Source organism: Bartonella sp. AC130YNZD (genome assembly GCF_042196865.1).
Classification (GTDB): Bacteria; Pseudomonadota; Alphaproteobacteria; order Rhizobiales; family Rhizobiaceae; genus Bartonella.
Genome location: NZ_JBHIQZ010000004.1, coordinates 16,982 through 74,652, shown reverse-complemented (window position 1 = coordinate 74,652; position 57,671 = coordinate 16,982). Strand labels below are relative to the sequence as shown.

Annotated in this window: 49 protein-coding genes and 4 pseudogenes; 36 read left to right on the top strand and 17 right to left on the bottom strand. The window is 39.4% G+C overall.

Translation table 11 applies throughout. The features are described from left to right. Positions 1 to 546: 546 nt before the first annotated feature. Positions 547 to 1,341 (top strand): annotated as a pseudogene (locus ACFINU_RS02815) (tyrosine-type recombinase/integrase); the annotation flags it as partial. Positions 1,342 to 2,239: 898 nt separating this feature from the next. Here the strand turns inward: ACFINU_RS02815 and ACFINU_RS02810 are convergent. From ACFINU_RS02810 to ACFINU_RS02800, 3 genes are all read right to left on the bottom strand, one after another. Continuing rightward, positions 2,240 to 2,824, bottom strand: coding sequence for a CarD family transcriptional regulator (locus ACFINU_RS02810; RefSeq protein ID WP_273790499.1), 585 nt, complete (start codon positions 2,822 to 2,824; stop codon positions 2,240 to 2,242). A 303-nt stretch (positions 2,825 to 3,127) separates the two neighbouring features. Continuing rightward, positions 3,128 to 3,469: a ferredoxin FdxA gene (gene fdxA, locus ACFINU_RS02805; RefSeq protein ID WP_375617846.1), complete on the bottom strand. Its 342-nt coding sequence runs from the start codon at positions 3,467 to 3,469 to the stop codon at positions 3,128 to 3,130. Between the two features lie 21 nt (positions 3,470 to 3,490). Continuing rightward, entirely contained in the window at positions 3,491 to 5,071 is a 1,581-nt protein-coding gene (locus tag ACFINU_RS02800) for a hypothetical protein (RefSeq protein ID WP_375617847.1), read from the bottom strand. A gap of 576 nt (positions 5,072 to 5,647) precedes the next feature. Here ACFINU_RS02800 and ACFINU_RS02795 point away from each other — a divergent pair. Next, the gene (locus ACFINU_RS02795; RefSeq protein ID WP_375613183.1) at positions 5,648 to 6,559 is read left to right on the top strand and encodes an RNA polymerase factor sigma-32; all 912 of its coding nucleotides are present in this window, start codon (positions 5,648 to 5,650) and stop codon (positions 6,557 to 6,559) included. A gap of 306 nt (positions 6,560 to 6,865) precedes the next feature. On the opposite strand, the gene ACFINU_RS02790 is transcribed toward ACFINU_RS02795, so the two are convergent. Beyond that, positions 6,866 to 8,443 (bottom strand): M48 family metalloprotease, encoded by a 1,578-nt coding sequence (locus tag ACFINU_RS02790; RefSeq protein WP_375617848.1) that lies wholly within the window; start codon positions 8,441 to 8,443, stop codon positions 6,866 to 6,868. A 147-nt stretch (positions 8,444 to 8,590) separates the two neighbouring features. Here ACFINU_RS02790 and ACFINU_RS02785 point away from each other — a divergent pair, with 147 nt between their 5' ends. The 4 genes from ACFINU_RS02785 to rimJ all read left to right on the top strand — a co-directional run bounded on the left by ACFINU_RS02785 (position 8,591) and on the right by rimJ (position 12,709). After that, positions 8,591 to 9,226, top strand: a complete 636-nt coding sequence (locus tag ACFINU_RS02785) for a thiamine diphosphokinase (RefSeq protein ID WP_375617849.1) — start codon at positions 8,591 to 8,593, stop codon at positions 9,224 to 9,226. Positions 9,227 to 9,324: 98 nt separating this feature from the next. Beyond that, positions 9,325 to 9,711 carry a hypothetical protein gene (locus ACFINU_RS02780; protein ID WP_375613186.1) on the top strand — a complete coding sequence of 129 codons (387 nt, stop codon included), beginning with the start codon at positions 9,325 to 9,327 and terminating at the stop codon, positions 9,709 to 9,711. Next, complete coding sequence (locus ACFINU_RS02775) at positions 9,711 to 11,573, top strand: ABC-F family ATP-binding cassette domain-containing protein (RefSeq protein ID WP_375617896.1); 1,863 nt, start codon at positions 9,711 to 9,713, stop codon at positions 11,571 to 11,573. The genes ACFINU_RS02780 and ACFINU_RS02775 overlap by 1 nt, the downstream gene beginning before the upstream one ends. 572 nt (positions 11,574 to 12,145) lie before the next feature. Further along, complete coding sequence (gene rimJ / locus ACFINU_RS02770) at positions 12,146 to 12,709, top strand: ribosomal protein S5-alanine N-acetyltransferase (RefSeq protein ID WP_375617897.1); 564 nt, start codon at positions 12,146 to 12,148, stop codon at positions 12,707 to 12,709. Between the two features lie 532 nt (positions 12,710 to 13,241). On the opposite strand, the gene ACFINU_RS02765 is transcribed toward rimJ, so the two are convergent. Further along, on the bottom strand, positions 13,242 to 13,502 hold the full coding sequence (locus ACFINU_RS02765) for a DUF2312 domain-containing protein (RefSeq protein WP_005774567.1): 261 nt from the start codon (positions 13,500 to 13,502) through the stop codon (positions 13,242 to 13,244). A 263-nt stretch (positions 13,503 to 13,765) separates the two neighbouring features. Here ACFINU_RS02765 and ACFINU_RS02760 point away from each other — a divergent pair, with 263 nt between their 5' ends. After that, on the top strand, positions 13,766 to 14,254 hold the full coding sequence (locus tag ACFINU_RS02760; protein ID WP_375617850.1) for a DUF1036 domain-containing protein: 489 nt from the start codon (positions 13,766 to 13,768) through the stop codon (positions 14,252 to 14,254). After that, on the top strand, positions 14,251 to 15,687 hold the full coding sequence (gene pyk / locus ACFINU_RS02755; protein ID WP_375617851.1) for a pyruvate kinase: 1,437 nt from the start codon (positions 14,251 to 14,253) through the stop codon (positions 15,685 to 15,687). The genes ACFINU_RS02760 and pyk overlap by 4 nt, the downstream gene beginning before the upstream one ends. Before the next feature lie 1,483 nt (positions 15,688 to 17,170). Here the strand turns inward: pyk and ACFINU_RS02750 are convergent. Continuing rightward, positions 17,171 to 17,554, bottom strand: a complete 384-nt coding sequence (locus ACFINU_RS02750; RefSeq protein ID WP_375606565.1) for a cell division protein ZapA — start codon at positions 17,552 to 17,554, stop codon at positions 17,171 to 17,173. Positions 17,555 to 17,566: 12 nt separating this feature from the next. Beyond that, positions 17,567 to 17,842, bottom strand: coding sequence for a DUF4164 domain-containing protein (locus tag ACFINU_RS02745; protein WP_375617852.1), 276 nt, complete (start codon positions 17,840 to 17,842; stop codon positions 17,567 to 17,569). Between the two features lie 334 nt (positions 17,843 to 18,176). On the opposite strand from ACFINU_RS02745, the gene tkt reads away from it, so the two are divergent. The 5 genes from tkt to ACFINU_RS02720 all read left to right on the top strand — a co-directional run bounded on the left by tkt (position 18,177) and on the right by ACFINU_RS02720 (position 25,286). Then, positions 18,177 to 20,183 (top strand): transketolase, encoded by a 2,007-nt coding sequence (gene tkt, locus ACFINU_RS02740; RefSeq protein ID WP_375617853.1) that lies wholly within the window; start codon positions 18,177 to 18,179, stop codon positions 20,181 to 20,183. A 180-nt stretch (positions 20,184 to 20,363) separates the two neighbouring features. Beyond that, on the top strand, positions 20,364 to 21,371 hold the full coding sequence (gap, locus tag ACFINU_RS02735; protein WP_375617854.1) for a type I glyceraldehyde-3-phosphate dehydrogenase: 1,008 nt from the start codon (positions 20,364 to 20,366) through the stop codon (positions 21,369 to 21,371). A 512-nt stretch (positions 21,372 to 21,883) separates the two neighbouring features. Then, entirely contained in the window at positions 21,884 to 23,077 is a 1,194-nt protein-coding gene (locus ACFINU_RS02730) for a phosphoglycerate kinase (RefSeq protein WP_375617898.1), read from the top strand. 108 nt (positions 23,078 to 23,185) lie between these two features. Then, positions 23,186 to 24,217, top strand: a complete 1,032-nt coding sequence (locus ACFINU_RS02725) for a class I fructose-bisphosphate aldolase (protein ID WP_375617855.1) — start codon at positions 23,186 to 23,188, stop codon at positions 24,215 to 24,217. 733 nt (positions 24,218 to 24,950) lie between these two features. Continuing rightward, positions 24,951 to 25,286: a hypothetical protein gene (locus ACFINU_RS02720; protein WP_375617856.1), complete on the top strand. Its 336-nt coding sequence runs from the start codon at positions 24,951 to 24,953 to the stop codon at positions 25,284 to 25,286. A gap of 1,941 nt (positions 25,287 to 27,227) precedes the next feature. Here the strand turns inward: ACFINU_RS02720 and ACFINU_RS02715 are convergent. Further along, positions 27,228 to 29,018 carry an ABC transporter transmembrane domain-containing protein gene (locus ACFINU_RS02715; RefSeq protein WP_375617857.1) on the bottom strand — a complete coding sequence of 597 codons (1,791 nt, stop codon included), beginning with the start codon at positions 29,016 to 29,018 and terminating at the stop codon, positions 27,228 to 27,230. 186 nt (positions 29,019 to 29,204) lie between these two features. Between ACFINU_RS02715 and rpmE the strand changes: the two genes are divergently transcribed. The 5 genes and pseudogenes from rpmE to ACFINU_RS02690 all read left to right on the top strand — a co-directional run bounded on the left by rpmE (position 29,205) and on the right by ACFINU_RS02690 (position 32,485). Beyond that, complete coding sequence (gene rpmE / locus ACFINU_RS02710) at positions 29,205 to 29,426, top strand: 50S ribosomal protein L31 (RefSeq protein WP_005774581.1); 222 nt, start codon at positions 29,205 to 29,207, stop codon at positions 29,424 to 29,426. Between the two features lie 256 nt (positions 29,427 to 29,682). Further along, positions 29,683 to 29,862, top strand: a pseudogene (locus ACFINU_RS02705) (ABC transporter); the annotation flags it as partial. Between the two features lie 263 nt (positions 29,863 to 30,125). Continuing rightward, positions 30,126 to 30,376: pseudogene (locus tag ACFINU_RS02700) on the top strand (ABC transporter); the annotation flags it as partial. Positions 30,377 to 31,322: 946 nt separating this feature from the next. Further along, positions 31,323 to 31,943: a hypothetical protein gene (locus ACFINU_RS02695; RefSeq protein ID WP_375617858.1), complete on the top strand. Its 621-nt coding sequence runs from the start codon at positions 31,323 to 31,325 to the stop codon at positions 31,941 to 31,943. A gap of 101 nt (positions 31,944 to 32,044) precedes the next feature. Beyond that, entirely contained in the window at positions 32,045 to 32,485 is a 441-nt protein-coding gene (locus tag ACFINU_RS02690; RefSeq protein WP_375617859.1) for a hypothetical protein, read from the top strand. A gap of 715 nt (positions 32,486 to 33,200) precedes the next feature. Here the strand turns inward: ACFINU_RS02690 and ACFINU_RS02685 are convergent. From ACFINU_RS02685 to ACFINU_RS02660, 6 genes are all read right to left on the bottom strand, one after another. Next, positions 33,201 to 33,992 (bottom strand): inositol monophosphatase family protein, encoded by a 792-nt coding sequence (locus tag ACFINU_RS02685; RefSeq protein WP_375617860.1) that lies wholly within the window; start codon positions 33,990 to 33,992, stop codon positions 33,201 to 33,203. Between the two features lie 11 nt (positions 33,993 to 34,003). After that, positions 34,004 to 34,579, bottom strand: a complete 576-nt coding sequence (gene efp / locus ACFINU_RS02680) for an elongation factor P (protein WP_015856958.1) — start codon at positions 34,577 to 34,579, stop codon at positions 34,004 to 34,006. A gap of 439 nt (positions 34,580 to 35,018) precedes the next feature. Continuing rightward, on the bottom strand, positions 35,019 to 35,432 hold the full coding sequence (locus ACFINU_RS02675; protein WP_375617861.1) for a helix-turn-helix domain-containing protein: 414 nt from the start codon (positions 35,430 to 35,432) through the stop codon (positions 35,019 to 35,021). A gap of 161 nt (positions 35,433 to 35,593) precedes the next feature. Beyond that, positions 35,594 to 36,637, bottom strand: a complete 1,044-nt coding sequence (locus ACFINU_RS02670) for a tetratricopeptide repeat protein (RefSeq protein ID WP_375617862.1) — start codon at positions 36,635 to 36,637, stop codon at positions 35,594 to 35,596. Positions 36,638 to 36,979: 342 nt separating this feature from the next. Beyond that, entirely contained in the window at positions 36,980 to 37,345 is a 366-nt protein-coding gene (locus tag ACFINU_RS02665) for a helix-turn-helix domain-containing protein (protein WP_375617863.1), read from the bottom strand. Positions 37,346 to 37,713: 368 nt separating this feature from the next. Then, positions 37,714 to 38,115, bottom strand: a complete 402-nt coding sequence (locus ACFINU_RS02660) for a helix-turn-helix domain-containing protein (protein ID WP_375617864.1) — start codon at positions 38,113 to 38,115, stop codon at positions 37,714 to 37,716. 466 nt (positions 38,116 to 38,581) lie between these two features. Between ACFINU_RS02660 and ACFINU_RS02655 the strand changes: the two genes are divergently transcribed. Both ACFINU_RS02655 and ACFINU_RS02650 read left to right on the top strand, forming a co-directional pair. Continuing rightward, positions 38,582 to 38,770 (top strand): antitoxin, encoded by a 189-nt coding sequence (locus ACFINU_RS02655; RefSeq protein ID WP_375611750.1) that lies wholly within the window; start codon positions 38,582 to 38,584, stop codon positions 38,768 to 38,770. Beyond that, a complete protein-coding gene (locus ACFINU_RS02650) occupies positions 38,770 to 39,057 on the top strand; it encodes a type II toxin-antitoxin system RelE/ParE family toxin (protein ID WP_375617865.1) in 288 nt (95 codons plus the stop codon). Before ACFINU_RS02655 ends, ACFINU_RS02650 begins: the two co-directional genes overlap by 1 nt. 279 nt (positions 39,058 to 39,336) lie before the next feature. On the opposite strand, the gene ACFINU_RS02645 is transcribed toward ACFINU_RS02650, so the two are convergent. Then, positions 39,337 to 40,077, bottom strand: coding sequence for a TIR domain-containing protein (locus tag ACFINU_RS02645; RefSeq protein WP_375667347.1), 741 nt, complete (start codon positions 40,075 to 40,077; stop codon positions 39,337 to 39,339). Positions 40,078 to 40,387: 310 nt separating this feature from the next. Then, a complete protein-coding gene (locus ACFINU_RS02640) occupies positions 40,388 to 41,050 on the bottom strand; it encodes a thiamine phosphate synthase (RefSeq protein ID WP_375667345.1) in 663 nt (220 codons plus the stop codon). Between the two features lie 365 nt (positions 41,051 to 41,415). Here ACFINU_RS02640 and ACFINU_RS02635 point away from each other — a divergent pair, with 365 nt between their 5' ends. The 12 genes from ACFINU_RS02635 (at position 41,416) to tolB (ending at position 53,568) form a co-directional block, all read left to right on the top strand. Beyond that, on the top strand, positions 41,416 to 42,558 hold the full coding sequence (locus ACFINU_RS02635; protein ID WP_375667343.1) for an OpgC family protein: 1,143 nt from the start codon (positions 41,416 to 41,418) through the stop codon (positions 42,556 to 42,558). A 179-nt stretch (positions 42,559 to 42,737) separates the two neighbouring features. Further along, entirely contained in the window at positions 42,738 to 43,256 is a 519-nt protein-coding gene (locus ACFINU_RS02630) for a DUF1465 family protein (protein ID WP_375617868.1), read from the top strand. After that, positions 43,243 to 43,419, top strand: coding sequence for a hypothetical protein (locus ACFINU_RS02625; protein WP_375667341.1), 177 nt, complete (start codon positions 43,243 to 43,245; stop codon positions 43,417 to 43,419). Before ACFINU_RS02630 ends, ACFINU_RS02625 begins: the two co-directional genes overlap by 14 nt. 314 nt (positions 43,420 to 43,733) lie before the next feature. Beyond that, complete coding sequence (locus tag ACFINU_RS02620) at positions 43,734 to 43,856, top strand: hypothetical protein (protein WP_375640356.1); 123 nt, start codon at positions 43,734 to 43,736, stop codon at positions 43,854 to 43,856. Positions 43,857 to 44,837: 981 nt separating this feature from the next. Beyond that, the gene (gene ruvC / locus ACFINU_RS02615) at positions 44,838 to 45,353 is read left to right on the top strand and encodes a crossover junction endodeoxyribonuclease RuvC (RefSeq protein WP_375617870.1); all 516 of its coding nucleotides are present in this window, start codon (positions 44,838 to 44,840) and stop codon (positions 45,351 to 45,353) included. Between the two features lie 13 nt (positions 45,354 to 45,366). Continuing rightward, entirely contained in the window at positions 45,367 to 45,981 is a 615-nt protein-coding gene (gene ruvA, locus ACFINU_RS02610; protein ID WP_375617871.1) for a Holliday junction branch migration protein RuvA, read from the top strand. Between the two features lie 13 nt (positions 45,982 to 45,994). Continuing rightward, positions 45,995 to 47,089, top strand: a complete 1,095-nt coding sequence (gene ruvB / locus ACFINU_RS02605) for a Holliday junction branch migration DNA helicase RuvB (protein WP_375617872.1) — start codon at positions 45,995 to 45,997, stop codon at positions 47,087 to 47,089. Positions 47,090 to 47,300: 211 nt separating this feature from the next. After that, on the top strand, positions 47,301 to 47,741 hold the full coding sequence (ybgC, locus tag ACFINU_RS02600) for a tol-pal system-associated acyl-CoA thioesterase (RefSeq protein WP_375611759.1): 441 nt from the start codon (positions 47,301 to 47,303) through the stop codon (positions 47,739 to 47,741). A 1,751-nt stretch (positions 47,742 to 49,492) separates the two neighbouring features. Then, the gene (tolQ, locus tag ACFINU_RS02595; protein ID WP_375617873.1) at positions 49,493 to 50,206 is read left to right on the top strand and encodes a protein TolQ; all 714 of its coding nucleotides are present in this window, start codon (positions 49,493 to 49,495) and stop codon (positions 50,204 to 50,206) included. Positions 50,207 to 50,221: 15 nt separating this feature from the next. Further along, on the top strand, positions 50,222 to 50,674 hold the full coding sequence (tolR, locus tag ACFINU_RS02590) for a protein TolR (RefSeq protein WP_375617874.1): 453 nt from the start codon (positions 50,222 to 50,224) through the stop codon (positions 50,672 to 50,674). Between the two features lie 108 nt (positions 50,675 to 50,782). Further along, positions 50,783 to 52,204, top strand: coding sequence for a cell envelope biogenesis protein TolA (locus ACFINU_RS02585; protein WP_375617875.1), 1,422 nt, complete (start codon positions 50,783 to 50,785; stop codon positions 52,202 to 52,204). A gap of 38 nt (positions 52,205 to 52,242) precedes the next feature. Beyond that, positions 52,243 to 53,568 carry a Tol-Pal system beta propeller repeat protein TolB gene (gene tolB, locus ACFINU_RS02580; protein WP_375617876.1) on the top strand — a complete coding sequence of 442 codons (1,326 nt, stop codon included), beginning with the start codon at positions 52,243 to 52,245 and terminating at the stop codon, positions 53,566 to 53,568. Positions 53,569 to 54,637: 1,069 nt separating this feature from the next. Here tolB and ACFINU_RS02575 read toward each other — a convergent pair. Then, positions 54,638 to 55,384, bottom strand: a complete 747-nt coding sequence (locus ACFINU_RS02575) for a YebC/PmpR family DNA-binding transcriptional regulator (RefSeq protein WP_254492472.1) — start codon at positions 55,382 to 55,384, stop codon at positions 54,638 to 54,640. 370 nt (positions 55,385 to 55,754) lie between these two features. Between ACFINU_RS02575 and ACFINU_RS02570 the strand changes: the two genes are divergently transcribed. The 4 genes and pseudogenes from ACFINU_RS02570 to ACFINU_RS02555 all read left to right on the top strand — a co-directional run. After that, on the top strand, positions 55,755 to 56,450 hold the full coding sequence (locus ACFINU_RS02570) for a DUF1013 domain-containing protein (protein WP_375617877.1): 696 nt from the start codon (positions 55,755 to 55,757) through the stop codon (positions 56,448 to 56,450). A 6-nt stretch (positions 56,451 to 56,456) separates the two neighbouring features. Continuing rightward, a complete protein-coding gene (locus ACFINU_RS02565; protein ID WP_375613210.1) occupies positions 56,457 to 56,600 on the top strand; it encodes a hypothetical protein in 144 nt (47 codons plus the stop codon). Positions 56,601 to 56,652: 52 nt separating this feature from the next. Continuing rightward, positions 56,653 to 57,174: a peptidoglycan-associated lipoprotein Pal gene (gene pal, locus ACFINU_RS02560; RefSeq protein WP_375617878.1), complete on the top strand. Its 522-nt coding sequence runs from the start codon at positions 56,653 to 56,655 to the stop codon at positions 57,172 to 57,174. Positions 57,175 to 57,224: 50 nt separating this feature from the next. Continuing rightward, positions 57,225 to 57,671, top strand: a pseudogene (locus tag ACFINU_RS02555) (tol-pal system protein); the annotation flags it as partial.

Below are 57,671 nucleotides of genomic sequence, written 5' to 3'. Positions count from 1 at the left end.
CGTGCTTTCTTATGAGCAGAAAAGAGAAAACCGTTACAAGACAGAAGGTGTACACATTCAATAACCTTTAGTGCTTTTTATGATAAAGGTACATGAGACTTTTCTATGAATATCACGCTGTATTTTCATGTTTTTGAACTAAGAATTGTCCATATATTTTTCTTATTTTTGTGAATATAAGTGATTTGTTGCGAACAGCTTGTAAAAATAAGTAAACTTAAAACCAGATATGTTATGTGTGGGGGTGAGCAAAGTATTTTATCAAAGCCGGTACGATTTTCCAGTTCATAGCTGGTTTATGAATGATTTATAGTGTTGCTTACCTAAGTTTATGATTTTTTTTGTTATCTGTTCATCACTAGACAACATATTGATTTATATATATAATTCATTGTTTTTCATATTGAATTAGAACCCCGAATAACGTAAGATTCACTTATTTCAAATCTCTCTATCTAGAATCAACCAAAACCACTCGTTTGCACGTCACAAGTGGGATGAGTGTGTGGATAAAATTTGTATAAGAAAGGACTAGAAATGGTTCTTATGAATCGTCTTAAGAGCCAAGGGCTGTCGTAACACCCACGAGCTGGAAAATATAATGATGGTGCCGGCTTGCTTCTTCACAAACGTAAGAGATGGGGGTGCTTAATGGATTTACCGTTATACCTTTCATAGTCGGCGCCGCGAAATGGGCTTGGGTGCCTTGAGAGATGTTTCTTTAAAACAAGCCCGTGAATTGGCAACTGGGTGGGGTGCTGTTTTACGTGAGGGGCGTGATCCCATTAAAGAACGTGAGAAACAAAAGCGTGAGGCAATGCGCAATCTCCATTATTTAAAAAACATTGCTTTAGATGCATTTGAAAGTCGTAAAGCTGAATTAAAAAGAGATGGTAAAGCTTGTGATTGGTTTTCCACCCTTACGCCTTTATATTCTCCCTAAATTAGGCTGTCTGCCTGTTTCAGAGATTACGCAAATTGAGATACGCAATACCCTTGCCTCTATTTGGCATGCAAAAGCTGCAACAGCAGATAAAGCACTGAAGCGTCTTAATCTTTGTCTCAAACATGCAGCTGCATTAGGGTTAGATGTTGATTTACAAGCAACGGAAAAAGCACGCGCACTCTTAAGGTAAGCAACGTCATAAAACCACTAATAGACCAGCCATGGATTGGAAAGATGTTCCTGCCTTTTATCAGTTACTCTGTAAAACACAAAACATAACACAACTGGCTTTGCGTTTGCTTATCCTGACAGGCGTTCGTAGCAATCCTTTGCGTCATATTCATGAAGATCAAATTGAAGATGCTATATGGACAATTCCTGCTGAGAATATCCAATCTTTAGCAGTCTGTTTGAAACAGAGATTAAGACTTTTAAGAGTTCTATGAATCATTCTAGATTTTTTGTGTTCGATTGGAGTAAGAATATTGTGTATATCTCCTCTGAAATAAGAAACCTCATTTGGGAAAAATATGAAATTGGAAGGGCAATGCCAACGTTCATTTTTATTGTGATTTTTTAAGTTAGTTTTACAGCTTTCAAAAGTATTTGGAATGCCTTTTACAGAATGGAGATGATGGTTTTAGTTCATGCTTTTTTTATCGCGTTCTTTAATGGGGAATGCTTCTCATGCAAAATAGAGCGCCCAAGACAAAATATCTTATGTTGTACCGTCACGCATTTTTTTTAAGCAATATTTTTCAATATTTGTGGCATCCATTTTATGACGGTGTTTTTGAATGTTACAATGGTTTTGTAGAAGGGGATAAATGGTAAAGTTTCGGTGTAGTGTATAAACGGCACTATGATCTTTACGCTTAAATAAAAAAGCAAGCCCCGCCCTTACACATCTTGCCAGATTCCAATGTTGGTATATCCTTTGGTGCTTGAGACAGTGTCTCGCTCTTTTTGTACAGTTTTTACCCACAGATCAGCTCCGCTTGTGATTGACAAGCAAGTGATTTGATTAATTCAACATGAGAGAAATTTGAAATGAGAAATCTTACCATATTCAAGATTCTAATTTAATATGAATAATGCTAGATTATGATGATTAATCGGTTTGTTATCTATGAAGAAAGAAAATAAGGAGGAGGAATTTGTCGAAAAGTTAGATTGTTTATAGATTGGCGCTGGTTAAGAAACTTTGTCCTTAAGGGTAGAGAGGATGTTAAAAAATAAAACCAGCTTTTCGCTGGTTTTATCGAAATATCATCATTATGATGAAAGAGTGTATTATGCAGCGTAGACAGCTTTACTGTTTTCATCTGTTTCTTCTCTCTCAGTTTTAAACTCGCGTTCCGGCTTGTTGGAGAGATGCATCTCTATGAGATTGATAGCTTCTGTTTCAGAAAGACTATTAATAACCGCAATTTCGCGGGCCATTCTTTCAAGAGCAGCTGTATAAAGTTGGCGCTCAGAGTAAGATTGTTCGGGCTGTAGATTAGAGCGGAAAAGATCACGGACCACTTCGGCGATACAAATAAGATCTCCTGAGTTGATTTTAGCATCATATTCTTGTGCACGACGTGACCACATGGTTCGTTTAACGCGTGCTTTTCCGCGTAAAACTTTTAAGGCACGTTCGACAGAATCACTAGCAGATAATTTACGCATTCCAACGGAAAGGGCTTTTGCAATGGGGACTTTGACATCCATCTTATCTTTCGCGAAATGAATGACAAAAAGTTTTAATTTATGTCCTGCAACTTCTTGATCTTCAATCGCTATAATTTGTCCTACTCCATGCGTAGGGTAGACGATATATTCAGAGGTTGCAAATTCTTTGGTCTTGGAAGACGTTCCATGTTGGGATGCCATATTTTAGTTTACTCCCTTATGATCAACAAATGTATCGGAAAACAGGTTATAAACCTGAGGGTTGAGTTTTCTTTAACCAAGTATATTGTACCAATTAAGTGAGCATAAAAGCCAAGTACTTTTAAATCAAAAAAAAATACACCGCTTTACTATAACAAGCAAAGAAAAATACTTAGAAAGATGATCATGTTAAAATAACATTAACATCAAAATTTAAAAGAATCAATCATTTCGCTTAAGGATTTTTTATTTTTACAAGAGAAGTCTTTCAATCATTGAAGGAGGAGAGTGTACACTTTATCATTACTCTTCGCCACTTCCTGGATTTTCTGAAAAATACTTTTCTAATTTATTTGGAACGCCATCCATTTCTTTTGCTTGAGGAAGAGGATCTTTTCGGGTGGTTAGATTAGGCCATTTGTTTGCATAATGAAGATTGAGTTCTAACCACTTTTCTAACCCTGGTTCTGTATCAGGTAAAATCGCTTCTGCTGGGCATTCTGGCACGCAAACACCACAATCGATGCATTCATCGGGGTGAATAACAAGCATATTTTCCCCTTCATAAAAACAATCAACTGGGCAGACTTCAACGCAATCCGTATATTTGCAGTGAATGCAGTTGTCGGTTACTACGTGGGTCAAGATCGAACTCCATTTGTTACTTTAATTCTCTTTAGAGGAAAGTGTGTGCGTGTTTTTATGATTGGTGAGTTGATCGCGTAGTACAGCTAGTTTCGCAAAAGGTGAATCAGGATTAAGGCGCTTTTCTTTTTGAAAGGGCTTATGATTTGCATGTTTTCCTTGGGATTTGTGGAACTTATGAGAGCGTTTTGCTTGTGATGGTGCTTCTTGAGGGGAATTTTCATTTTTGTATTCCGCTTTTTTTACAGCGTTCTTCGATTTATTTTGCCATTTATTTCCTAATTTATCACGTTTTTTTTGTGCATGGTGGGGAAATTGATGCTTATAATGCCATAATAAAATAACTTTATCTTCTTCTGTAGAGCGAGGGGATTTGGCAAAATTCCCAATAGGTTCAGCTTCTGGTAAACGATTGGTTTTATGGAGATGTTTTTCAATACCAGAGGATGAAATGTTTGGGTATGAGATATTTTTTTCCTCTCGTGTTGTTTCTAAATCGCTTATTGTTTTCCATTGACTTCCAACGCATTCTGCTGCGGGAACATCTTGCATTGTCTCATTGACAGGGGAAGAGGCTTGGTGTGCAAGGAGATTTTGTTCAAAAACAGTATTGCTTATGCTGTACGATTGATAACCAAGTCCTTTGAGGATTTCTTCCATATCATTTCCATTGGCCCCAAGAATGGACATCATGGCTGGTGTAACAAAAAAACTTTTTCCATCATAGGCGCCATCTGGTTTGGGATCACTTCCTTGTTTCCAATGAAGTGCGGGACGGATGAGATTGGCAAGACGTTCTAAAATATCAATCCGTACAGCACGTTGTCCTAAGATTCGGTAGCCGGCTAATTGATAAAATTGGCGGTTATAGGTAGAGTCAACCATCAAAGAGGTTCGACCAGCAGATAATGCTGAAAAAATTTCACCCAAACCAGTTTGATCTTGTCCCGCATTTTGAAGATTCCACAGGAGAGTAATGGCTTGAACTGGAGCAGGTTTAAGCATTCCGGCAACATAGATATGAAAAGCGCCAAAACGCACGCCTAGACGCCGAAGAACGGCACGTGATTCTTGCGCAAGGTTTTTGACAATGTCTAAGACTTCGCGGCGTGGTAAAATCCCTAAAGAGTTAAAAAGTTGTAAAACAAGACTGTTTGTTGAATCTGTTAAATTATCAGCATTGCGCAAATCAAACAGGGGTTTTAAAGTCGTTTCAAAATGAAAGGTGACAAAGCGTTCTAATCGTTTCACAACGTTATTGCGGGATTCTCCCGTGAGTTGTTCATCTGCTAAAACAATCAGTTTTGGTTTGAAAAAATCTTCTGTTGCTACAAGTTGTCCTACGGGTTGACCAATCCAGCGCACAATTCCGTCAGAACTGAGGGTAAAATCTCCATTTGCAGAAGCACAAAAACGTGTCGCGCGTTTGGAAAAAGCAAGAAACAAATTCTCATTCTCTGTTGAAATTTGCTTCTCAGCTATTTGATCGGTACTGTTTTTGTTGGCATAAAAACGAAAACCTTCAAATTTACCCCTTCCGTGTTTTTCAATGAGAATATCATCTTGAAGAATCTCATTCTGTTGAACAATCTTGCTATCCATGATCATTTTCTTTCTCAGTGTGACACTGGTCAAAAGCTTTTTGCGACAATTTCATAATGGTGCTCTTTCTTTAACACGTTTGTTGCGTTTGCTTCAATCACTCTTGTCATTTTTTGCTGTTTCTTTGCGCCTTTAAAACTTGAATGATTCTTTTTTCATTCAGTTTTCATTCAGTTTGGATGCTTTATATTTGCAAATTACACTTATTAGTTGTATTGTAAAGCTAAAAGCATAAATAAATTCTTCGATTTAAAAGGAAACGGAACCGGTTATCAAAAAACGGCATTTCTTTTGCATGATCACTTTATTTTTTTGCTGTTTTGTCATGAAAAGTGAAGAGAAAGTTTTTTCAAATATTTCATAGGCTAAAAGGCATATTGTAAAGGCATTTTGCAGGTGAAATTGTGTCTTATGACAAGAAGTTTTACCATGACAGTAAAAAAAACAATTGCGATTATAAAATTACACGTTAAAGTAGTGGTTACAGAAGTTAACAACTTTTGCGTTCTTTTTAAGCGAAGAACAATGATGTCGTTGCCAAATCAATTTTGATAATTTTAATCGCAAGGGGTTATTATGGGTAATCTTTCAAATGCTGTTTATAAAAGCAGCAAAAATTATAGCGATGCAGACAAAAGCTTAGGACGTAATATGATGCGTTCTGCTATGCAAGCACCTTATCTTGAACGACAAAAAGAGCATGATTTGGCTCTGCGGTGGAAAGACAAACGTGATGATGATGCCATGCATCAAATTGCAGCGGCTCATATGCGTTTAGTGATTGCTATTGCTAATCGCTTTAAACGTTTCAAAATGCCATTGGGGGATTTGGTACAAGAAGGGTATGTGGGACTATTGGAAGCAGCTGCACGTTTTGAACCTGATCGAGAAGTGCGTTTTTCAACATATGCAACGTGGTGGATACGCGCTTCTATTCAAGATTATATTTTGCGAAATTGGTCAATCGTTCGAGGGGGAACGAGTTCTTCGCAAAAAGCACTTTTCTTTAATCTCCGGCGTTTGCGTGCAAAACTGATACAAGATGATAGTGCTTTGTCAAAACAGGATATTTTTCGCACAATCGCTGAAAAACTCGGTGTTTCCGTGCGCGATGTTGAAACGATGGATTTTCGTTTTTCCAGTTCTGATAATTCCTTGAGTGTTTCTGTTTCTGAGAACAGTGATAATCCCATTGCTAAGATGGATGTTTTGGTGGATGATAGTCCTCTTCCTGATGCTTTAATTGAGCAAGTCATTGATGGTCAACGGCGTACACAATGGCTTTACGATGCGTTGCAAATTCTCAACGAACGGGAGTTGGAAATTATTCGTTTTCGTCGCTTAAATGAAGAGGGTGCGACTCTCGAAGTTTTGGGTGAAAAGTTAGGAATCTCGAAAGAGCGCGTGCGTCAAATTGAAGCTAGGGCTTTGCAAAAATTGCGTTCTGCTCTCCTTACGATTCATTCAGAAGATGCTTACGATATATAAGCAGTGAAAGGCTTTTGGGGGGGAGGAAAGAGAATATATTAAGTGGGGGCATATGAGAATATGATAAAGTCAGTTTTAGGGGATGGCCGAATTTGTTTAGGAATATGCCTCCTTGGGAAGTGCTACTAATAAACAGAGGAAGATAGGGGGCTGTTAGTTGGAGGAAATATATATCAAACGGAGGACTATAAAGGCATGATGAAGTTGGATTTTAAAGTGTTCCTCTTTATTTTCGAATATGCTTTAAGGGGGAGGGCGTGATACAGACAGAAAAGAATCAAAACTGTAACAGATGAGAAGAAAGGCTTATTCTGTAATAATTTTCACTTTTGTACCTGCGGGTAAAGTTTGCGTTGGTGAGAGGGCGTTGAGGATGCGAAAGAGTTTTTCTTTATATGGTGTGTATTGCATTTTATCTGCAAGATTTGCAACGGTTTCTCCTTGTTTAACACGGACAACACGGATTTTTAAGGGCTGCAATTTTTTTAACTGTGAAGATGAAAGAGAATGAAAGCTTTGTAGCGTTTTTTGGGCAACCTCTGCAAAATTTCGAGCATTATGTGGAGCGGCCGTCAAAAAACGAAAGATGTGGTTGTTGAATGGAATGACAACCACATCAAATTGCCATTGATCATTGGTAGCATGAGCCCTTGCTCCAAGTAAATTTTGGCTTTGGGATTCTTGACGCATAAATTCTTGATTGGGGAGCCCTTGAATTGTGATGGGGCGGATAGATGATTGGTCTAGACCGATAATCCAGCCACTTTTCAAATAATCACTCGCAGATATTTCAGCAGGATGTGGAATAGCGTCAAAACGAATCGCAATTTTATCTGGTCCACTGGCCCAAACAGTATGTGCTGAATGTTCTATTGTAAAATTGTTTGGAACAGAAAAAGCTATGCGCAATTGTGGGTGAATAAATTGGTTGCCTCGTACAAAACCTGTATAAAAGCCTCCTCCAAAAATTATGCCATCAATGCTTTTGAGAAAAGAATCGTGATCAGATATTTTACTATTCCCTTTACTGATTTTACCCGCTTTTTTTATCGCAAGCCGAATGCGTTGAGGGGTAGTTGGGTGAGAGGCTAGAAAATCTAGAGAGGCATTTTGGGAGCCAGAGATATTACGAAAAGCACTATAGGCTTCCATTGTTTGAAGAAAGCGTGGTGAAGCAAAAGGATCATATCCTGATTGTTGGAGCATTTCGAGCGCAATGGAATCAGCTTCCAGCTCTTGATTGCGGGAAAATTGCGCGAGTTGTTGCTTGTTTTGCATAGGGTTATGAAGTTTTTTGCCAATAGAAGAAAGAAGACGTGAAGACATGTGATTTGTCATCTTTAATTGGGCTTCTTTTTGCAGGCGTAAAATGCCATGATTGGCTCTGATATGTGCTATCTCATGGGCTAAAATGGCTGCAACTTCTGAAGAATCATTGGCTAATGCCAGCATACCACGAGTGATGTAGATCGAGCCGTTGGGGAGCGCAAAAGCGTTGATAGTTTCTGAGTTTAAAATTGTTACAGAATAGCTTTGATGAGAACTATGTGATGCAACTGCCAGTTTACGGACAATCTTTGCTAAAAGGTGTTCAAGTTTTGCATCATGATAAGCGCCACCATACATTTGCAAAATACGTGGGTGTTGCAGAGCGCTTAATGTGACATAGATATTGTGGTTGTTGGTACGTTTGATCGTTTTAGAAGAAGTGGAAGAAAACCTATCATTTTGAGAAAAGGGTGTATGGCAAGCTGAAAGGAGAAACGTTAAACTTATGAAAGTTGCTTTATACAGGCAAGAGCGAAAAAGAAAATTGCGGTGAAAAATGGGGTGCGTTGGACCATGGTGCACATTATTTCTGCGGAGTAATTTGGCAAATTGCATTTGTATCTTTGTATCGTATGTTTCTTTAAGAAAGGCATTAGGGATAAGGATTCGTTTGGCTATATCACGCTTTTTGTTTATAAAAAATGACTCTCACTTATAAAAAGATGCACTGTAAAGAAAATTTTGTGAAAGGCAAAGTATGGCATGACAACATTTACGATATTATTAAATGGGGATGTTCATATCACTGATCGTTTGCTTAATCAAATTCAAAACAGTCGGGTAATTGCTGCTGATGGTGGTATGCGTCATGCGGCAGCGCTTAATGTGACGCCTGAGTTGTGGTTAGGGGACTTTGATTCATCAGATGAGAACTTAATACGTCAATATAGTCATGTTCCGCGTGAAGTTTTTCCCTCTGATAAAGATATGACAGATAGTGCTCTGGCATGTGAAAGAGCGTTGCAAAATGGCGCTAAAAAGCTTATTTTGTGCGGTGCTTTAGGAGGGGAGCGAAGTGATCATAGCCTTTCTCATATGACGCAAGCATTGATGATGGCTGAAAGGGGCATTTCAGTGTTGTTGACAAGTGGTTTGGAAGAAGGCTGGCCGGTTTTGTCAAAACCTTGTTCGTATGATTTGCCTAAGGGATGTTTGTTTAGTATTATCGGTTTTTCTGATTTAAAAGGTTTAACTCTTAAAGGGGTAAAATGGCCAGTTTGTGACAAAAATGTGTCATTTGGCTCTTCTTTAACACTTTCTAACCGTATTTGTGGAACCTTTTCTTGCCATTTAGGTTCTGGAAAAGCTATATTGTTAGCGTCTGTACCTATTCCATAAAGCTCTTCCAATATATTTTGAATAAGGCAGGGGGGCCTAGTGATGAAGTGCCGACATAAACGATATATGTATTGATCTTGAGAAGGAAAGGTTTTGATATGTTAAAATCAATTTTTAAAGTGGCAGTTGTTTCAGCCATTGGTTTCAGTTCAGTTGCTTGTACCACAAACGATGAACGCGTTGCACGTTACGGCGTAGGAGGAGCAGCAATCGGTGCTTTGGCTGGAACTGCTATTGCTGGAAGTACGCCTGGAGCAGCACTTACCGGTGCAGCATTTGGTGCTTTGGCTGGAACAGTAACAGGTGCAGCTGCAAATCAAAGAAAACAACAAAGACAGGCATCACAATTGTGCACGTATCGCGGTCGTAGAGGGCATGTTTACCAAGCACCTTGTGGACAGAGAGTTCCTGTACGGCAATTGTGTGCTTACCGTGATGCAAGAGGGGTGATGTATAAAGCACCTTGTCCGCGCCGCGTTCGTTAATGGCGGTGCCGCTTCTGCGGCTTGACCGCATTTTTTTAAATTTTGGAAAAACGCCTTTGCTCAATCAAGCTTCTTTATCGGTTGAGCAGGGGGCGCGTGTTGCTTTGGTTGGCCGTAATGGTTGTGGAAAATCAACTCTGTTAAAAATTGCCGCAGGAATATTAGAGCCTCATGGTGGAGAAATTTTTCGCCACCCGCGAGTGACGCTCCGTTATGTTTCACAAAATCCGGATTGTTCAGGATTTGAAGATATTAACGCTTATATGGAAGCGGGGCTAGACGATATATCTGATGTTCAGTGGATCAATACGCTTCGCACAAATTTAGGGTTTTCGGGGGCGGAAAAATTGGAAACGCTTTCGGGAGGCGAAAAGCGGCGTGTTTCATTGTTACGGGCAATTGCTGCAAAGCCCGATATTTTGTTCTTAGATGAACCAACCAATCATCTTGATTTACCAACCATTGAATGGCTGGAAGCTGTTTTGGCTTCTTTGCGTTCAGCAATTGTGGTGATTTCCCATGATCGGCGATTTTTAGAAAATGTTACGCGGTCAACGGTATGGCTTGATCGTGGCACAACCAAAAGGCTGGAAAAGCGTTTTTCAGAATTTGAAAATTGGCGTGATAAAGCACTGGAAGAAGAAGCCATCGAACAGCATAAATTGGGGCGCCAAATTGCTCGTGAAGAGCAATGGTTGCGTTATGGCGTGAGCGCACGGCGTAAGCGTAATGTACGGCGCTTAGGCGAATTAAAAGACTTAAGACAGCGTCATCAAACCTATAAAGGGCAGTCGGGAAATGCACTTTTGACAGCAACGAAAAGTCATGATTCTGGGCAATTGGTGCTTGAAGCAAAGAAAATTTCAAAATCCTATGGTGATCGCATTATCGTGAAAGATTTCTCTTTGCGCATTCAGCGTGGTGATCGAATCGGGTTGGTGGGACCCAATGGTATCGGAAAGACAACGCTCCTTTCTGCATTAATTGGGCAAGAAGCCGTGGATAGTGGAACGGTGAGGCATGGCTATAACCTCTCCATGGCATTGCTTGATCAGCAACGTATTTTAAATGAAGAAGAAACTTTAGCGCATTATTTAACGGGAGGAAGAGGTGATACTCTTGTGATTAATGGGCTGGAGCGGCATGTAGTTTCTTATATGAAAGACTTTTTATTTTTGCCTGAACAAGCACGCACTCTCCTTAAAGAATTTTCAGGGGGAGAAAGAGCACGCCTCATGCTTGCACGACTTCTTTCTCGTCCTGCAAACTTTTTGATTCTTGATGAACCGACCAATGATTTGGATATGGAAACTTTGGATTTGTTGCAAGAATTTATTGCTGATTTTGCGGGAACAGTATTGTTGGTCAGCCATGACAGAGACTTTTTAGATCGTACTGTAACGCATATGTTGGCACCTCAAGGTGATGGTCATTGGGTTTTGTATGCGGGCGGCTACAGTGATATGATGGCGCAAAACCAGCATGCTCTTCGTTTACAACGCAAAAAAATAGAATTATCGCAGCGTAAACCACCTTCAAAATCTCATGCGGGAGAGCTTTCAAAACAGGACACATCAACAGATGATAGCTTGATAGGGCGGGAGAAAAAAACACGAGGTAAATTGTCTTATAAGCAGGTTTATGCATTGGAAAAATTGCCTGAAGAAATTGCTGTTTTGCAGGACGAAATCAAAAAAATTGAGCAAGAACTCTCTGATCCAGCCCTTTATCGCAGTGATAAAGAGCGTTTTGAGCGTTTATCAACAACGTTGGAAAAAAAGAAAAATACTTGCACACAAAAAGAAGAAGAATGGTTAGAACTTGAAATTTTACGCGAAGAAATGGAAGCGTGTTCACGGTAATGTTTCAGATATTAATATCTAAGCATTTTAATTCGTATTGCATCATCGTTTTTCTTTGATTTGTTACAAGAGTTTGTGGCTGATTTAGCGGGAACAGTGTTGTTGACGAGTTATGGCAGAGACTTTTTAGATTGCACTGTAACATATAGCATCTCAAGGCGATGGTCATTGGGATTTCTATACGGGGGAGCAGTGATATGGTAGCGCAAAACAAGCATGCTCTGAGCTTACAAGGCAAAGAAACAAAACTATCTTTGCCGTAAGTTTTTTCAAAATTTCGTATATGGAAGTACGCCAATTCCATTGCATACACTTGCCAGTCCCCAATGTTGCTACAGCGCCCCTTGGAATTTGAGAGCATTCGTAAGAAACATGCCCCTGTCTTTACCTTATGCTTTAAACATACCACCCCCACTTATGACGGAAAAGCAAATGATTCTCATTGATTCTAACGTAAGAAGTGTTGTGATGAGAAAAGCTTACTGTATTCGATGTTATGATTTGAGTTTAAAAATGATGATTTGCCAGGATAAATCAACGTGTTATTGCAACATTTCTAGGAGGAGAAAATGATGGCAATTAAAACAAAGCGAACAATTTCCACATTGATCAGTTTAGAAGATGCTGCTGAACTGTCTTCTTATTACCTCCGTAATGCGAATCATCTGCGTCCTTTTGAACCTGTTAGATCTGATGGTTACCACAGCCTAACAGCTTGGGAAACACGAGCCAATGCATTTGCTTGTGAAAGTGCAAAGGGACAAGCATACCGATATACTGTACGATTAAAAAATGAAAACACAATTACTGGTGTTGTGAATTTTACAAATGTGGTTCGGGGTGTTTTTCAAGCCTGTCATCTTGGTTTTTCTCTTGATGAAAAACAACAAGGTAAAGGTCTTATGTTTGAGAGTTTATCGGCTCTAATACGCCATATCTTTCATGTTTATCATCTGCATAGAGTGATGGCAAATTATAGACCTGAGAACATAAAAAGCGAACGTTTATTAAAACGCCTTCATTTTGAAAAAGAAGGCTATGCCAAAGACTATTTGATGATTTCTGGAAAATGGAGAGATCACATTCTAACCTCTCGAATCAATGATCTTTATGAGTCCGTTAATAGATTCGAATAAAGTTTTGTTAAGGGTCTTTTTATCAAATGTGTAAATATGTTGCACTTTTCCCTATCCTAAAAGACGAAGATCCTTAACCACCTCTTCTTTTGTAAACGGTTCAGACTCTCGTTTAGCGGATTTCAACTGCTGACCGCTTTCATATGTTTCTTTTCGTAGATAATGAATTGATTTATCATCATAATTGATTTTTTTCAATTTGAAGAGAGTCCTCAATATCGGAAGACTTTCTCATTTCAAATTTATTGATGTTTAATCATAAAAACACCTCTCTTGCACATCACAAACTGGGTTGGCATAGGTTGGCATACAAGTGAGGGTTTATGTGGATAAAAATGATTGAAGAACAAGAATAAAAATTCTCTGTATAAATCCTTTTAAATGTGAGGGCTGTTGCAATATTGTGTATTCTGTGATCGATAGTCTCGTTACAAGTTACACAAACGGCTTATTGTTTGGGTGAAATTTTTATACATTCATTTGTTTTTTGTATTTTCTTTTCTTAAGAAAATTTCCAATGTTATCAATGGTTTTAATTCATACCAAGCGCATTTTTATAAAGTTCAATGATTGCTTCTTCTTCCATTCTTTCATGCTCTTCTTTTTTACGCAGCCGTATAATGCTTCGAACAGCTTTACTATCAAAACCAGAGCCTTTAAGTTCAGTGTAAACGTCTTTAATATCATCAGAAATGGTTTTTTTCTCTTCTTCTAGTCGTTCAATACGTTCGATAAAAGAGCGTAATTGGTTTACGGATATAGCGTGTGTTTGATCGGTTACTGTATCGTTCATTGTATTTTTCTCCAAGTTATATATTTTAAGTTGTTTTTCGACGACGAATTTATGTTAAAAAAGCTTGAAAACAATAAAGTAAATCAAGCTACACAGCTTTTTTACAAATTGACTTTAAATATTTTGTAAAATTTTTAAGATATATGCATTGATAAAAGGGCTATAAAAAGAAAAATATAAAAATATACGTTTTAGATTTGAAAAGCTTTAAAAAAAGAAATGTGTAATTTGTTTTGAGAATTTGGCATTATAGAGGAAGTTTTGTGATTTTAAAAAAGCGATATTGGGTGCTTCAGAAAGGATTAAAAGTTTTTTTCTTGAGCATTTTGCTCTTGTTTCCCCTTGTTGTTTTTGCAAAAGCTGACTTTAGGGTTTGTAATACAACCCAACAGTCTGTAGGGGTTGCTCTTGGATATCGTACATTTTCAGGATGGGTGAGCGAAGGTTGGTGGACGGTACCCGTGACGGAGTGTAAAACCTTAATTGAGGGGCCTCTTGCTTCACGGTTTTATTATTTTTATGCGGAAGGGGCACAAAAAAAGGGGAACTGGGCAGGCTCTGTAACCATGTGTGTGCAAGATAGCCAATTTACCATTCAAGGCGTTCATGATTGTTTCCCTCGAGGATATCAAAAGGCTGAATTTAAAGAAATCGATACCGGAAATCAAACCAGTTGGATGATCCAGTTGACGGATGAGTCTTTGTTAAACAATTCAGTTATACCTTCTCTTTCAGGAAGTTCTCCACCGTGAAACGTGCACGTAAAGTGAAAATTATTGCGACTCTTGGTCCTTCTTCTTTTTCTCGTTTGATGATTGAGAAGCTTTTTAGGGCAGGAGCAGACGTTTTTCGTCTTAATATGAGCCATACTGATCGTGATATGATGGGTGATTTGGTCAAGTCTATACGAGAAGTTGAAAAAACAGTTCGACGCCCCATTGGTATTTTGGTGGATCTTCAGGGGCCAAAACTGCGTGTGGGGTGTTTTGCTAAGGGGCAAGAAGATTTGCGTGTTGGACAAAGCTTTACATTAGATAATCGCGATGTTCTTGGTGATGCACAGCGTGTTTTTTTCCCTCATGAGGATGTATTTTCGGCGATTAAACCAGGGGACCGGTTGTTGATTGATGATGGAAGGGTGGAACTGCGTGCGCAAGTTTGTGATGGTCATTCTGTACAGTGTCGCGTGGTTGCTGGAACCCGTATTTCTGATCGAAAGGGTGTCAGTTTTCCCGATACAATTTTGCCTTTTGATTCAATGACGTCAAAAGATAAGGAGGATCTTCAGGCTCTTTTACAGCAGCCTGTTGATTGGGTTGCTCTTTCTTTTATTCAACGTCCAGAAGATGTTATGGCGGTGCGTCAGTTGACGAAAAGCAAGGTGTCTTTGATGGCTAAAATCGAAAAGCCTCAAGCCTTGGAGCATATAGAGAAAATTATTGAGGTATCCGATGGTATTATGATTGCACGGGGTGATCTTGGAGTGGAAATGCCTTTGGAAAAGGTCCCTGCACTTCAGATGGAGCTCATAAAAGCTTGTCGTTTAGCAGGAAAGCCTGTTGTGGTGGCAACACAGATGCTTGAATCAATGATTACATCTCCTGTTCCGACACGCGCAGAAGTGTCGGATGTTGCTACAGCAGTTTATGCAGGAACAGATGCGGTGATGTTGTCTGCTGAATCTGCTTCTGGTCGCTATCCTGAAGAAGCTGTGCTTATGATGGACCGAATCGCGCGACAAATCGAACAGGATCACACTTATGCCGCTCAGGTTGGAGCACAACATCCAGCACCAGAATCAACAGGAACGGATGCGATTTCTCTTGCTGCACGTCAGATTGCTGAAACACTTGCGCTATCCGCTATTATTGCTTATACGGCTTCAGGAACCACCGGGGTGCGCGCCTCTCGTGAACGCCCTAATAGACCCATTATTGCTTTATCGCCCATTGTGGAAACAGCACGGCGTTTGGCTTTAGTTTGGGGGCTTCATTGTGTGGTCACGCAAGATGCACGGAGTTTAGAGGATATGGTTGATCGTGCAGCAGCCATTGCATTTCAGGAAGGTTTTTGCAAAGGGGGAGATCGCTTCCTTGTGACAGCTGGGGTTCCCCTTGGAACGCCCGGTGCGACAAATCTCTTGCGTATTGCCTCTGTCTCCCAAGATGGAACGAAAGGGATTTGAGCCGTTTACGCATGGTGTTTTTTCATGCGCCTTTGAACAGGCTTTAAAAACAACGGGTGTGCGCCTCTTGTGAATGCCTCCATAGACCCATTATTCTTTTATCTCCTATCGTAAGATAGAAAGGTATTGCGTTAAGTCGTCCAGTTTGGGGATGGGAGCAGATGCGGTGATGTTGTCTGTTGATTTTGTTTTAGTTCTGAGGAAGCTGCTTTTACGGTAGGCATTTAATGGGAGCTCCTCCTTTTATTTCATTGAGGCATATTGGGGATTGCTTTATTGATGTTTATACGAGCGAGATGTTTATTGATAATGAGAATTTATTCTTTTTCTTTTTGGATAAGAGCCTTGAAATTGTTCTCATTTTAAACTTTTGCCAACAGAATTGAATAAAGTTAAAATTATGTGCCTAAAAAATCGTACTGGTATGTTATGAGAAAAAGTGATGGGTGAATGTGTTTTTAAAATATGCTTTGTCGAAGCATTTGCAAAATATTGATTTATAATGATAATTTATCGTTATTAAACTTTAATTAGAACCCCGAATTCCGTAAAATTCTCTTCAATTTATTTATGTTTTGTTAATCATAACTCTTTGTTTGCACGTCACAAGCGGGTGGGGCATGTGGGTAAAAAGTGTACAAAAATGCCTCTTATGAATCGTTTTACGAGCCAAGGGGGCTATCGCAATATTGAGGGCTGACTATAATGATGATGCCGATTTGCTCTTTCTTTTATTAAGCTTGGAGATTTTGAGGGGTGGGGAGAGAGGTATGGATGAATTGTTTGTTTGTTATAAGGATAAAGATGTCGGTAGAGAATGTTTTCAAGAGCTATTATTGTTGTTTATGATGTTTGAGCTTGTATGAGATTAACATACTCTTCGAGTTTGACTTTTTTCCTGCTCTAAAGGATGAAAACACTTAATTCACGCTGGTTTATAAATGATACGGTTCTTTTCGGTGGGTTTCATCGGATGGACATTTCAGGTGCAAAGACTCCATGGTGCTTGTATTATCAAGTGGCGGTGTTTTACGGTATAATAGATAAGGTTATTTTTCAATATATATTGAATATGCTTGATATTATCTAGGGGAAAGAATTTTTTGGCATGCATTCATAGGGAACATGAATATAGCTCTTTTTTTCGAAGGGTGCTTTATTTGTTTGTTGCTGTTGTCATTTATATGATTTTTTTACAAGGATGTTGGTTTTGTTATCTTATTGCGCTGTTAAAAGACATCTCATTTGAAATGTGGTGATATAAGACAGCCTCCTTGATATAGGAAGCGTTTGTGCGGAGGTCAAATATTCAGGGTAGGACTTTCTTGTTGAGGTTTAAGTTAATCTCATAAGTCGTGAGTAGCTGGAATCCTTCCTATAAAAAAACAGACTGTTTACAGACTGGTGTGGGGTTAAGAATTTTTATCCTGTGAGATGTGGCGGACAAGTCAAGTCTCTGGTTTATTACGCGCTGATGTACTTTTTAGAAATCTTCCTGTTCTTGTTCTTGAATGTTTGTGCAGTTTTGATCATCTTTGAGCAATTGGTTGGTGAGATTTTCAATGCGTTGTGTGGTGTCACGCATAATTTTCCCCATGGTGCGGTCTCTTTCGTTGTGGAGTCGTAAAAGAGTATTGTAGTCTTCTTGTAATTTTTTATTTTCTCGTTTTATTTCTTCCATTTCATCAATAATCATTATGCCAGCCATAACCGATAAACGATGGTCGCCAATTTCACCAAAATTGTTCTTTAAATGTGTGATATATTGATCTAATTGAGCAGCAAGCGCAATAAGACGACGTTCTTGTCCTTTGTCACAAGCCATGCGATAAATTTTACCATCAATGGTAACGGAAACAGTTTCCATACATTCAAACCTTTATCTATCAATGACAACACGAATTGTTTCCATTGCTTTAATAAGACGTTTGGAAACTTCTTTGTTTACGGACTCTAAGCGTTCAATTTGGGCTTCAGCTTTGTCAAGCGCTTGGGCAAGATGGCTGCGGTCAGCATTCATTCGTTGGATTTCTTCTTCCCATTCGTTATTTTTATTAATAACGGCATTGCGATTTATTATGGTAATCTCTAAAGTTCTAAGTGCCTTTTCTAGGTGCTCTAAAGCATCTTGTAGAACTGTAGTCTCTTGGTTCATTGCCTTTATCCTTTGGGTAATTGTATCCTTTATCAATGTGTTATGCAAAAACGAATCACTTTCACTCTTGTGTTGTGTGCATTTTATTTTTAAGTATGTAGGATATTTTAGCAAGCAAAGCAGGGGATAGATATAAATTAAAAGCTGGATTTTTTGCGCGTATTGGCATAAATGACATGGATATACAGAACGCGTGAGGGGAATGTTATTAATATTATTGAAGTGGTGGCAAAAAGTCTCACGCTAATGGTTAGAAAATAGTATTTCTTGAGAATTTTAAGAGAATACGGAAAAAGCAACAGAATAACGTATTTAACGAAATGGTCGATTATTCATGACAAACACCCACCAACAGAATCAGATGGCCAATGCTATCCGTTTTCTTGCTATTGATGCGATTGAAAAAGCAAATTCTGGTCATCCGGGCTTGCCAATGGGAGCAGCCGATATTGCTACGGTTCTTTACACAAAATTTCTTGCTCACGACCCCAAAAAACCTCGCTGGCCTAACCGTGATCGTTTTGTGTTATCAGCAGGACATGGGTCTATGTTGCTTTATGCTCTCTTGTATCTTTCTGGTTATGAAGATATTGGCATTGAAGATCTCAAAAATTTTCGCCAATTAGGAGCAAAGCTTGCCGGGCATCCAGAATATGGGCATGTGGCAGGAATCGAAACAACGACTGGTCCTCTTGGACAAGGGTTGGCTAATGCCGTGGGGATGGCTCTTGGAGAGCGTTTGCAAAATGCCCGTTTTGGTGATCTTATCAACCATTACACTTATGCGTTGGTGGGCGATGGATGCCTTATGGAAGGGATATCTCAAGAAGCACTTTCCCTTGCTGGTCATTTGAAACTCAATAAGCTTATTGTATTGTGGGACGATAATAATATTTCTATCGATGGAGAGATTTCCCTTGCTGACAGTACAGATCAGATTGCGCGTTTTAAGGCATCTGGTTGGGAGACACATAAAGTCAATGGGCATGATCAAGCAGCAATTGCGCGGGCTATTGAGGCGGCACAAAACTCCGATAAACCAACTTTGATTGCTTGTAAAACAACAATTGGTTTTGGAGCACCCAATAAAGCGGGTACCAATAAAGTTCATGGAGCTCCTTTGGGCGCACGAGAAATCACTGAAACCCGTATCGCGTTAGGGTGGGATGCTGAGCCTTTCGTTATTCCAGCCGATATTCTTGATAATTGGCGCTTGGCTAGTCTCAATGCTGCTAAAAAACGCCAAAAATGGGAAGAAAAATTTGCTGATCTTCCTGTTTCAGAGCGTGTGGAGTTCGAAAGATTGATGCGGGGCGATCTCGTGGGCGGATTTGATGGTGCTATTGATACTTATAAACAAAAACTCGTTGAAGAGCGCCCTGTTGTTGCTACGCGTAAAGCTTCGGAAATGGCTCTTGAAGTGATTAATGAAGTCGTTACTGAAACTATTGGTGGTTCGGCTGATTTAACCGGATCTAATAATACAAAAAGCAGCCAGATGAAAAGTATCTCTGCTGAAGATTTTTCAGGGCGCTATCTGCATTATGGAATTCGCGAACATGTAATGGGAGCTGTGATGAATGGTCTTGCCCTTTATGGCGGCTTTATTCCTTATGGGGGAACCTTTTTATGCTTTTCTGACTATATGCGTCCTGCTATGCGTTTGTCTTCTCTCATGGGGTTGCGGGTGATTTATGTCATGACTCATGATTCTATTGGTCTTGGTGAGGATGGTCCGACCCATCAACCCGTGGAGCATTTGGCTTGCCTGCGTGCAATGCCTAATCATTTTGTGTTCCGTCCTGCCGATGCTATGGAGACAGTCGAGTGTTGGCAATTGGCTTTGAAAGCACGCGGGACACCTTCTACCTTGGCTTTAAGTAGACAAAATCTACCGCTTTTGCGTCAGGAGTATGAAGAAGAAAATCTCTGTATGCTTGGTGCTTATGAATTCCTAACAGCTAGCGATGATGCACAAGTGACGCTGTTTGCTTCTGGTTCAGAATTGCAAATTGCAGTGGAGGCACATGCGGTGTTAGAAGAAAAAGGCATCCCAACGCGTGTGGTTTCTGTGCCTTGTTTTGAACTTTTTTCTCAACAATCTCTCTCCTATCAGCGTGCTCTCATTGGAGATGCACCGATTAAAGTTGCCATTGAGGCTGCCGTCGCCCAAGGATGGGACCGTTTTATTGGCTGTGATGGTGTGTTTATTGGTATGGAGGGCTTTGGGGCAAGTGGAACAATTGATGCCCTTTATGCGCATTTTGGTATTACTTGGGAAAATGTCGTTGCCACCGTTGAAAAAGAACTGGAAAAGATCAAAGAAGAAAAGACAAAGTGACAGCTTGTGTTGTCATGAATGGGGTGGTTTTAGGGCATCATATTTTGTGCATTATTGTGGATAAGTGAGTGAGTGATCAAGATATTGACAATGTGGGAATTAATGATTTGGGATTGGTGAAATACCCATTTATTGTGTTTTAAATGTTGTGCTTAAAAAATTTATGAGGAAACATGTGAAATGACAGTTCGTGTTGCAATTAATGGGTTTGGTCGTATTGGTCGCAATATTTTACGTGCACTTGTGGAAAGTGGACGACAAGATATTGAAGTGGTTGCAATTAATGATTTGGGATCGGTGGAAACAAATGCCCATTTATTACGCTATGATTCAGTTCATGGGCGTTTTCCTGGTATCGTTAAGGTGATAGGGGATGCTATTGATGTGGGAGGTGGTTTAATAAAGGTATGCGCAGAGCGTGATCCTGCTCAATTGCCTTGGAAAGATTTGGATATCGATATTGCTTTGGAATGTACGGGTATTTTTACTGCGCGTGATAAAGCAAGTGCTCATTTAGATGCGGGGGCAAAGCGTGTTCTTATTTCTGCGCCTTCTGAAGGAGCAGATCTTACGGTCGTCTATGGGGTTAATCATCAATCTTTAAGCAGCGAGCATCGCGTTGTTTCAAATGCTTCTTGTACAACCAATTGTTTGGCGCCTGTTGCACAAGTTTTACACAACACAGTGGGCATTGAAAAGGGCTTTATGACAACAATCCATTCTTATACGGGTGATCAACCTGTGTTGGATACAATGCATCGGGACCTTTATCGTGCACGTGCGGCAGCTCTTTCTATGATTCCTACCTCAACAGGAGCGGCAAAAGCTGTGGGATTGGTCTTGCCAGAATTAAAGGGATTGCTTGATGGTGTATCGATTCGTGTTCCGACCCCTAATGTTTCTGTGGTTGATTTGACATTTATCGCTAAGCGTTCCACAACAATCGAAGAAATTAATACAGCCATTGCTATTGCTGCACAAGGTCCTTTGAAGGGCATTTTGGATTATACAGAAGAGAAACTCGTGAGTTGTGATTTTAATCATAATCCTCATTCAGCTATTTTCCACAATGATCAAACAAAAGTGATTGATGGTAAGCTCTGTCGCGTTTTGGTTTGGTATGATAATGAATGGGGCTTTTCTAACCGTATGAGTGATACGGCAGTGGCTTTTGCTAAGACAATATAAGAGGACCTCAGGGTCCTCCTTTTTATAGGGAAAAGTCTCATTTTTGTGCAATTTTGAGAAAAACAGATAGAGGCTGTTGTTCTCATGCGCTAGAGAGAAGAGGCTATTGAAATATTGATGATGTGTTTTGTTTTAATACTGGGTCAATACGTGCTTTTAAAACCTGCATGAAAGAGTAAACTTTGAAAAAGTAAGATATGAACGAGACACCTTTTGAGAAAACGTTAGGAAACAGGAGATGTAAATTCTTTTGCTTAGAAGTAAAAGGAAGCTTTAATAGAGATCAAGTTGAGCCAATGCATTTGTTTGCCACAATGGGATATGAAGATTAAGAGCAATGAGTGGCTTTTGTACATTTGATGATGAAAGCTTTTGCTTTTCAAACAGAGGGTGAGAGATGGGCTGTCGTGGGTCTCTTGTAAAAGAAAAGAGGGGATAAGTGGAAAGAAAAGTGGGCAGGGTTGTTGGATGCGTTTTTATTTGAAACAATGGAAAGTGAAGAGGAAGCAGTGATGGGGTTTCGTACACTTGATGATGTTGATGTCACTGGAAAACGTGTTCTTGTGCGGGTGGATTTTAATGTGCCAATGGCGCAGGGTAAGGTCTGTGATACGACACGCTTAGAGCGGCATAAAGAGACACTCGTTGAGCTACAAAAGCGGGGTGCTAAACTTATTCTGCTTTCTCATTGTGGTCGCCCCAAAGGAAAGGTAGAGCCAGAGTTTTCACTCCGTCCTGTTGTGCAAGTGCTGGAAAAGATCATTAATAAGCCTGTTTCTTTTGCTCCTGACTGTATCGGTTCGGTGGTGCAGGTTGCGGTTGAGTCATTACAAAATGGTGGTGTTTTACTGCTTGAAAATGTTCGTTTTTATGTTGGTGAGGAAAAGAATGATTGTTCTTTTGCGGAAGCTTTGGCTCATAATGGGGATCTCTATGTCAATGATGCTTTTTCAGTTTCTCATCGTGCCCATGCTTCGGTGGAGGGAATAACGCATTTGTTGCCTTCTTATGCAGGGCGCTCTTTGCAAGGTGAGATGCAGGCGTTAGAAAAAGGACTTGGCAATCCAACACACCCTGTGGTTGCCCTTGTGGGAGGAGCGAAAGTTTCCAGCAAGCTTTTTGTGCTCAATCATTTGGTGGAAAAAGTTGACTCCTTAATTATTGGAGGGGGGATGGCTAACAGTTTTTTAGCAGCGCAAGGTGTGTCTGTTGGTAAGTCACTGTGTGAACATGCGCTGATGGACACGATAAAAAAAATTATTAAAAAAGCGCAAGAGTGTCAATGTACCCTTCTGCTTCCTCAGGATGCTGTCGTTGGATTTCGCTTTGAAAAAGATGCACCGCATCGTCTTTATGACATTGAAGATATTCCACAAGATGGCATGATATTGGATATTGGGACACGCTCTATTGCGCATATCAATGCTGCGATAGATGAAGCTGTTACTCTTGTGTGGAATGGACCCCTTGGTGTTTTTGAAATGTCTCCTTTTGATAAGGGGACCATTGCCGTTGCACGCCATGCAGCAGAACGTAGTTTGATGGGAAAGTTGGTTTCAATTGCGGGAGGGGGCGATACGGTTTTTGCCCTTAATCATGCCGGTGTTGCCAATGATTTTACTTATCTTTCGACTGCTGGAGGGGCTTTTTTGGAATGGATGGAAGGAAAGACCCTTCCTGGTATTCTTGCCCTTATGCAGGCTTAAAGGGCTTCTTTGAAGGGGAAGGTTAAAGAAAAACTATACGGTCGTGTAGAGTGTTTTGATAGTGTTGCGCATTTTTAGAAATTAAGACAAAATAAAGAGGACTTTTTTATGAATGAACGGCTTGAAGATATTGCACTTGCTTTGGTGCATGCGGGTAAAGGTATTTTGGCGGCAGATGAAAGTACGGCGACCATTGGAAAGCGTTTTGAAAGCATTGGTGTTGAATCCAATGAAGATAAGCGCCGTGCTTATCGTGAAATGCTTTTTAGTACAAAAGAAGCGATGGAAAACGCCATCTCTGGGGTTATTTTATTTGATGAAACCATTCGGCAAAAAGCATCAACTGGGAAAATGTTGACGGATCTTATTCGGGATTCAGGCGCTTTGCCAGGGATTAAAGTTGATACCGGTGCAAAACCCTTGGCTGCTTTTCCCCAAGAGACAATTACCGAAGGGTTGGATGGTCTTCGTGAGCGGCTAAAAGACTATTATGCTTTGGGAGCACGTTTTGCTAAATGGCGTGCGGTAATTGCTATTGATGAACACACTTTGCCAACAAGAGGCGTCATAAGACAAAATGCACAAGCTCTTGCGCGCTATGCTGCCTTATGTCAGGAGTTCAATATTGTGCCCATTGTTGAGCCGGAAGTGTTGATGGATGGACCATCGTGTGGGCATTCAATTACACGCTGCTTTGAGGTGACACGCACTGTTTTGCAGGCTGTCTTTAAAGAATTGTTTGAAGCTCGTGTTCTTTTGGAGGGGATGATTTTAAAGCCCAATATGGTGATTGATGGAAAGGATGCTCGCAAGGCTTCTGTTGAAGAAGTTGCTGAAAAGACCGTCCAAGTGCTTAAACAGACTGTTCCTGCCGCTGTTCCCGGAATTGCTTTTCTTTCTGGAGGGCAGTCTGATCAGGAAGCAACGGCGCATTTATCTGCTATGAATTCTTTGGGCGTATTGCCTTGGAAATTGACCTTTTCCTATGGGCGAGCACTGCAAGCAGCTGCCTTAAAAGCATGGGCAGGAAAAGATGAAAATATTGCTGTTGCACAGAAGGCATTTCGTCATCGGGCTCGGATGAACCATCTTGCGGCTTTGGGACAATGGACAAAAGAACAAGAAAAAGCGTGCGCTTGAAGGACAAGCTCTGTTTTTAAATGCGGAGAAATTTTTTATGTTTCTGCGTGATTTTTTGCGCCCTCATCATGATAAGAATGGCCGGGGCATTTTAGGCTTGAAAGCTTTCTCAGAGAGTTTTTTCCTTGGACTTTTAAAAGTCTTTAATGGGTGCTATCGAGAGATAAGATTGCGGGAGAGGTGCAATTTCGAGAAGGGGAGATAATGCTAGGAAATTTGTGAATGCACAGCACTTTAGTATGGTGTCGTTCATGGGTGGGCACTTACTTCTTGAGTGAAAATCATAAAGCTCATACTGTATTGAAGAGTTTGATATTGTGATATTTTCTCTTTTTCATGTTATCATTACTTGTCATCAGCAGAATTTATTTGATTGCAGTTTCAAAGGTGGATTAAGCGGGTAGATTAGAGAGTTGCGATTTCTGAGCGGATTGGAATACAGCTTATGAAGCTTTTCTGCGTCAGGATAGCTTCCTCTTCAATGGGGGTAGTTTTCTATTGGCGAACGAATTGAATAACTCTTGCGAAAGAAAATAGATTTGCACCTCAATAAAACACCTATTTTTTCGTTAAAATGGATAAATTTTTCTTGTATTTTTTGATGATATAATTAAAAGTAACTAATTTTATAGCATCTTGGCTTAAAACGGGGGGAGTTGTGGACAGTATATCTTCTAAGAATACAAGCATCAAAAGAAAAAATTGATACGCAGAACAGAGCTTTTCTGCAATTATGATGCGAAAATTGTGCAATATGGTGCGTGGGGTATTCGAAGGGATCTTTACAGTATTTACTTTCATAATTTTTCTTATCCTGTTCCGAATACGTGGACCGGTTCATGCCATACTAAGCTTCTTTTCGGGTGCGAGTGGATTAGCGTGCTTTTTCTTTTTTGTCGGATACTACTTACAACGCCGCGAAGCAACAGCAGATGAAGCCGGTATATCGCTCACATTAATCTTAGCAATTGGTGAAGGCGTTTTTTCTATTTGCTGCATTATGCTGCGTGGGGTTACGCGCTCTCTTGTTCCGTTTAGCACCTCCAGGGTATGTTCTTATTCTCCCTGAATAAATAGAGTGCAATTCGTTTGCATACAAATCAAAATGAGAGGCTGTCTGCCTCTCAAATTCTTAATAATCGCTCTCCAAAATAATGACATCAGACCCGTGTTTAATGAATGGACTAACAAGCCTTGGGTCCTTAAGCCTCAAGGCAACCCTTTACAAGTTGCGTCTAACGGCATCCTTGACCTTAAGACACCCAAACGGCTTATTTTGTTTTTATCATGTATGATATAAGGGGAAAGCTTCTCATCGTGCCTAAATGGTAACTTATCGTGTGTTAAATGGAAAAATGAGAAAAAGCATCTTTATGCAATATAATCCAATTATAATTTTTTTTTGATTTAAGCATAAAAGACTTAAAGTCTTCTACAAGACTGATACAATAAAGGGGGAGGTTGCCTATATTGAGCAACTAAGTCGTATTTTAGGTGCTCTTGATATAGCTATATCACCAAATGGTTTTGAAGACTTATCCTTTTAGCTCTATTCACTAAAAGGTTATTTTGAGGGGGGTGGCTAATGAATGTAAAGGAAAATTAGCACGTAATATTTGGCTTTGCTGGTATAGATGCTGAATGAGTTAATTATCTAGAGGATCACTGAAGAGGGAGCGCTAAAAAATGATGAAAATCCTCCGTACTTCGGTGAATTCGTGGTTGAAGATATAATCGTAAAACTTGACTTATCTGTTCCTGAAACAGCTGAATGGTTTGAAATGGTTAGGGTGTCCGTTCTGCATACACTTAGCTCACTATACAAAAAATTATGATTTAGTGCAAGCTTTTAAACATAAATACCCTAAAGATATATCTTCTTTGTATATGTTCTTATCATCGTTAATGTGCCTTCTTAAAGCATGACAGGGGGTGCTATAAAATTGAGAGCTGTAAAATATATGGGGCTTGGAGGGGGTGAGAAGATGGTGTTCAATCGAAGTACTCTATCCTTATTTTTATGGGCTATGCCTGAAAGAGAGAGCTGGAGAGACAATTTATGAGCAAAGAGAACGGTGTTTTGAGGTTGCATGTCTGCAAGAGCAGAACAGTGATCGTGGTTATATTTACAAACAATAAATTTGATAAAATTTTACAATTTTGCCAAAAGCCAGTTTATTATAAAAGTTGTTGCTCATGTGCTCTCACACAAAAGTTATAAGAAGCCCAAAAGTGCTAAAAAAGTCTTTGCTCTTTTTCAATAAGACGGATCTGCAAACAATATTCAAAAAGTGTTCGTGTTTTTGAAAGAGCATAAAAGGATACTCTTGCAATAGAGAGGCGTATTTGTGAATTACAATTTGTCATGATTTTCGGCAAACACTATTATTTATAGTGGTGAGAGAGGGCATGGAAAGTTTTTCATATTCAGTTTTTTTAAGAGTGTGGTCAGTCTTTAGGGTAGTGCTTGCGTCCCTAGAACCTATCAAGTGAGCCGCATAAGGGCTTCAGCAAGCGAGCACCATTATACTCTTTGCCAGCGTATACTCTTTTGTCAGCGCCCCAATGTTTTGACAGCCCTTAGAACGTAAAGGGGAAAGAGAGGTATTTTATTCCTTTCTTGTATTGTTTCACTCCACACGCCAACTCTGCTTGTGATGTGCAAGCCAAGAGATTTTGTTTGACTTACTATGAGGGTTTGACATGAGAAAATCCTATGGTATTTATGATCTTTCATGAAAAACAATGAATTATCCTTATAAATCACCGTTATGGCGCTGTTATGAAGAGAACTCCTTGCTCATCTTAATAGTCCATAGAGATTAACTTGGTATCATTTTACATTCTGTACACAGAAGTGTCTTTATAAAAATGCTCTATCTTGCGCAGAAAAAAGAAAAACATCTCAATGCTTGCTTTTCTTTTTTCCATGAGAGATTTAAATTGATAAGCCTGTCTGAAAAGAGTGCTGTTTATGCCCTTAAAGATACGGCTCTTGTATCATGATCACTTACTCAGGTGAAAATTGGAGTTTTGCGAGGTAAGCGTAAACGCCATTTTTTGCCACAAGTTCAGCATGGGTTCCTTCTTCCACAAGATTCCCTTTATCCATCACCAGAATACGATCTGCTTTTAAAATTGTTGCTAAACGATGTGCAATGACCAAGGTTGTACGATTTTGCATCAATCCTTCTAAAGCGTCTTGCACCAACTTTTCACTGTTTGCATCCAAAGCCGATGTTGCTTCATCAAGCAGCAAGAGGGGTGCATTTCTTAAAATTGCCCGCGCAATACCAATGCGTTGTTTTTGTCCCCCAGAAAGCATGGTACCGCGTTCTCCTACTTGCGTATTCAAGCCATCTGGTAAAGCTTGAATAAATTCAAGTGCATTAGCCGCTTTAGCGGCAACAAGGATTTCCTCTTCATGGGTATTTTCAGTTCCAAAAATAATATTATCACGCAATGTTCCATCAAAAATGGCGACATCTTGTGGAACATAGGAAATTGCACTGCGTAAATCTTGTAAAGAAAGGCGATTAATTTCCATGCCATCCAACCGAATTGTTCCACTTATTGGATCATAAAAACGAAGGATCAAAGAAAAAATGCTGCTTTTTCCTGCTCCGGAAGCTCCAACAAAAGCAACCGTTTCGCCTGCTTTTACAGAAAAGGAAAGTGAGCGTAAAACCTTCTCTTGTGGTCTAGAAGGATAGGTAAAATCAACCTGATCAAAAACAAGTTCACCTCGAACAGGTTGCTCTAATGATAAAGCATTTTTAGGAGCTACAATAGTAGGTTGTTCTTGTAACAATTCGGCAAGCCGTTCAGCAGCGCCTGCTGCTTGGATTAATTCTGCTCCCAGTTCCGATAATTGCGCAAAAGTAGAAGCTCCAAAAACCGCATAAAGGACAAATTGCCCTAAGGTTCCCCCTGTCATTGTTCCATTCAAAACATCACGCGATCCAATCCATAAAACAGCAACCACACTGCTAAAAACCAAAAAAATTGCAAACCCCGTAAAAAAGGAGCGCAGGATCACAGAAGCACGTGCTGTTTGAAAAGCACGTTCTATCAATTGTGAAAAACGTGTTGTAACGAGTTTTTCTGCAGTAAAAGCTTGCACAGTGCGAATAGCACTGACCTGTTCTGTAGCAACAGCATTGGCATCTGCGAGACGATCTTGCGCCGCACGCGTACGAGAGCGAACTTTACGCCCAAAAACCACCAAGGGAATGGCCACAACAGGAATAGCAGCTAAAACCAACAAAGACAATTTAGCATTGGTGATCACCATCATTACGACGGCTCCGATCACGATAATCAGCTGACGCAATGCGGTAGAGGCGGTAGAGCCCACAGCTAATTTTATTTGTGTGGTATCTGTTAGAAGCCTTGAAACAATCTCTCCTGAATGTGACCGATCAAAAAAAGCAGGAGAAAGTTTCATAATATGGACAAACACATCACGCCGTAAATCGGCAACAATCCGTTCTCCTAAGGTGATAACACAGTAATAACGGGCTGCTGAAGCAAATGCGAGAAACAAGGCTAAGATAAACAAAATTCCAAAGTAAAAATTAATATGTCCATGGCTTGAAGTAGAAAACCCATGATCAAACATTTGGCGGATAGCCACAGGCAAAGCTAATGTGACAAGAGCAGCAACAGATAATGCTAGAAAAGCAAAGATAAACAACCAACGATAGCGCAAAAGATAAGGAAAAAAAATTGCAAGCGAAGAGAATGAAGATTTCTTAGGGGAAGACTTTGTCGATTTTTCTGAACGATAACGTAATGTCATAAAATTTTGCTCACTGTATTGGATTTGTAACACTTGATACAATGATGTATCTTGAACACTTGTTTTTTGATGCGTGCTCAGTTATAGGAATAAATACTTTAATCAATGTATCAAAAAGACAAAGGAAGTGCACTTAAAAAAACAAGCAAGTGCTATTTCATTCTATAAACGCAAAAGGTTTGACGCATGAAAGCGAATATTCACCCCAACTATCATAAAATTACCGTTGTTATGACGGATGGAACCCAATATACGACGCGCTCTACTTGGGGAAAAGAAGGCGATACTCTTAATCTAGATATTGATCCAAGAACGCATCCGGCATGGACAGGTGGCTCCCAAACACTCGTAGATCGCGGTGGTCGTCTTTCTAAATTCAAAAATCGCTTTGGTAATATTGGCATGTAAAAGCCTCCTTTTTATGGGGTACAAAGGTTTTAAACAAATCGATTGCAAATGGATGGATTTTTTATCCTATCAAAGAGTGCACTTTAAATATTAATTCAAAAACGCATCCGACATAAACAGATGGGTCTTAAACTCTTATAAATCATTGTGGTTGCGTTTTTTAAATTCAAAAATCATTTTGAAATATACGCATAAATCCTTTCTTCCCTAGAGTATAAAGACTTGAAATAAAATAATTGCAAACTTTTCTTCTTTTTTTGGAACTGAACATATCCATGGAGAGGAAGTATTTTCCGCTTCTAAAGCTGCCAATGCATTTGAATTTATTCACGCTTTACCAGATGGCTTGGATACGCAAGTAGGGGAACGTGGTACCATGCTTTCTGGGGGGCAAAAACAACGCATTGGTATTGCACTGGCGATTTTAAGAAATGCAGCCTTCTTGTTGCAAGCCGGCACCGTCATTATATTTGCCAACTCGTGGATGTTGCTACAGCCCTTGGCATTTGAGACGATTTATTATAGGCATTTTAAGTTCTTTCTTAATAGTTTTTTATTCACGCGAGCTCTCCCCACTTGTAAAGTGCAAAAGGCATGGTTTTGGTTGCTTCACCATGGAACATGGTTTGAAATGAGAGAATCCTACAGTATTCGGGATACTCATTCAACATACAAAACAATGAATTATTATAAATCAAAATGTTACTACTTGATGAAATAACATTTGCTTTAGATGCAAACAGTGAAAAGTTGGTGCAAGATATCTTAGAAGGATTGATACAAAATCCTAAATTCTGGTCATTGCACATCGTTTGGCAACAATTTTAAAAGCTGATCGTATTCTCGTGATGGATAAAGGCGCTTTTGTGGAAGAAGGAACCCATGCTGAACTTGTGGCAAAAAATGGCGTTTACGCTTACCTCGCAAAACTCCAATTTTCACCTGAGTAAGTGATCATGATACAAGAGCCGTATCTTTAAGGGCATAAACAGCACTCTTTTCAGACAGGCTTATTAATTTGAAACTCTCATGGAAAAAAGAAAGGCAAGCATTGAGATGTTTTTCTTTTTTAACGGGCTGTTCTTTTTTTTGCCTGAGATGAAGTATTTTTATAAAGACACTTCTGTGTACAGAATATAAAATAATACCCAGTTAAATCGCTATGGACTATTAAGATGAGCAAGGAGTTCTCTTCATAACAGCACTGTCACGTTGATTTATAAGGATAATTCATTGTTTTGCATGTTGGATGAGAGCTTCTAAAATTATAAATTTTCTTATTTCAAACCTATGTATGGTGAACCAATAAAATCATGTCTCTTACATATATCAAGCGGGGAAGTCTGTATGGTGTAAAACACTTGAGAAAGAACAATGTTTCTTATGAATCCTCTCAAGTTTTAAGGGCTGTAGCAATATTAGAGGGTGGCAAAATGTGTGATGGTGCCGGCTTATGGAAAAAGAGCCGATAAATGGGCTGAGAGATGTTTTTTTATCGATTTTACAAAACAGAGCTAAGAGGGCACGCAGCCATGTTTTGCTGTGTTAAGATTTTTAGTATTTTTTCCCATATTTCATAGATCATGCATTGTGAGGTTTTAAAAGGCTTTTCTTTAAAGCGTATAAAACACAATAGCAGTATAATAAAATACAAATCGTTTGCATTTATCAATACAGCTATCTATATTTTGTATACTAATTTTGTTAAAACATAATATGTAGTATCCCGTGAATCGCATATACATATAATGACACAATACCGAGAAGTCGATGGGAAGGTTGCACAAACAAAAAGAGGGAAATAATGGATGAAGAAATAAAAGAGGTAATTGATAATCCGATAAAAGAAGAAACTAATAACTCCCGAATGATAGTCACCATCAAGTTCATTTTTAAATGGGCGGTGAAGATTGTAGGATTCATCTTTATGCTTGTATACACCTTGAAGCAGCTGTGGTTTTTGGGGGATTTTCAAAGGAGGCTTTTTTAATTGTAGCAATGGTAATAGTGCTTTGTGGGGTGGCTGTAATGCTGGCATTTGTAAATTATCGTAACAAGCAATTAACTGAACAATTTGAACAGAAAGTTCGAGGGTGCGAGATATATGAAAAGATTATTGCAGAAGGGGAACAAAGGCTTTTTGAAAAAACGCAAAAAATATCAAAGGAGTGGGTTGAGCAATGGGATGAGGGAGTAAGGCAATGGGAAAGGGATATACTAGAGATAAAAAATTCTAGAGCAGGCATGAAAGCTCACGGGAACAGACCTTCATTGGTAAAGAATATTTGTGCGCAAGGGGAGAGAGAATTGTCTTTATTGTATAAGGAGGCACTCGAAACAGAACTGACTGATGAGCAGATTGAAAAAATATATAATCTTTTGAATAAAACACTTTTTGAGCAATATTATGTAAAAGCAGGGAAATTCATGGAAGAGAATGGAATTTCTCTGAAAGGATTTGTTAATACTCATACGAATAAAGAATATTATAAACCTACAATGTTATTGCTTCATTGATTGTTGTACGTTCTTGATGATGTGATTATAGCTGAATGCAAACAGCAAAAAGAAAAACTATCTAAAAAGAAGAATGAAAAGCAAAAATTTGCAGATACTTTGTGGGACAATATATCTATAATCCCAGACATAAAGAGATAGAGAAAATGTTAGAGCACAGGAATTTTTTGTCTGATCAATGTGCACCGTTACTATGTTGTAAAAAGGATGTGCTGTTGTTATTGTGTGATATTTCCGATGGTTATAAAAAGGCGAGAGAGACTTTTATTTACTATAAGAAGCTCATTAAAACAGTAAAAAAGGGCTATATGGCTTTTGATAAGGGGTGCTCTTATACCATAGTTAAAGATACAATCAATACGTGTAAAGATAATGATGCAAGTATGGGACCAGATTCTTCCATTGTTGAAGGGACTCTAACGTTTAAAAAGGCTTACACATCAGGTGCTAGAAGATGGTTGAAATCATCAAATGAGAAATGTGATAATCGGTTGATTTTTGGGGAGCAGCTCGTTGGAATAGGAGATTTACAAAAAAATTAAAGATAATCAAGAACAGTTAAAGAGGGAAATGCAGGCGGCGATTTTTGAGAAAAAGGATTTTTGTTACTACAAATCTCGTGCGAATTTCATCGGCATTTTGGATAACGATTAAATGAAGGGGGAGGGTGGAGTGCAGTGGATTTGCTGAAATTTCTGTTGCTATGCAGTGGTAAAAACTCTTGAGAGGCATAGTGACAGTTCTTATGGGAGAGGAGAGGGCAGGCTTTGGTAGCCAATCTTTTTGCGTTGTGTAAGGGTGATTTCTTAAGAAGAGTAGGGGAGGTTTTTGCAGCAGGTGTATTTGTTGTTTTTGAGAGCGTTTTGTTTTTATGGTTCTTTTTGTTTTCTGGTTTGTTTGCAGAGGAATTGAGGAAACAACAGTGTCAATAATATTGGCTAGACTGTAATTGTATTTTTAGGTTTTTTTGGGGGCGTGATCGTTGGTGATGGTTTTGTGAACCTTTGTATACGGGGTGTTCTGTTGCAAATTTTTAGATTGTTTTTCCAAAAGCTCTCGGCTCGACTAACGGATAAGCTAAATCAAGAGTGGCAGTGCTAAGACAAGCGAAGTTTTATAAGTTCTCTCATCACAATTTTCCGAATTTTTTCATCATATTGTGTAATTTGATGAGATAGGTTGCGTGATGAGGAGTATTCAGAGGGGGACTCGTATTGTCTTTTAAAAAGATGTCCTTTTGAGAGCTTACTATGAGGACTAAATGCCTTTTTTGAGGGTTTTTTCTAATTTTAGGCGAATGTGTTCATTGCCGGCAATGATATTTTTTTTGCGAAATATATTGTTGCCGCCTTCTTTATCGGTGACAAAACCACCGGCTTCACGAACCATCAGTATTCCAGCAGCCATATCCCAAATTTGCAGGTTATCTTCCCAAAAGCCATCGGTTCTTCCAGCAGCCACATAAGCTAAATCAAGAGCAGCAGCACCAAAACGGCGAAGTCCGGCAACCTCTGCCATCACATTACGTAATTCAATAAGGTAGGTTCCATGATTTGGGCGTCCAAAATGAGGCATTCCTGTGGCAATGACACAATCTTCTAGTCTGCGTCGAGCAGAAACGCGACAGCGGCGGTCATTGAAAAAAGCACCACACCCGCGTTCTGCGGTGAAGAGTTCATCACTCACGGGATTGTAAATGACACCACCAACGATTTTTCCTTGGCTTTCTAAGGCAATGGAAACAGCAAAAAAAGGAATACCATGGAGAAAATTTGTAGTGCCATCTAAAGGGTCAACAATAAAACGGTGTTGTGAATCTTCTCCAATGATTTCTTCAGACTCTTCCATCAGAAATCCAAATTTGGGGCGCGCTTTGCTTAATTCATTGAAAATAATTTTTTCCGCTTTGCGATCTGCTTGGCTGACATAATCTGCTGGTCCTTTCAAAGACACTTGCAAATTTTGCACTTCACCGTAATCACGTACCAACGAGCGTCCTGCTTTCATTGCAGCTTGCACCATGACATTCATGACTGCAGAATGGGCCATTTTTTATTCCTTTATTTATCTTTTTCATTTGCACGACGCAAATAAATCAACTCATTGGTGTCTACAATGATACGTTCACCAGCATTCATAAAGGGGGGAACAAGAATACGAATCCCGTTTTCAAGAATGGCGGGTTTATAAGAGGAGGTAACCGTTTGTCCTTTGATGGCAGGATCGGCTTCTGCAATCGTGACAGCAACTTGATCAGGAAGTGAGATGCCAATAGGCTTTTCTTGATAAAGTTCAACTGTGACAGTCATCCCATCTTGGAGAAAAGCAGCACGTTCACCAACAAAATCCTTTTGAAGTTCTAGTTGTTCATAAGATTCTGAATCCATAAAGACCAAAGCATCCCCTTGTTGATAAAGAAATGTGAAATCTTTTTGTTCAAGGCGCACGCGTTCAACTGTCTCAGCAGCGCGAAATCGCTCATTAAGTTTTGTACCATCAATCAAATTTTTCATTTCAACTTGGTTAAATGCACCACCTTTTCCTGGTTTTACAGCGTTGCATTTAACAGCAACCCATAAGCTTCCTTGATGTTCGATCACATTACCAGGGCGAATTTCATTGCCATTAATTTTCATCGTTTCTATCCAATTCTATTCTTGCAAAAAGAACTCTCTTGTTGTCTTTATGGCGCTTTTCTTTGCTGCCTTTAACAGTCAAGCTCTTTTGTTATTTTCGGGCTAAAATCCCTTTGATTAACCTTGCTGCTCTCTCATGGTCCTGTGTGCTCTTTATGGGCTTTCTCCTGCTTTTTGCAAAGAGAAAAGCTTAAGTAAAAAAGGACCTTTATGTATTTTTGCTTTTCAGTTCTTTGCAAGACCATAAAAAGCGCTCAGACGCAAGCTTTTTAAAAATTTGCACAAAACTTTTTGAGATTTTGGGGAAATTTATCCCGTTGTGTCGTAAAATATCATCATTGATGGCAATAATATAATTGATGGCAATGATATAAGTTCCCTAAAACCATGAGGTGTTTTTAATTAAGAATATGTGATGAATATGTGAATACGGAGTTTATTATAAGTGTCTCATGGGATAGAGCGTGGTGTGTGTTATCGTAGGGTGTTCGTTTGTATTCTTATCAGAGATCAGCTGTAAAAAGGCTTTCTGTTTTATCGAGGTTAGAACTCTAAATCTTTTGAGCAGCAGGTATTCTTCTGTACTTGATGCGATTTCATCATGAGGGTATGGGGGCTGTTGTTTTGCTGAGGTGTCCGCATAGAAAAAGACAAGTGGAACATTTAAGATATCGGCAATTTCTTTTAAACGCCCTGCGCTGACACGATTTAAGCCGGTTTCATATTTCTGGATTTGTTGGAAAGTGACACCTAAAGCGTGTCCTAAAGTTGTTTGAGACATTTTTAGCATTTTTCGTCTCAAACGAATTTTTTTGCCAATAAAAAGATCAATATTAAGATTTTGAGATTGCATTTTTCCCCGCCGGTTGCGAGCGCCCTCGCATTGGTATTCCGGGAGTTAAAAACACTGAGTCCGAATCAGCCTTTTTGCTTTTAGTGCTTAAAGCACCTGGACAGAGCAAAATCTCCCGGAATTTCTATAAATTTTATCTTTTTGAAGCAGAGAGGAGTATTTTAAAAAACAGGAAGGAGCTTTATTGCTTCTTTGTGCGCTTTTTCTAGTTGTGTCTTGTCCATGCCTTGGAGCATTATTTCAAGATCAGGAGCTTGCATTTTTGCTTCCTTTGCGAGCATATACCATGCCGCTGCCATTATTATATCGCCTTTTGTTCCTGTGCCATCTCGATAAAGCCTTGCAAGGGAAATCTGTGCTGGCGCAATCATGTTGATGGCATTTCTGTGAAGTAAATGAAAAGCACGCTGAAAATCTGTTTCTCCTCCACGCCCCTGTACAAGCCATTGTGCTAAATGAAGTTGAGCTTTTAAGTGGTTGTTTTGAGCCGCGACCTCCATGAGCTTGCGGGCATTGTGATCATCCTTTGGTCGTTTTAATGTGCCTAAGGAAAGAATTTTTGCAGCAGAAAAAGCCGCTTCAGCATCCCCAAGAGCTGCACCTTTTAAGTACCATTTTAAGGCTTGCTCTATTGCTTCATTTTCACGACTTTGGGAAGAAACACCAGGGAGAGCTTGTTTTTCCTGTGAGGCTTTATAAAGAAGCAGTTGTCCATAATAAAAATAGGCTTCCTTGACGCCTGCTTTGACAGCTTTTTGAATGAATTGCGCACCAAGTTCTTGATTTTGTTTTATAAAGTGACCATCAAACAACATAAGTCCATAGCGTAGTTGTGCTTGGGGTTCCCCCTGTTTTGCGGCGCGTTCAAACCATAAAGCAGCACGCGCACCGTCAATAGGAACAGCACATCCTTCCATATAAATTCGGGCAAGAAGAGTTTGTGCAAAAGGATCATTTTTTTCAGCACGTCGGAGCGCTTCACGAAAAGCTTTTAAATAATAACCTTGGATGTAATAGTCATAGGCTTGGTCATAGTCTCCAGCTTTTAAGGGCTGAAAAGGTTCTTGAGTGTTTGAAGCTTCTTGAATCGTATTGAAAGAGCTTTCAGAATTTGAGATTTCTTCAGTGTTTCCCGCTGAACTTACAGCAGAACTTGCAAGCCCAATCACGCCTAAGATAAGCAGCTTCACGCTTCTCTTGATCATGGTGTTTTCTCCTCATTACCGATCAGAATTTTCACATTTTTTTTTCATCATTACAAGCCGTATAAGAATTTCATTTCTATATTACTTTTTATCTCTCAGTTTTTCGTCTTGGTTCAAGGTAGGGTTGGGTAAGTTAAAAAAGTAGCATAAATGTTGACGAGAGACAGACTGTTTAAAATAGTTCTGTTAAAAATAATAATGATGAAGGGTTATCGTATATAAAGATGCTTATCTTCTATTATATCAAGGGCTTCTCCTCTTAAAATGAAAAAATGCTTACAATGGAGGTTGCTTTTTAAAATACGTATGAATGCTTATGAATAGTGCGCTATCCGTGTGATGTTAGCTTGCATTCTCATCAGAGATCAGCTGTAAAAAGGCTTTCTTTTTTACCGTTGTGAGAGTTCTAAATCTTTTGAGCAGCAGGTATTCCTCTGTGCTTGATGCGATTTCATCATGAAGGTATGCGGGCTGTTGTTTTGTTAAGATATCGGCATAAAAAAAGGAAAGTGGAACATTCAAGATATCAGAAATTTCTTTTAATCGCCCTGCGCTGACACGATTTAAGCCGTTTTCATATTTCTGGATTTGTTGGAAAGTAACACCTAAAGCGTGTCCTAAAGTTGTTTGAGACATTTTTAGCATTTTTCGTCTCAAACGAATTTTTTTGCCAATAAAAAGATCAATATTAAGATTTTGAGATTGCATTTTTCCCCGCCGGTTGCGAGCGCCCTCGCATGAGTATTCCGGGAGTTAAAAGCACTGAACTCAAATCAGCATTTTGCTTTTAGTGCTGAGAAGCACTTGGACATAGCAAAATCTCCCGGAATTCCGGGATACCCACAGGAGTGGGTAAATTCATGTTTGAGTTTTTCAGGCTTTTAATCCCTATTGGTCGTTGCGTATGCGACCAAAACATCTTTTAATTCATAAAGTAATTTCAAGAAATTTACAATAAAAATTAAAATAGTGTCTCTTAACGTGTCGTTTCTTAAAATAGAGGGGTGGCATGTTTTGCATTCAAGCAATAAAGTGTTCACAAAGGGGACTTTGAATAGTGCGCTATCTGTGTGATGTTAGCTTGCATTCTCATCAGAGATCAGCTGTAAAAAGGCTTTCTTTTTTACCGTTGTGAGAGTTCTAAATCTTTTGAGCAGCAGATATTCCTCTGTGCTTGATGCGATTTCATCATGGTGGTATGCGGGCTGTTGTTTTGTAATGATATCGGCATAAAAAAAGGCAATGGGAACATTCAAAATATCAGAAATTTCCATTAAACGCCCTGCGCTGACACGATTTAAGCCGTTTTCATATTTCTGGATTTGTTGGAAAGTGACACCTAAGTGCTGACCTAATGTTTTTTGAGACATCTTCAACATTTTTCGTCTCAAACGAATTTTTTTGCCAATGAAAATGTCGTTATCAAGATCTTTGGTTTGCATTTTAAAGCCCCCCGCCGGTCGCGAGCGCCCTCGCATGAGTATTCCGGGAGCTTGAAAATACTGAACTCAAATCAGCCTTTTTTGCTTTTAGTGCTGAGAGCACCTGGACATAGCAAAAACTCCCGGAATTCCGGGATACCCACAAAGTGGGATAAATTCATGTTTGAGTTTTCGGGTTTTCAAGGCCCTATTGGTCGTTGCGTATGCGACCAAAACATCTTTTAATTCATAAAGTAATTTCAGGAAATTTACAATAAAAATAGTTTTTTACTTACAAAATTTGTTTTTTAATGAGAGGCTATCTGCCTCTTAAACCTCTCTGGAATGATTACCAAAATCATGACATTAGCCCCCGTGTTTTTTGAGAGGGTTAAAAAGCCTTAAGTTTTAAGATCAAAAGAACTTTGGACGCTTAAAAGTTAAACATTTTCAATTCGCTAGTATTGACAACATAGCCAAGAGTAATTATCTTCAATATTCAGGAATAGAAAGGACATATATTATGAAGACCACCCTTTCTCCGCTAATTTCAGAGTTCGAAACCGTTGAACAGGAAAGCAGCTACACTGCATGGCTGCGCGATAAGGTAGCGAGCAGTCTTGCAAATCCATATCCTCCTATTCCGCATGATGAGGTTATGGCTGAAATGGAAGTTATAATCAGTCAGCTTGAAGCTGAACAGGACAAGTGATGCTTCCGGTTGTTTGGTTGTCTTCGGCGCGCGACGATTTGCGTCAGATTTTAACTTATATTGCTCGCGAAAATCCATCTGCTGCGCGCCGAATGAAAAGGTTTTTGGAAGCATCCGTACTGCCATTGGCTGAACATCCATATTTATACAGACAGAGTGAGAAGGTATTAGGATTACGAGAAATTGTAGCGCATCCAAATTACCTTATATTGTATCGAGTAGCTGCAAATCAAATCGAAATTGTAGCTGTAGTACATGCCCGACGTGAATTTCCTATTTTTCTTTAATCTAATGAGAGGCTATCTGCCTCTTAAACCTTTCTGGAACAATTACCAAAATCATGACAACAGCCCCGCGTTTATCAAAGAGACTAAAATGATTTCTTCTACGGTAATGAATTCACACGCAGTCTCTTCATTTAAATTTACACAATTGCTTGCTGTTTGAGGAAGGGTGGGGGGATGATCGTTTCTCTGTGCTATAGGATGTGTGTCTGTGGCATGTGGTGGGGTGCCTTGTAGTTTTAGGCGTGCACTTTAAAAAATAAACATAAGCATTATTCAAATTTAATTTAATGCATGAGTAATTTCATTTATATTAAAAGAGAAATCAGCTTCTTGTAAGCGCTTAATAAGTTTGGGAAATATTTCTTTTACCTGCTCTTTAAAAGAAAGGTAGTAAACTCCACCAACATCTGAAGGGAGTTCAAGGTCTTGTTTTTTTAGAATAGCGACATTTTTGCGAGAAAGTGCAGCGGTTAACATGCCCATTTCGAAAATAACGTTTTGTCGTGCACGGGGTTGAATTTTTTCTTCATCTTGAGATATAGCATAACCCATGTCATCATGCGTGAGGAGTACAATACCAAATTTTATAGAATCTTTACAAGCTTCTTTTTTCAAAGTTTGAATGATGGTTAAACCATTACCACTCGTGTTTTGTAAAATGTATGGTTCGAGATCAAGCTTGAGAAGAGCATTTTCAAGCTCCGTTAAGGCATAACAATCATGACCATGAACGATAAAGATTTTTTTATTTGAGGTATTGGAGGCAGTTTTTGAGGAAGGAATCGCTGATGTTTCTTCTAGATGCTTTGCTAAATCTTCTATTAACTTTTGTTTTATGTTTTCTGTGCCTTGAACTTGAAGTTTTCCTGTGCTTTTATACCAATTAATAATGCCTCCTTCGTAGGTTTTGATCTGATATATTTCAGGGGAATCATGTTTTAGTAATTTACTTTCTATGATTTGATATCCAGCTTTGCAAATTATGTTTTTAAGATCTTCAAGTGTTCCTCTATATTGCATTTTTATGTCCCCTGCATATTTGTATCGTCAGCTATTGGTATTCAGCACCAATATTGAAAATGACCATTTTCCCCAATCATAATGCTTTGTCTTTATAAGACATAGAACGAGAAAGTTTTTATGATCCTTTTTTCTATATATTATATGAAAACAAGACGATAGATTTTTCATCAATTTGATTGAATTATTAAGCAATTTTATTGAGTTTCGAGGTATCCTCTTTATCTGTTATTGTGTGTTCTATATAAGTAATATAGTGGTGAGTATTTGGATTTTTATTAACGCTTTATTTATAAATTCTCCTCCTGTATTACAAGGGGGTGTTTTTACATTTTTCTTGCATTGTTTTAAGCAGTATTAAGGGGTTGTCGTTCCCAAAAATCACTTCTTCTACAGCAATGAATTCACATCCAGTCTTTAAGACTTCATCAAAAGTTGAAAAATCGCTTCCTGCTTGGATAATGGCGGGGGTTTGCATAATCTCTGCCCACCATGTTGCTAACTGGAGATTGCGGGGGTGCGCATGGGGTTTTTTATCAGCACCGAGTTTTCCAAAAAACAGGTAATCAACACCTGTTTCCGCTGCAAGCATAGCACTATGGCGATTGCGTAGATTGCCAAAGCCTATGATTTTTTGTTCCTTTTGCTGATTTTTGAAGCTTTCAAGAGCGTTAAGATCATCTTCTATGTGCAATCCATCAGCCTTTATGCGCCCAGCAATGCGGCTGTCGTCAGCGATGAGAAGGGCTGCGTCATGATGTTGAATATCTTCTGCGTAAGTTTGCGCTTGTTGTTGTAAAAAAGAGCTATCATCTTTCAATTTTTCAGAATCATAGAGGATGACGCATGCAAAAGACTTTGTTTGCAAAATTTGCTGCAAAAATGTTTGTGGGGTGTTGCGCCGAACATCAAGTGTTAAAATCAACTGAGGGAAAAGAGGTGGATCAATTGGTTTATTTTTTTGTTCTGTCATGTCAAATCCCTGTTTCTTAGAAAAAATAACGCTTAAAAATTAAAGTTTCATTCTATTATGCTTATTTGCGATGAAAGTGACCACCATTTTCACGTAATTTAAAGGATTTGTGGGTGTGTGGAAGCCTGCTTATGAGAAATGAGAGTGTTTTTAAGCATAATATGTCGCCTTTTTGCTGTGATACACGTATGGACGCTTTTCGTTCTTTTGCCTTTAAAAAACTTTTGCCTTTTAAAAAATAAACGCTTAAAATGAAACTTGACACTTAAAAATTAAAATTTCATCCTGTTCATGCTTGTTGGCAATAAGGGTAAGCACCATTTTTATGGGACTTCAAGGGGTTTGCAACGTGTGGGAGTCCACTGATGAAATACCAAGGTGTTCTTGAGTATAATACACAATCTTCTCATCGAGATACACGTATTGATGTTTTTCGTTCTTTAGCCTTATTGACGATTTTCATTAACCATATTCCCAGAACGATCTATGAGTCTTTTACTCATAGAAATTTCGGTTTTTCTGATTGTGCAGAAATATTTGTTTTGCTTTCAGGGGTTTCTCTGGGGTTAAGCTTTCATGCGCGGTTACAGCAAAAATCCTTTGCTTTTATCATCCGAAAACTGTGGTACAGAGCTCTGCAGCTCTATGGCGCATATCTTTTTACTACTTTTGTCACGTTAAGCCTTTTTTTTGCTGCCTTTTTATTATGGCGAACAGAAAAACTTTTATCGATGAATAATGTGGGACTCTTTTTTAAAGAGCCTGGTATCGCATTTTTGAGTACCTTAAGCTTTGGGCATCAATTGGGATATAATAATATTCTTCCTCTTTATATCGTTTTGATGTTTTTTGCGCCTTTTATCCTTTATTTGAGTTGTAAGCAGACAAAATGGCTGCTTTTGGGCTCCTTTACACTGTATCTTATCTGCGGATTTTATAAAATTGCTCCTCCTTCTTATCCTTTAGAGGGAAAGTGGTTTTTAAATCCTTTGTCTTGGCAATTCTTATTTGTCATAGGATTGACCCGTACTTTAGCGCTTAAACAAGGAAAAAAAATCGCTTTTCAGTCTTTTTGGATTGTTTGTGCGGCAGCGTATCTCTTGTTGGCGCTGTTATGGGTTCGCTTAAACTGGTGGGGCATTTTGGGGTGGCTTGGCTGGTCTTCCCCATTGTTGAACTTTAATAAAACCTTTTTAAGCTTGCCACGTTTACTCCATGTTCTTGCATTAGCCTTTCTCATTCTTTCTTTGCCGCGCATCAATAAATGGTTTTATGTTTCTCAGAAACATCCTTTAGCAATTTTAGGAAAACATAGTTTACCGGTCTTTGTAACGGGAACCATTTTTGCGATGTTTGGACAAATTATAAAAACAGTGATGACAGAAACGGTTTTTTCCGATACCTTCTTAATAATAACGGGTATTGCTTTGCAATTTGGAGTCGCTTATTATTGTGAGAAACGGCAATCTTGGCAGTGGTCCTTTTCAAGGAAAATGATCCGTTTATAAAAAACATTCCTATAGTGTTTGTTGGGCACGTTAACCTTAGTATAAAAAGTGCGTTGCGCAAAAAAATTAAAAGAGGTAGCAGTTTAAAAAAAAGCGTTCTATACAGCAACAAAAGAAACTTTTTAATACTCTGTTCGTTGAGGGGTATGATTTTGTGCTGATACTTGGAGTATAAAAGCGTGAGTGTACATAAACGTCCATATGATGAACCTATTATCATGATTGAGCATAATGCTTTTGAAAATGCTTTTAATCGTCTCTACGAAGAAACAATGGCGCTGATTGAAAAAACCGCAGCGTATATTGACTCAGAAGGGAAATTAGTGGCACGCTCTCTTTCGGCAGAGGTTTCTGCAGTCTATGCGAAAGAGGCTATGTATTTAAGTACACGACTTATGCAAATCGCTTCTCAACTCCTTCTTCTTCGCGCAGAGCGTGAAGGGGAAATGTCATCAGAACAAATAAAAAAAGAAATTGTAAAAGTGTCACTTCATACACCGACATTGGAACTTGAAACCCCTCATTGGCATGAATTGCCAGAAATTTTTCGCCAATTTGTTTCTCATTCATTGCGTTTAGAAGCGCGGATAACCTATATGCGTGCTGGGTGGGAAACTGCGGACTCCTGTGCTCTAGAAGATGATAATCCAGTGGGAAAACAAATCGAATTGCTCAAAACAGCCTTTGGGCGTTCTTAGAGGTACTCCCCTTGTTTTGCGCGAAGGGGAAATATCATCAGAACAAATAAAAAAAGAAATTGTAAAAGTGTCACTTCATACACCGACATTGGAACTTGAACCCCCTCATTGGCATGAATTGCCAGAAACTTCCCGTCAATTTGTTCTCATTCATTACGTTTAGAAGCGTGCATTTTGTTTCATTTAGAGATGCGGCTGTAGTTTAAGCACTTTGGTCAATAAGCGGCGGCTGTATCTTGAACGATGATAATCCAGTGGGAAAATAAATCGAATTACTGAAAACAGCTTTTGGGCGTTCTGAGAAAAATAGCTTCTTGCTTCTTTCTTGCGATATTTAGAGCAGTATATCCATTTTTTACAACCAAAATTTCACAACTAAAACCAATCTAGAGTGCTTTTTTCTGCCTAATTTCTATTTGAGCGTAGGAAATATCTTGAGTTTATAGCTGAGAGAGGGATAGGTATTGATTTCGAATTATGGCATGGAATAGGGTATGGTTGGTCTTTGTGGGAAATCGACTTTGGTTGATTGCAGCTGGAACACTTTCTGTTGATCTATCGTGTGATTTTGTTTTGGCTCTGATAATGATTAGACGCTAGATAGAGCAGGGGCTTGTACATTAATTTATTTATGCTCTATAATTTATGCCTATAAAGTTGCTGTAAAGTGTGTGTTAATGAGGATAATACACATTGTTGCAGTTTTGGGGCTTCTTTTGTTTTGAATGGAAGTTATTTCCCTCGCGTAAAATAAAATATCCAAAATAAAGTGCCATATAATGAACATCCCATGGGTTCCTTGTGCCCCCATGCAATGTCCCTCTCTATGCAATGTTCCTCTTTACATAATGTCATTGTGGTGTGATGAGTATATTCAAAAACACCTCTCAGTTCTTATTCACATCCGTTGAGCCTCTCTCATTTTTACGCTTGCAAGGGAAAAAGCCGGCATTATCATCATCTTTTGCCAGTCCCCAATGTTGCAACAGCCTTTGGCGCTTGAGACAATTCATTAGAGGCATTTTTAGTCCTTTCTTGTACAGTTTCACTCTATACGGCAATCCCACGTTTCATATGTAAGCGAATGGTTTTGATTGATTCAAGATAAACAGATTTGTAATGAGAAAATCTTAGGATATTCGGGATTCTTATGCAACATACAAAATAATTAATTACCATTATAAATCAATGTGTTGATTTATAATGGTAGCGTCATGCTATAATGTAAAAAGTTTTCGCAAAGTGTGTACCATCCATTGCATAGCCTCTTTACACTTATGAATGTACAATCCAGCACTCTCTATTTGCTCGCTTGCGATGTTTAACCGTTATGGCATTAGATATGATATAGAAAGGGAATTTTTATGCTTTAGAGGGTGCTTGCTTGTAATGTGTGAATGGTTTTGATTGATTTCAGTTATGCTTCATAAAGTGTGTTCCATAAAGATGCTGTTCGTTGTGTGTTATAATTGTATAAATTTGGGGGGATGATTATCTTTTTACTGGTTTTGTCTTGGGTTGTTGTTTTCTTTGTGGTCTTGTCTTTATTCACAAGGGGGAAAAGTGTATAGACTGTAGTTTATGGCAGAGACGATTCGTATTATAGGCATTGATCCTGGATTACAGCGTACAGGGTGGGGCGTTATCGATGTTGTGGGTAATCGTCTTCAGTTTATTGCAGCAGGGACGGTTTCTTCTGATGTACAGTGTGAGCTGGCTTCCAGGTTATGTCAGATCCACAAAGGTCTTTCAGAGGTTGTGCATCAATTTATGCCCCATGAAGCTGCTGTAGAACATGTGTTTGTCAACAAAGATGCTACAGCAACTTTAAAACTTGGGCAAGCGCGTGCAATTGCATTGCTGGTTCCTGCGCAAGCAACTCTTCCTGTTTTTGAATATGCGCCCAACAAAGTGAAAAAATCGGTTATTGGTGTTGGACATGGGGCTAAAGAACAAATCCATATGATGGTCAAAGTTCTCCTCCCACGGGCTGAATTTGATAGCAGTGATGCAGCTGATGCTCTTGCTCTTGCTCTTTGTCATAGTATGCATCGTAAGAGTATTGACCGATCTTATCAGGCTAGGATGGCGATATGATTGGGGTGAAAGCATGATTGGCAAATTAAAGGGCACTCTTGAGCATATCTTTGATGATCATATCCTTCTTGATGTTCACGGTGTGGGGTATGTTGTTTTTGTGTCAAATCGTCTGCGTCCTTCTTTACCCTCGGTTGGGGAGGCGTTAAGCCTTTTTATTGAAACGCATGTTCGGGAAGATGCAATCCGCCTTTTTGGTTTTGCTACAAGAGCTGAACAGGAGTGGTTTTGTCTTCTACAAAATGTTCCTGGAGTAGGGGCAAAGGTTGCTTTGGCAATCTTGGGTACTTTATCGCCAGATGAACTTGCACAGGCTATTGCTTTAAATGATGTTGCGATGATTAGTCGAGCGCCGGGCGTTGGTAAAAAAGTCAGTGAAAGAATTGTGGGTGAACTGAAAAGTAAAACACTCCCCTTTGAACAGGCGGTCAAGACTGTTTCTGTTCCTCAGCGTGAGATGACCAATCAACCTGCGCATGATGCGCTTTCCGCGTTGATGAAGCTAGGGTTTGAACGGGAACATGCATCCCGTGCTCTTGCTCTTGCGATGAATGCTCTTGAGGGGGAAACTGTTTCTTCTGCCCTGCTGATCCGCCATAGTCTCAAATTGCTTTCTTCTCCTACTTAAAATCAAGGTAACAATGCATAAAGATGAAGATAAACGCCTTCTGGGTTCCGCCCCCCTTCCTAACGATCCAGATCGTTCCTTGAGGCCACAAGTTCTCGATGACTTTATTGGTCAAGAAGCGGCACGGGCTAATTTAAAAATATTTATTGAAGCAGCAAAAACACGGCAAGAAGCGCTGGATCACGTTTTGTTTGTAGGACCACCGGGGTTAGGAAAAACAACGCTTTCACAGATTATGGCAAAAGAATTAGGCGTTAATTTTCGCTCTACTTCAGGGCCGGTCATCGCTAAAGCAGGGGATTTAGCCGCTCTCTTGACCAATCTTGAAGAACGTGATGTCTTGTTTATTGATGAAATTCATCGCTTAAATCCGGCGATTGAGGAAATTCTTTATCCAGCCATGGAAGATTATCAACTTGATTTGATCATTGGGGAGGGGCCGGCCGCACGCTCGGTGAAAATTGATCTGGCTAAATTTACTTTGGTAGCGGCAACCACACGTTTGGGGCTTTTGACCACGCCGCTGAGAGACCGTTTTGGCATCCCAATTCGTCTCAATTTTTATACTATAGAAGAATTGGAATATATTGTGCAGCGTAATGCACGACTTTTTGCCGTCAAGATCAGTGATGATGGTGCTCATGAAATTGCACGCCGAGCACGGGGGACCCCTCGTATTGCCGGACGGCTTTTACGGCGTGTTTGTGATTTTGCTTTGGTTAAACAAGCAAAACAAATTGACCAAAAAATCGCCGATGAAGCGCTTTCGCGCCTTGAGGTTGATCATCTTGGTCTTGATCCGCTTGATCGTCGCTACTTGCTCCTGATTGCGGAAACTTTTTTAGGGGGACCGGTGGGGATTGAAACAATTGCTGCTGCTTTATCAGAACCACGCGATGCCATTGAAGATATTGTTGAACCGTATTTGCTCCAACAAGGGTTTATTCATAGAACCGCTCGTGGACGCATTCTAACTGAAAAGGCTTGGAGCCATTTAGGGCTTTCTGCTCCAGCCTCTACAACGTCTATACAAAGGCGTTCTCAACTTTCTGATGCTCAAGAGAATTCATCATTTCAGACATCTTTATGGGATGGGGAAGATGATTAAGACATTCTCTTTATTAAAAGAAACTATGTGAATATTTTATAGCAAGGTCATAAAATACAAGAGACGTGCCTTCTTTTAGCATATTCTGGCTAAAAAGGTTTGGCACTATTAAAAATTTTTTGCTTTTCACAACTTCAACACAAAAATGTGTTCAATCTTTTGATTGATAGATAATTTGCTATATTAGATGATTTTATGGGATATGAAGTCGATGACAGAAATAACACCTTTTAAGAGCAATCATACAAACGCTTTTCATAATTTTCAGGTCCGCGTTTATGTTGCGGATACAGATTTTTCCGGTGTAGTTTATCATGCGCGTTATCTTGAGTTTTTTGAACGAGGACGTTCAGAGTTTTTACGGGATACCGGTTTTAATAATAAGATGTTAGCAGCAGGGGGTGAGGGGGAAAAACTGTTTTTTGTTGTTCGTCATATGGAAATTAATTTTTCAAGACCAGCTAAAATTGATCATCTTTTAGTTGTTAAAACACGTGTTACTCATATCCAAGGGGCCCGCTTTTTTATGGAGCAATCTATTTTGCATGAGATGACCACGTTGGTAACAGCCAAAGTTGAAATTGCTCTGATTAATGAGGAGGCAAAACCGCGACGTTTACCCAAAGAACTTTTTGCAAAAATGCTTGGTTAAAAGTGTTCTTCATTGAATTAGCAGTTTCAGGAAAGATCAGCAGATATAAAGTAATCTACAATCTAAGATTATACATATTTATCATAGCCTAAATGTTTTCCAACAAGGTTACACGATACAGCAAAAGAAAGCACCTCTGCTACAATAACTACAATAAATTGAAGATGATATCCCACAAAATTAAACATACCTCATCCATGTTATGATTCAAAATCAATGTCGCCTCATCCATTTTCTGCTATAAACTCAAGATATTTTCTTTCTTTTGAAGAAAGGTTTGTTGGCATCAGAAAGCAGCGAAAAAGTACAAAATATAAAAAAAATAAAAATGGATTAAGATTTATTTTTATAAAAATGCACATACTCAGCACAATATTGCAATAAAGTGATAATAAGCTATTAGGTCGAAAATTGTCTCAAAACACCTAAAGGGTGTTTTTAAGCAATTTGATTTGTTTTTTTACTGGATTATCATTTGGCATCACAAAAGCGCGTGTTTCATCCATTTCTATCCATCATGCATGACTTTATGTGCTATAATGCGCGATTTATGTGCGCTTCTAAACGTAGGGAATGAGTGAGAGATCAATGTATGCAAAGCAGAAATGCATTCTTGCATTTAAAGTTTCAAAAGCATATTATTCTATATAATATATTGACTTAGAAAGATAAATTATCACTTTTTACGGGCACAACCCCTAATAGAGGAATAGAATAAAATACTTTCATTTCAAATCTGTTCATGTTGAAACAATTAAAATCATTTGCTTACACATCATAAGAGAAAAATATAAATCATTGAAAAAATTGTAAAAATGTTCCTTATGGATCATTTTCAATGCAATAACGATCAAATATCGCAAGTGAGCAAAGAGAGCGAAGAAGCCGGTTTTGATGAAGTAAAAATGTGAAAAGGCTTTTTTCATGTCACAGAAGCTTGTACGTTATACCATGGTGCCAGAGAGATGATAGGCATTGAAAGGGGCTAATTCACAATACAGTGAGATTACATGAGACTTACACTAGATTACATAGGACGTCGTAGGGGTGCATGGGTGAGGCGCATTGTTGTGAGGTGTTGTAGGGTGGTTTATTGTCGTTTTTTGTGCCCGATGGTGTACCCCGTATTCAATTCGATGGAAAATGAGAGAAATAATAGCCTGAGGCAAAGCGTCATCTTTTATGATGATAACATATTTATTTACAATGATAATTCATTGCGTTGTCACTTTCAGATAATTCTGAAACTTGTAAAATTTTTTCTTTTCAAGCTCTATTGCCGCGAATTAATAAAAAACATTTTCTTACATGTCACAAGCGGAGTTGGTGAGTGGATACAAAAACACTTAAGAAATAAATAAAATACCTCTTACGAATCTTTTCAAGTGCTAAGACTTATCGCTGTATTTTAAGCTGGAAACGCGTATGATGATTTAGCGTTCTTTTTATAAACGTAAAGATGGTGGTGCATAATAGATTTAATATTATGCATTTTTATATCTTTTATTTTTATAGTATTTATGGATAAGTCCTTATCGTTATATTTTTCATAAATGCTGTTGTGAAATGAGGGGGGCGTGCATTGAGGGATGTCTCTCGTCATCACTTTTTAAGGAAATTTAAGAAACAAGTCTTGTTTTAGCGCATGGATTTATGTGAAACTAGAGTCTTTACTTAAATTTAGAAACTATAAAATAATCTGTTTTATAAAATTTTAAAAAATGCATCTTTCATTTAGAGGGACAAAAATTATGCCGCATGTAGAACTAACGAATCCAGAAACAATTGGAATGTTGCATTTGTTTATGCAAGCGAGTTGGATCGTGAAAGGTGTTATGATCGGGTTGCTGCTCGCTTCTATCTGGAGTTGGGCAATTATTTTTGATAAAATTTTTACGTATCGGAGAATACGGCGTGAAATAAAGCAGTTTGAACGCACATTTTGGTCTGGCAAAGCGCTAGAAGATCTTTATGCATCATGCAAAAGTCAACGTACCAATAGTATATCCGCAGTTTTTATAGCAGCAATGGTTGAATGGAAAAAATCTCTTGAAAAAGGGACCCATACATCGAAAAGTTTGCAGAGCAGAATTGATAAGGCTATGGATTTGACGCTGGGACGTGAAAGTGAAAAAATAGAATCAAAATTAAGTTTTCTTGCGACACTGGGATCTGCGGGACCTTTTATCGGACTTTTTGGAACAGTTATTGGTATTATGGAGTCTTTTCTTTCTATTTCAGCTTCTCAAAATACATCACTTGCCATTGTCGCGCCAGGGATTGCAGAAGCGCTTTTGGCAACCGCTATTGGTTTGTTTGCAGCAATTCCAGCTGTTATTGCTTATAACAAGTTGACTCATGAAAGTGCGCGCATCATTGCACAAATAGAAAATTTTGCTGATGAATTTTCAACAATTGTATCGCGGCGTATTGATGAAACACGCACAGCACCTTCCTCTTTATAAAAAGGATCTTATCCCATGGGCGTTTCTGTTGCTTCTTCTTCTCGCAAAAATACACGTAGGCGGCATCATTCACAAAGCCAACTGATGAGTGAGATCAATGTCACTCCTTTTGTGGATGTCATGCTGGTCTTGTTGATTATTTTTATGGTCTCTGCCCCCCTTTTAGTGAACGGTGTTCCTCTAGATTTGCCTCGTAGTCAAGCAGGTCCCGTACGAGCTCAAAAAACACCTCTTACGGTTTCACTTGATGCGCAAGGGCGCTTTGCCATTAATCAAGATTATTATGAAACGTCACAGGCCCTGATTGCACACCTGAAAACTCTTCTGGAAGCAGATGCTACACAAAAAGATCAACGGGTTTTTGTGCGGGTTGCTAAAACTGTTGAATATCAGCAAGTATTAAAACTGCTGGCGGATATTCAAAAAGCAGGGTTTTCTCAAGTTGCGTTAGCAAGTCTAGCACAATAAATAATAAGTAATAAAATTGTGCGTAACCGGTTGTTTTTAAGATGTTTTTAAAAAGAGCATAGAGTGATTAAAAATGAAAAAATGTAAGGCATAAGTAAGGCATAAAGAATGAACAAAGACTCTTATCATAGTATGAAACGAGGCTTGGCTTTATCCCTTGTGGTCCATGTCATTTTTCTCAGTTGGGGAGCTATTCAGTTTACAAGCTCTGTTTCTTTACCACAACCATTGGAAGAAATTCCCATTACTCTTGCTCCTTTAGTGGACGAGTTTTCTTCTCAACAAGGAGCCGTGAAGGCTCCTATCCGTGCAATCCCTGCCGTCAAACCAACTATGCAATCACAAGAGAAAGAAGATGCACGCCATATTGGAGAGGGACAAATAGATAGTCTGGCACCGTTTCAACCAAAGGAAAAGCCGCGTCCCGTTGAAACAGCATCGCCACCATCAAGCGAGAACACGTCAGAAATATTTGCACCCGAACTTACAAAACCAGAATTATTAGAAGCAAAAACAGAGGATGCGCCCAAGGTTGCACCTGAGATGCCTTTGGAGGCACCGGAGGATGCGCCCAAGGTTGCACCTGAGATGCCTTTGGAGGCGCCGGAGGATGCGCCCAAGGTTGCGCCTGAGATGCCTTTGGAGGCGCCGGAGGATGCGCCCAAGGTTGCGCCTGAGATGCCTTTGGAGGCGCCGGAGGATGCGCCCAAGGTTGCACCTGAGATGCCTTTGGAGGCGCCGGAGGATGCGCCCAAGGTTGCACCTGAGATGCCTTTGGAGGCGCCGGAGGATGCGCCCAAGGTTGCGCCTGAGATGCCTTTGGAGGTACCACCGGAGGATACACCCAAGGTTGCGCTCAAGCCTGCGCACAAAAATGAAGAAATGATATCGCCAAAAGAATTGGCTCCAACGGTCCCCAAAGTATCAGCAGAGCAGATTGTTCATCAAGCGCCCAAAATTGTACTTCCAGAAAAATCTCTTCTTCCACAGTTTAAACCAAAGTTTGACGGAGAATTTCCAAAGAAGAATGAGGCTGCATTGAATCAAAAGACGCCAAAGCTTAATAAGAAAAACCAAGAGAAACAGACCATTGAAGATATTTTAGCTCTGGAGGAAAATAATTTGCTCAATCGTGCGCGGTCGCAAGGAGGGGGAGCAAAACGTTCTCATACACCAGAAGCTTTGGGTGCAAGAAAAAATATTAATGATACCACAAAAATGGCACAAACATTGGTCAATATTGTAGGGGGATGTATTCAACAGAAGCTTAAACTTGTGGCGCTTGGCGGCGATTTAAAAAATCGTCCGGTCGTGCGGTTGCGATTTTATTTAGACCGTGAAGGGATGGTTGTGGGCGATCCTATCATTGATCCCGTAAGCGGACTTGAGAGTCAACAAGCTATTATGATAAGGCAGGTGTATGCTGCTGTCTTTTCATGCCAACCTTATGCAGATCTCCCACGTGATCAATATGATCTATGGGGGCAAGGTTTTGACTTTAATGTTGATCCCCTCCAAGAAATAAGATGATAAACGAGAAAAAAGCGCTTAACGAAAGGACACATTCCATGATGACTATAACGAGACATAAAGTTTTTGCTTGGTTTATTGTCACTTGTGGGTTGTGGCTTTCAAGTATTTCATCGGGTTATGCGCAATTGAAAGGAACTATTTCGAGCGCTGATTTTAATCCCATTCCCATTGCAATTACAGACTTTATTTCCAATGATTCGATTGGGTTGAAAATATCTGCTGTGGTGACAGCCGATCTTGAACGGTCGGGGCTTTTTTTACCGCTTGATAAAGCAAATTTTTTTGAAAACATTTCTAATCCTAATAAACAACCGCATTTTGCTTCTTGGCAGAAAATAAAAGCGCAAGGTTTAGTTACTGGGCAAGTCATGAGAGAAATCGATGGACGTTTGAGGGTCGATTTTCGTTTATGGGATGTGTTTGGACAAAGACAATTGAAAGGACGGCGTTTTTATACCGCGACAGAACGTTGGCGGCGTGTGGCACATATGATCGCAGATGAGATCTATAGTGAAATGACAGGAGAAAGTGGTTATTTTGATACACGAATTGTTTTTATCGATGAAACAGGCCCCCAAAATGCACGCATTAAACGCTTAGCAATGATGGATCAAGATGGCGCAAATTTGATTTATATGTCTGATGGAAGTGAATTGGTGCTTACACCGCGTTTTTCCCCAAAAAGACAAGAAATGACCTATATGGCTTATGAGGACAATCAAGTACCTCATGTTTATCTCCAACAAATTGAAATGGGGCAAAGAGAGTTGATCGGAACGTTTAATAACATGACAATTGCTCCACGTTTTTCTTCTGATGGACAAAAAGTTATCATGAGTTTGTTACAAAATGATGGGAGTGCCAATCTTTACACTATGGATTTACGAACCCGTACGATGACGCGACTTACAACAACTTCTGCTATTGATACTTCTGCTTCTTATTCACCGGATGGAAAACAAATTGTCTTTTCTTCAGATCGTAGTGGAAAGCCGCAAATCTATAAAATGAATGCGGATGGGAGTGATATTCAACGTATTTCTTCAAACGATGGGAGTTATTCAACACCTATTTGGTCTCCACGGGGTGACTATATCGCCTTTACAAAACAATTAAGCGGACAATTTTCTATCGGTGTTATGCGCCCTGATGGGCAAGGAGAACGAATTTTAACCACAGGGTTTCACAATGAAGGACCAACTTGGGCCCCCAATGGTCGTGTGCTGATGTTCTTTCGCAAAAATCCCGGTATGGGACCAAAAATCTATACGATTGATATTACGGGACGCAATGAACGACAACTCCCTACCCCCAATGATGCTTCGGATCCAGCATGGTCGCCTTTGCTCAATATACAATAAAACAAAATGCGTAAAAATACAGAATATAGAAGGAATATAGTCTCAAGTTTACACAAAATTTCAATAGTTTTTAATTATTTAAAAGAAGGAATTGATTATAATGGGCATGGGGAGTTATGTAGATTTCATCTATCATCTATGGTTGTTGATCGATAATGGAATTTCCTTGGGGAAAATGCTTAAAAAAATTCAAAACAAGACCTTGAAAAAATAGAGTCGAAAATTCTGAGGTCTCTAGAGTTCAACTTTTTATTCAAAGTGTCGCTATATTTTTTTAAACTTCCTCTTCGATTTTGTTTGTGAAGAGTCCGGACTCTTGTCAGGGGGGGGCTGTTGCTCTCTGATGTGTTTTATTCAAGTACGCGGTTGTTTTAGATCTGAATCTTGATTGATTGGTAAGAGCAAAAGGAGAGATTTTTAAGATAAATGACGTTATTTTAGAAATATACGATGCCATAAAGTTAATGCCATAAAGTCAAAAATTTATTTGCAACGGATTAGAGAGATGTACCGGCTTTTTGTACAATACTTTGCTAAAAAATCAGCTCTGGCTTTCCATTTGCTTATTTTTATTCTGTGATGTTGTAAAAACACTGCCCTTTGAGGTGTGGGGATATAGGGCGTATAAACCTCCTTGATATATTCTAAGTGTTTTTTTAGTGCGTAGCGAATATTTAGGGGAATGCATGTTTGTTGAGCCTTAAGTTTCAAGTGAATTTCATGAGTGATTCGTCATAGGAATACGTCAAGAAAACCCCAATTGTTTAGAGGCTAGATCATTTCATTACTTGAGGGTGGGGAGAGGAGGTTAATCTTAAAGAACAAAAAGATCAAATAGAGAGGAATATAGGGATAATCTTTGGGGCATGTAAGAAAGGCGTGTGGCTACAGAGTTTTGTATGCTTTTTTTGGGGATTATGTTTTCTGCGATTGATTGTGGTTTCTTGTTGCATCAATGGCTTACCCCGCTATTGATGCGGGGCTTTTATATGTGCGGATAAAGAGGAGGGGTGACAGATGCTTTTGAAGCCCTCATGCATGAAGAGAGGGCTTATGCAAATGATGGGAATTATACAGACAATTTTGCCAAAATCTCATCACTGACATCAAAATTTGCATAAACATTTTGCACATCATCATCTTCTTCTAATGTTGAAATTAGTCGTAAAACAGACAAAGCTTTTTCTTCATCTATTGGTGCAAGGGTGGTGGCTTTCCAAATCGTTTTAATCGATTCTGCTTCACCAAGTTTTGCTTCAAGTGTTTTGGAAACTTCACCAATATCTTCAAATGCGCAGGTAATATGATGTCCGGTTTCTTCTGATTGCACATCTTCGGCACCGGCTTCAATTGCTGCATCCATGATGTTATCGGCTGTTCCTGCTTCTGGCTTATAGATTATTTCACCAATCCGATTAAACATGAAACTGACCGATCCTGTTTCCCCTAAGGCTCCTCCTGATTTTGTGAAGGCGGCGCGCACATTTGAAGCGGTGCGGTTGCGGTTATCAGTTAAAGCTTCAACAATGACGGCAACGCCGCCTGGTCCATAGCCCTCATAGCGTACTTCATCATAATTTTCGACATCGGCGCCTGACGCTTTTTTAATTGCGCGTTCAATATTATCTTTCGGCATCGATTGTGCTTTGGCATTTTGAACAGCCAGCCTTAAACGTGGATTCATGGCTGGATCAGGAGCACCTTGTTTTGCTGCTACGGTAATTTCGCGCGCAAGCTTAGAAAATATTTTCGAGCGCATTGCATCTTGACGCCCTTTACGGTGCATAATATTTTTAAATTGTGAATGGCCTGCCATAGTTTTCCTTCCTATTTGAGGGCTTTTTTGCCAGTTGGATACTCCTTAGAATTTAAGGCGATAAAGCACGTATCCCACCAGAATAAATGTGCCACAGCATGAGGTGAAATAATCGAATAAACACTTTATAAGAAAATTCATCTTAAAGGTAAAGACATCTTAGTTGAGGATCATTACAAGAGAGATCTCTTGTCGTTGAGCAAAAATAACGCTATAACAGAGTGTAATCTCATAGCAAAATGGTTTATTCCATACCGCGCTTTGTTTTAGGAGTGGTTGGAGAGACCTAAATATATATAAAAAAGTTCCAGTGCTCTTGAGTGGGCGGTAACCTGCCTCATAGAAGAGGCGCAGAAGAGGATTTATAAAAATGGCAACGCAACTTTTGATGCCCAAAGCAACAGCTGTTTGGTTGGTTGATAATACAGCTCTTTCTTTTGATCAGATTGCAGAATTTTGTAAATTGCATGTCTTGGAAGTAAAAGCTATTGCCGATGGTGATGCGGCTTATGGTATTAAAGGTTTAGATCCGATTAGTTCTGGGCAATTGACGCGCAGTGAAATTGCACGGGTGGAGGCTGATCAAAACGCACGCTTGAAAATTTCTCAATCGAGGGTGCATATTCCTGAAAAAAAACGTAAAGGGGCGCGCTATATCCCTCTTTCTCGACGCCAAGATCGTCCCAATGGTATCCTATGGTTGGTTACGAACCATCCCGAGTTGAAAGATGCACAAATTGCACGGTTGATTGGGACAACAAAAGCGACAATTGAACAAATCCGCCTTAGAACCCATTGGAATAGTGCAAATTTGGTTCCTCTTGATCCTGTAGGGCTTGGTTTGTGTTCGCAAATCGATTTAGATTTTGAGCTCCAGCGTGCGGCGAAAAATCGCCCTGTTGCTGCAGAAGAAGATAGGTCGTTGCTTCCCGCTTCTGTGACGGAAAACGCTGCTCTAGAGGAAAATGAGAGTGAAGACAATCTGCATAAGACTTTTGACGCTGATAAAGTTTTTGCAAAACTGAACGCGCTGCAAAAAAATCGTCAAGATCAAGATGATGCATAAAAAGCCATGACGCATAAGGGAAACATTTCTTATGGAAATGTTAGAGGAATGGCTGAAGAGAAGAAAAATTGGCAGAGACTTAAAAGTAAAAATGAGGACGAAAAAACAGAAAAAATTTCTTCTTCATTAGGAATTAACGGTTATTCTTAAAAATATTTTTAAGAATTTACCCTTCTTTACGAAATTCAAGGAGAAACGGACTATGCGCTCTACCAAAAAAAACCTCTCTCATTCCTTAGCTATCCTCTTTCTTTTCTCACTATGCTTGGGTGGGTGTGGCAAAAAAAATGTTGGTGCACTTAACGGTATGAATGGCGCTTATATGAATGATGCTGGTTTGAATCAGGTGTCACCAGGCTCAGGACAAGAATTTACGGTTAATGTGGGTGATCGCGTGTTTTTTGGTCTCGATTCTTCTTCACTTGATGCTGATGCTGAACGTATTTTAACGCGCCAAGCAGAATGGTTGCTTCATTATCCTTATTATTCTATTATGATCGAAGGTCATGCTGATGAGAGGGGAACACGTGAATATAACTTGGCACTTGGACAGCGCCGTGCTGTTGCTGTGCGAAACTATTTGGTGTCTCTTGGTGTGTCCGCACAACGGATTCAAACAATTTCTTACGGAAAAGAAAGACCTGTAGCAGTATGTGATGATATTTCCTGTTGGAATCAAAATCGACGTGCTGTGACAACGTTGAGTGACATGAATAGTCATTAAAAAGAAGATTGTTTGTTTCAACTATTCAATAAGCTCTTAAGGGGAAAAAAATGTATCGTAAAATCAATTGGAAAACACTCTTTTATATGTGGGTTTTCATAGCTTGTTCTACTTCACTTGTTCAAAGTGCGGCACGAAAGGCTTCCGAATATCCTGCACATGATACGGATAAAGTTGATGCAGTTGATAAGGCAACTGATGACGTGAAGAAAGCACCTGATGCAGCCGATAAAGCAGCATCTGATACAGCGGAAAAAGCCACTGACGCTGTTAATAAGGCTGTCGATGCTGTGAAGGAAGCACCTGAAGCAGCTGATAAAGCAGCATCTGATGCAGCGGAAAAAGCCACTGACGCTGTTAATAAGGCTGTCGATGCTGTGAAGGAAGCACCTGAAGCAGCTGATAAAGCAGCATCTGATGCAGCGGAAAAAGCCACTGACGCTGTTAATAAGGCTGTCGATGCTGTGAAGGAAGCACCTGAAGCAGCTGATAAAGCA

Excerpts from the sequence above, each read along its gene's own strand:
- ACFINU_RS02695 (WP_375617858.1), top strand. The coding sequence starts at position 31,323 with ATGGGCGGTGAAGATTGTAGGATTCATCTTTATGCTTGTATACACCTT.
- pal (WP_375617878.1), top strand. The coding sequence starts at position 56,653 with ATGCGCTCTACCAAAAAAAACCTCTCTCATTCCTTAGCTATCCTCTTT.
- ACFINU_RS02775 (WP_375617896.1), top strand. The coding sequence starts at position 9,711 with ATGGCGGTGCCGCTTCTGCGGCTTGACCGCATTTTTTTAAATTTTGGA.
- ACFINU_RS02785 (WP_375617849.1), top strand. The coding sequence starts at position 8,591 with ATGACAACATTTACGATATTATTAAATGGGGATGTTCATATCACTGAT.
- ACFINU_RS02730 (WP_375617898.1), top strand. The coding sequence starts at position 21,884 with ATGGGGTTTCGTACACTTGATGATGTTGATGTCACTGGAAAACGTGTT.
- ruvA (WP_375617871.1), top strand. The coding sequence starts at position 45,367 with ATGATTGGCAAATTAAAGGGCACTCTTGAGCATATCTTTGATGATCAT.
- gap (WP_375617854.1), top strand. The coding sequence starts at position 20,364 with ATGACAGTTCGTGTTGCAATTAATGGGTTTGGTCGTATTGGTCGCAAT.
- ACFINU_RS02640 (WP_375667345.1), bottom strand. The coding sequence starts at position 41,050 with ATGACAGAACAAAAAAATAAACCAATTGATCCACCTCTTTTCCCTCAG.
- tolR (WP_375617874.1), top strand. The coding sequence starts at position 50,222 with ATGGGCGTTTCTGTTGCTTCTTCTTCTCGCAAAAATACACGTAGGCGG.
- ruvB (WP_375617872.1), top strand. The coding sequence starts at position 45,995 with ATGCATAAAGATGAAGATAAACGCCTTCTGGGTTCCGCCCCCCTTCCT.
- ACFINU_RS02745 (WP_375617852.1), bottom strand. The coding sequence starts at position 17,842 with ATGAACCAAGAGACTACAGTTCTACAAGATGCTTTAGAGCACCTAGAA.
- tolQ (WP_375617873.1), top strand. The coding sequence starts at position 49,493 with ATGCCGCATGTAGAACTAACGAATCCAGAAACAATTGGAATGTTGCAT.
- rimJ (WP_375617897.1), top strand. The coding sequence starts at position 12,146 with ATGGCAATTAAAACAAAGCGAACAATTTCCACATTGATCAGTTTAGAA.
- ACFINU_RS02645 (WP_375667347.1), bottom strand. The coding sequence starts at position 40,077 with ATGCAATATAGAGGAACACTTGAAGATCTTAAAAACATAATTTGCAAA.
- tolB (WP_375617876.1), top strand. The coding sequence starts at position 52,243 with ATGATGACTATAACGAGACATAAAGTTTTTGCTTGGTTTATTGTCACT.
- ACFINU_RS02685 (WP_375617860.1), bottom strand. The coding sequence starts at position 33,992 with ATGGCCCATTCTGCAGTCATGAATGTCATGGTGCAAGCTGCAATGAAA.
- ACFINU_RS02725 (WP_375617855.1), top strand. The coding sequence starts at position 23,186 with ATGAATGAACGGCTTGAAGATATTGCACTTGCTTTGGTGCATGCGGGT.
- ruvC (WP_375617870.1), top strand. The coding sequence starts at position 44,838 with ATGGCAGAGACGATTCGTATTATAGGCATTGATCCTGGATTACAGCGT.
- ACFINU_RS02570 (WP_375617877.1), top strand. The coding sequence starts at position 55,755 with ATGGCAACGCAACTTTTGATGCCCAAAGCAACAGCTGTTTGGTTGGTT.
- ACFINU_RS02670 (WP_375617862.1), bottom strand. The coding sequence starts at position 36,637 with ATGATCAAGAGAAGCGTGAAGCTGCTTATCTTAGGCGTGATTGGGCTT.
- ACFINU_RS02665 (WP_375617863.1), bottom strand. The coding sequence starts at position 37,345 with ATGCAATCTCAAAATCTTAATATTGATCTTTTTATTGGCAAAAAAATT.
- ACFINU_RS02565 (WP_375613210.1), top strand. The coding sequence starts at position 56,457 with ATGACGCATAAGGGAAACATTTCTTATGGAAATGTTAGAGGAATGGCT.
- ACFINU_RS02790 (WP_375617848.1), bottom strand. The coding sequence starts at position 8,443 with ATGCAATTTGCCAAATTACTCCGCAGAAATAATGTGCACCATGGTCCA.
- efp (WP_015856958.1), bottom strand. The coding sequence starts at position 34,579 with ATGAAAATTAATGGCAATGAAATTCGCCCTGGTAATGTGATCGAACAT.
- ACFINU_RS02795 (WP_375613183.1), top strand. The coding sequence starts at position 5,648 with ATGGGTAATCTTTCAAATGCTGTTTATAAAAGCAGCAAAAATTATAGC.
- ACFINU_RS02810 (WP_273790499.1), bottom strand. The coding sequence starts at position 2,824 with ATGGCATCCCAACATGGAACGTCTTCCAAGACCAAAGAATTTGCAACC.
- ACFINU_RS02660 (WP_375617864.1), bottom strand. The coding sequence starts at position 38,115 with ATGCGAGGGCGCTCGCGACCGGCGGGGGGCTTTAAAATGCAAACCAAA.
- ACFINU_RS02765 (WP_005774567.1), bottom strand. The coding sequence starts at position 13,502 with ATGAACGATACAGTAACCGATCAAACACACGCTATATCCGTAAACCAA.
- ACFINU_RS02800 (WP_375617847.1), bottom strand. The coding sequence starts at position 5,071 with ATGGATAGCAAGATTGTTCAACAGAATGAGATTCTTCAAGATGATATT.
- rpmE (WP_005774581.1), top strand. The coding sequence starts at position 29,205 with ATGAAAGCGAATATTCACCCCAACTATCATAAAATTACCGTTGTTATG.
- ACFINU_RS02650 (WP_375617865.1), top strand. The coding sequence starts at position 38,770 with ATGCTTCCGGTTGTTTGGTTGTCTTCGGCGCGCGACGATTTGCGTCAG.
- ACFINU_RS02655 (WP_375611750.1), top strand. The coding sequence starts at position 38,582 with ATGAAGACCACCCTTTCTCCGCTAATTTCAGAGTTCGAAACCGTTGAA.
- ACFINU_RS02575 (WP_254492472.1), bottom strand. The coding sequence starts at position 55,384 with ATGGCAGGCCATTCACAATTTAAAAATATTATGCACCGTAAAGGGCGT.
- ACFINU_RS02635 (WP_375667343.1), top strand. The coding sequence starts at position 41,416 with ATGAAATACCAAGGTGTTCTTGAGTATAATACACAATCTTCTCATCGA.
- ACFINU_RS02750 (WP_375606565.1), bottom strand. The coding sequence starts at position 17,554 with ATGGAAACTGTTTCCGTTACCATTGATGGTAAAATTTATCGCATGGCT.
- ybgC (WP_375611759.1), top strand. The coding sequence starts at position 47,301 with ATGACAGAAATAACACCTTTTAAGAGCAATCATACAAACGCTTTTCAT.
- ACFINU_RS02720 (WP_375617856.1), top strand. The coding sequence starts at position 24,951 with ATGATGCGAAAATTGTGCAATATGGTGCGTGGGGTATTCGAAGGGATC.
- ACFINU_RS02780 (WP_375613186.1), top strand. The coding sequence starts at position 9,325 with ATGTTAAAATCAATTTTTAAAGTGGCAGTTGTTTCAGCCATTGGTTTC.
- ACFINU_RS02715 (WP_375617857.1), bottom strand. The coding sequence starts at position 29,018 with ATGACATTACGTTATCGTTCAGAAAAATCGACAAAGTCTTCCCCTAAG.
- ACFINU_RS02620 (WP_375640356.1), top strand. The coding sequence starts at position 43,734 with ATGGCATGGAATAGGGTATGGTTGGTCTTTGTGGGAAATCGACTTTGG.
- ACFINU_RS02675 (WP_375617861.1), bottom strand. The coding sequence starts at position 35,432 with ATGCAATCTCAAAATCTTAATATTGATCTTTTTATTGGCAAAAAAATT.
- ACFINU_RS02585 (WP_375617875.1), top strand. The coding sequence starts at position 50,783 with ATGAACAAAGACTCTTATCATAGTATGAAACGAGGCTTGGCTTTATCC.
- tkt (WP_375617853.1), top strand. The coding sequence starts at position 18,177 with ATGACAAACACCCACCAACAGAATCAGATGGCCAATGCTATCCGTTTT.